The organism is Psychrobacter arcticus 273-4 (genome assembly GCF_000012305.1).
GTDB lineage: Bacteria > Pseudomonadota > Gammaproteobacteria > Pseudomonadales > Moraxellaceae > Psychrobacter > Psychrobacter arcticus.
Genome location: NC_007204.1, coordinates 461,374 through 519,044, shown reverse-complemented (window position 1 = coordinate 519,044; position 57,671 = coordinate 461,374). Strand labels below are relative to the sequence as shown.

The following is a 57,671-nucleotide window of genomic DNA, read 5'->3' as shown; positions in this document are numbered from 1 at the left end:
AACTCTCAGCAAAACGGCGAATCAGCTCTTCAAACACAAAACCCATTTCATGATTGGAGATAGCTTCAGGACTTAGGTCAGTATTGGCAAACTTCTGCACCACTTTATACAGTAAGTTGGCATCGGCTAGCTGACCGACGAACTCTTCAAATTTAAAATGCTCGAATATCTCACGCGCGTCTTTAGAGAAGGATTGAATACCCCACTCTCAACTTGAAATAAGCAATTCAAACTGAAGTGGCGGGTTACCAAGTTTTTTGTTGAGTACAAAGCATAGATTATGTGACAGAATTTTACGAATCAATCGATGAGACAAATGCCATAAATCTCTTGCTCGTACCCTTTGTATATTAAATCGTTCTGATAGCTGACCAATGACTGTTTCAACGATACGGCGGGCTTTCATTAGCCGTTTTACCACAGGTTTGGGTCTATCCTCTTTCATGTTAGCTCTGAGTGGCGTTTGTAAATCCACTCCTTGAGCGTCGTAGTACTGAGTGAGACTAGGGCTGATATACCCTTTATCAGCGCCGAGCAAACCATAGATATTGTCAGTAATATCAGGCGCAACCGCTCTTTCATCAACATTGGCAGGAGCAAAGGTAAAGCCTTTAATCATGCCCGATAAGTTAACAAGCAAATGTCCTTCAAAGCCATAGTACCTCTCTTGCTTAGCCGCACAGTAGCTAAAAGCCGCTAAGTCTTGATAGTTTTTATGCCGATAAGCGCGTCCATAATGACAGACGGGTATCGGAAAACCATCCATAAAATGGATGTTGTCACGGCCCTCAAGTTGACTGACGTTATCTTGTATCCGCTGTTTGACTTGCCACAGATTCGCGCAATGCTTTGCGAAGTTAGGATATGAGCCTATGGCTGGAAACCAGGCTTGCCAGTGCTGGGTAAAATATTGCCAAATCTGTTTGTCTTGATCAAGGTTTAAAAATTCACCGACCAGTTCCATGCAAATGATCTCAGGATCACTCAGCTTTGGCGCGTAACCTGCACCTCGCAAGGGTTCAGTAACGACTATTTTGTAATATTGCTCTACCATTAAATAGATATTGATGATAAATTCGTCTATGGGCATCTCATGACTCCGTTGTATTCTTGGTCGAAAACAATAGATTAGTGAGATGCTCTTCTTTTTTCAATCACTTTCGAAGTTGAGAGTGGGGTATTGAATATAAGTATTTAAGTTATCCTTGATATCACTTTGACCCATCTTGCTTAGATCCATGGGCGAGATATTGTAGAACGGTCGCTTGCTGGCACGTATCAAGAACTTCTCTTGCGCTTCCTCAGGCAAACCCATATCAGCGATACGCTGGTTCTCAGCAACCACAGCTGCTTTGGTCTCTTCTAGTACGCACTCTAGGCGGCGCAATAGTGTGAATGGTAGGATGATGCGACCATATTGAGATTGCTTAAAGTCACCACGTAATAGATCAGCAACTGACCAGATAAAAGCCGCTGTTTGAGAGAAGTTTTTGGTCATGGAATTATCTTATTGTTTGTTGAGCAAGGATAAATAAATATTTAGTAAAGCGCTCAAAATTATATCAGGTATATAGGTGAGTTACAGACATGGCAGGTAAGAAAGTCATAGCTCTGATGAGATTTACGTTAAAACTCATCGCTCGTACATAGCCCCTTTAAGCCTACTTAATAGAATCGAGCGTTCGGCACATACAGATATAAGAATTGTCACTGATGCAGGGGTTATCGAAGCCGACTTCAAAGAAAGTCGCGCATTTTTGGGACTGCTCAATTTTAATAAACAACTAGCAAAAACCACGCCTTAAATAGCAGTGACTCACAACAGCGATAGCGCTGTTATTGATGCATAACTCATGATTCTTTTGAGTACGTGCAACCTTCATTCTGCCTCTTGCAGGTTGGCATCCAATTGCGTGCGGCTAGGTACACGATGATAATTAAATACCGGTATATCCCCTAAGCGACGTTGACTGGCAGCAAGCTTGGGGTCAATCGTAATCATGGCAATTTTTGTATTTTGTCGATTGATGAGCAAATGACTGCCCTTTCGCGTAACGCCATAATCAGGAAAGTACTGCTTAATCATCTTTGCTGTCTTTTGTAACGCGTCATTGATCGGTTTCTTCTTATCTTTTGACTTTATGTCATGTAAATTATTTGGCGAACGTGATTTTGCAAACAACCACAATCCAATGACAACTGCTATCAATATGACCAGCCACCAAATTCCGTCTATCATAAAAAGGGATATCCATTATTAGCAAGGGTTAGCTCATGTTAGCAGAATTACCATCAGCGGTAATAGCAGAAATAGAGCCTGCCGCCGAACTATTGGTAAAACATGACGGCGCCAAACTTATCGAGATAGACTCTTATCCGACACCAAATACGCTAGTCGATTCCAAATAAAGTAGATACATCATGGTTTATTTTAGAAAAACCACGGTATCAGACAGCTCATTACCTGATGGATTGTGCTCCAGATGATAATATTGGCGCAGCACTTGACCGACCTCATCTAGTAAGTCAGTTAAGCTTTCTTCTGTCTTCTGATTGGCAATACCGACTACCGCTTTGTCACACATCGCTCGCCAAACGGTTGGGCTGACATGAGCACTGATACCGCGATCAGCGACGATCTCAAGCTTATGTTCGCAAACATTGACGTATATCAGTACACCGGTATTTTCTTCAGTGTCCCACACTCGATACTCACTGAATAAGTCGATCGCACGGTCACGGCAATCGCTATGATAGGCCTCTTGAATAGGCAAGTGATTTTCTACGATTAAAAACACCTCGCCGCGATGACCTTGCTCAGCAAGGGTCACTTGCTCAGTCAGCCGAGCTTTTGCCGCGGGCGTTAACCACTTACTATGCAAGACTGGTACAAATAAGACTTGGCGCCACCAGCGGGCAAAGCTGGATTTTGAAGCGTTATTTTCTGCCATGATACTATTTCCTCAAGTACGTCATTACTAATGGTTATTTAGTATTTTTTTCATTAGGCAGCTATTAAGCGGCTAACAAACAACTGGCAAGTCCTTACCAAGAACCGCCAGCGCCGCCGCCACCAAAACCACCACCACCGCCGCCGAAGCCGCCGCTACCAAAACCACCGCCGCCAGACCCACCGCCCATACCCGGTAGGAATATCATGCCGCCTCTACCACCTCTACCGCCGCCAGACCCGCCTTTGCCACTACCGCCGCCACGTGCAATTAAGAACAGCCACAAAAATATCGCCATAATGATGGTCATAAATAGACCACCGCCTAATGCCAGTGAGCCTGCAACAAAACCACCAGCCGTCAGCACAGAACCAAATACCCGACCAACAATACTAGTAATAAAACCACCAAATATCATCGCCATAATAAACAGAAAAATAGGAGATGGTAGCTCATCTGAGCCTTGTTGAGCAGTACGTTCAGCCGCTTGCGCATCGGCACGAGCCAATACTTCAGGATCAGCAGATAAACGGCTTTGTAAGGCCGTTACGCCTGCCAATATCCCAGCGCCATAATCATTTTGCTTAAATAACGGGGTGATATCTTCTCGAATGATACGATTGACTGCCGCATCGGGTAGTACACCTTCGAGTCCATAACCCGTTAATATATACATATCACGGTCATTGACCGCAACCACCAAGAGCAAGCCATCATCGATGTCTTTATCACCCAGCTGCCACTTTTCAGCAACCTGTAAGGCATAATCAAAGATAGGCATACCATTGGTAGTTGGGACAATCACCACTGCTGCTTGCGCCAACCCTTGCTGATAAATCGTACGTAGCTGTGCTTCTAAGCGCTGTTTCTCTTGTGGGTTTAAGATATTGGCTTGGTCGATGACAGGATTGTTTAAAATCAGTTTGTCCGCATCGACACTGTTAGCGGTTGATTTAACAGGTGGACGTTTGGTTGCATTTGCCTCTGCCACGCCCTCGTTATTGGATGCATTAGGATTAATGGCGTCATTACCGAGTATGGTTTCGTTAATCGCCTCATTGCCTAAGACAGCATCATTAATGGCTTCATTAGATTCAGCGGCTTTTGCAATAGCCACTAAGTCTTCCACACTGCGATTTTGCGTGGTGCTATCTGCAGCGAGCGTACTGTCATTGGGCGCCGCATACAACGTAGACGCGCTACCAATAGTAAGGGCGAATAACAACGCTGCTAGGGGTGTTTTTAAATGAGTCATTAAATGTATACCACCTCAAGTCAGATCTGTACTAAATTAATAAGTAGAGCGGCACCCAATAAGTATTTAATCAATCGGTACTTAGTGCTTGCTGCTCTACCTGTTTTTAATGGCTTAACGATATAAATAGGCTTTAAGAGGTATTCATTCTTAATATTAGAAGCAATCTATTCATACCAGTAAGAAACGCTAGGACGGCTACACAATTCGTTCAATAGATGAAACGTTTTATCATTAAATAAACGAAGGAGTCATCATTATCGATTTGCTGCTATTGAGCCGCCTTTGACCCGCCATTATCAAAATCCACGCTTGGTGCAGTAGAAATCTCTTTTTCATTAGCAACGCTAAAGTTTGGCTTAGCACTCATCCCAAATACCTTAGCAGTGATATTGGTTGGGAATTGACGTACGGTCGTATTGTAGCCCTGTACTTCTTGGATATAGCGATTACGAGCCACTGCGATACGGTTTTCAGTACCTTCTAATTGCGCTTGCAAGTCTTGGAATAGCGCATCCGATTTTAATTCAGGATAACGCTCAGACACTGCCATCAAACGTGATAGTGCGCCAGTCATCTGTTCTTGCGCGGCAGCATAACGCTCCATCGCTTTAGGGTCGTTTAACACTTCTGGCGTTACGGTGATACCGCCAGCGCGTGAACGAGCTTCAGCCACTTGCGTAAAGACTTCTTGCTCTTGCTTGGCATACTGCTGTACTACTTTTACCAAGTTTGGTACCAAATCCGAGCGACGTTGGTATTGGTTGACCACTTCTGACCATGAAGCCGTCACTTGCTCATCTTGAGCCTGAAGATTATTATAACCACAACCTGTCAAGCCAACAGTAGACGTGGCTAATACAGCTGATAGCAAGATGGGTTTTACAATGGATTTACGCGTCATTGTGGATTCTCCTAATAATGATAAATATCAAACAACTGATAACAAGTTTTTAAAGTGATTTTTAACTGCTTTTTTTGATACTGCTTTCAATACTATGACTATATATAAGCTTCTATTTTATAACCTACAATATGTTGTGCTAATAATGGCGCTATAACGCTTTTTTTACAATTCATCGTTACCAAAACACAACCGCAAGCAACGACTTGTAGCACAAGCTCTCGCTCTGTTTTGACTGTGTATCTATATAACGTCACTTATTATTAAAAAATCATCCAGTCTAAGATAAATCGACCTTATGCCATACTCTACGGTACTTCATGCCATAATAAAGCCTGCTATAACATATATATAGATGCCGCTAAGAAGAAATTTCTAGTAATTGAGTAAAAAATATGGCAAATTGCAGTTACGTAGCTGTACGGTTTGCATACATTTGGTAGTGGACTTGTTTTCTTTATAGTACTAGCGATTCGTTTATTTATCCTTTAAAAGGATTCATAGATAGATAAATCATCGCTTTATGATGCTATTACGCAATTGTACTCAGCCGATACCGCTCATAGTAAGTCGAATACCGTCGTAATGATGGGTATTTAAAATGATAACCGGCTGTTTTATCCACTGGTCTACTTATAACAGCGTTTATGTTTACGGCAGGATGACAGATTACCAAAGTAAAGAGACAGTAAAAGAATGGCAGCCATCGCCAATCGATTGATATTTACCTATTTACTAAATAAGCGGTATCAAGAGACGAGCAGATACCGCCAAACTTTGATAATAAACCAAGCGGATAAACACAGACAACTACAGTCCATTCTTGATGACTATGTACATATGAAGCTTAAGCAATCGTTTTAAGTATATGCAGATAATTTGAGTGGTTGACTTTAATAAAGGTATTAAAGTCAACCACTCTATGCACCATCATATATAGTCATTTTGAGACAGTTGAAGGAATAGGTATATGGAAGGTTTAGTCAATTTAGTAAACGGAATTATTTGGAGCCCCGCATTAATCTACTTATGCTTGGGCGCAGGTCTATTTTATTCCATCATGACGCGCTTTGTACAAGTACGTTTATTCGGTGAAATGATCAAATTACTATTTACTACCCCACTCTCAACTTGAAATAAGCAATTCAAACTGAAGTGGCGGGTTACCAAGTTTTTTGTTGAGTACAAAGCATAGATTATGTGACAGAATTTTACGAATCAATCGATGAGACAAATGCCATAAATCTCTTGCTCGTACCCTTTGTATATTAAATCGTTCTGATAGCTGACCAATGACTGTTTCAACGATACGGCGGGCTTTCATTAGCCGTTTTACCACAGGTTTGGGTCTATCCTCTTTCATGTTAGCTCTGAGTGGCGTTTGTAAATCCACTCCTTGAGCGTCGTAGTACTGAGTGAGACTAGGGCTGATATACCCTTTATCAGCGCCGAGCAAACCATAGATATTGTCAGTAATATCAGGCGCAACCGCTCTTTCATCAACATTGGCAGGAGCAAAGGTAAAGCCTTTAATCATGCCCGATAAGTTAACAAGCAAATGTCCTTCAAAGCCATAGTACCTCTCTTGCTTAGCCGCACAGTAGCTAAAAGCCGCTAAGTCTTGATAGTTTTTATGCCGATAAGCGCGTCCATAATGACAGACGGGTATCGGAAAACCATCCATAAAATGGATGTTGTCACGGCCCTCAAGTTGACTGACGTTATCTTGTATCCGCTGTTTGACTTGCCACAGATTCGCGCAATGCTTTGCGAAGTTAGGATATGAGCCTATGGCTGGAAACCAGGCTTGCCAGTGCTGGGTAAAATATTGCCAAATCTGTTTGTCTTGATCAAGGTTTAAAAATTCACCGACCAGTTCCATGCAAATGATCTCAGGATCACTCAGCTTTGGCGCGTAACCTGCACCTCGCAAGGGTTCAGTAACGACTATTTTGTAATATTGCTCTACCATTAAATAGATATTGATGATAAATTCGTCTATGGGCATCTCATGACTCCGTTGTATTCTTGGTCGAAAACAATAGATTAGTGAGATGCTCTTCTTTTTTCAATCACTTTCGAAGTTGAGAGTGGGGTATTTACTGGTAAATCCAGTGACCAAGGTATTTCATCGTTTCAGGCACTTGCCGTCTCGCTTGCTGGTCGTGTGGGTATGGGTAACATCGCTGGGGTAGCAGCCGCTATCGGCTTCGGTGGTCCTGGTGCCGTATTTTGGATGTGGGTTGTTGCTTTCCTAGGCGCATCTACTGCTTATGTTGAGTCTACACTGGCTCAGATTTATAAAGAAAAAGATGTAATTACTGGCGAATATCGCGGTGGCCCCGCTTACTATTTTGAGCGCGCACTTGGCCAAAAATGGTACGGCATCCTCTTTGCAATCTCATCTATCCTCGCTTGTGGTATGTTCTTACCAGGCGTACAGGCAAACGGCGTTATCAATGCTTTCGCGCAGGTAATGGGCGAAGGCTCTGTTATGAGTATTGGTGCCTTAGAAGTCGGCTCTATGCGTTTATTAGCATTAGCTATTATTCTTGTGGTATTAGGTATCATCATCTTCGGTGGTATCAAGCGTATCGCAACGTTTACCGAGTTTGCGGTTCCTTTCATGGCAATCGGTTATATTGCCTTAGCTTTAATTATCATGTTCAGCAACTTCAGTTTAATCCCAGATGTATTTGGTTTGATCATTAGTGATGCCTTTACGGCGCAAGCCGGTTTTGGCGCGGCAATTGGTTGGGGTGTAAAACGCGGTATTTACTCTAACGAAGCTGGTCAAGGTACAGGTCCTCACGCTGCTGCAGCTGCTGAAGTTGAGCATCCATCACAGCAAGGTTTGGTACAAGCGTTCTCAGTTTACGTTGATACATTACTAGTTTGTTCTGCTACTGCGTTTATGATTTTATCTACTGGTATGTACAATATTCAGGGTACTTTGCCAGACGGTCAGTTCATTCTTCAAAATGTAGCCGCTACTACTGAAATCAATTCGCCTGCCTTCACCCAAATGGCAATGGAATCAGTATACGGTACTACTGGTAATGTCTTTATTGCAGTCGCTGTATTTTTCTTTGCCTTTACCACTATCTTGGCTTACTACTATATCGCTGAAGTGAACGTTGCTTACTTGACGCGCTTTATCGGTCGCGGTGCCAACAAAACTGGTCTATTCTTAGTTAAAATCCTAATCATGGTGATGGTTGCTTATGGTGGTCTTAACTCAGCCGGTTATATCTGGGCAATTGGTGATATTGGTGTTGGTCTTATGGCTTGGCTCAATATCGTTGGTATTCTTGTTATCTTCTTTGTGGCACGTCCAACGCTTACCATGCTTAAAGATTACGAAGCACAGCGTAAAGCTGGCGTAACGCGCTATACATTTGATCCTGCAAAATTCGGTATCAAAAACGCACCTTATTGGGAAGAGCGTCATCTAAAAGAGCAACAAAGAATAGCGGCACAAGATCCTTTAAATAAAGAGCATCGTTAATCCTCTTTAAAGTATTTGCCTACTAGCCAGTTATTAAAAAAAGCCCGAGACCGTCGTCTCGGGCTTTTTCGTTTGCTTGCCCTTGCCTCTTTTCTACTAAATAAGCGAGACTTACTATAGTTGAAATAGTTTAAAGTCGCTACAGTATTGCTGGTGTAAATTTTTTGCAGCCTCTGTCTGCGTAGGCACAGCAAGCAAGAAAAATTTGCACCAGTAGTACGTGTTGTATCGATATTACTTTTCACCGACTATAGATTCTTTGCAAAGTGCATCGACTACAATGTCTAAGTATTAATTATCAAGCAGCAAAAAGCCTAGCTCGATGGCTAGGCTTTAGGTGTTTTTATATCATCTACTGTCTACAATAGAGACTGAACTGCATCAGTCACCAGAACTTATTTAGGCAGTAAAACAGTATCAATGACATGTACCACACCATTAGTTGCCATCATATCAGTGCCAACGATATTGGCGGTATTACCATTTGAATCCGTAATAACATTGGCATCACTAATCGTGATGGTTTGACCATTGGCAGTTTCAATCGCAGTACCGTAAGGAATATCCGCGGCTTTTACGACCATAGGTACGACATGGTATGGAAGCACACTTTTTAGCGTCGCTTGATCAGCGAGTAGCTCTTCTTTGGTAATATTCAGCTTGGTCAATAAGCCAGCAAAGGCATCATCAGTAGGTGCAAATACCGTGTATTTGTCTTCAGCCATCAGCATTGAGTCAAGTCCAGCTGCCTGTAATGCAGCAGTCAAGATGGTTAAGTCTTCATTGCCAGCTGCCATTTCACCAATAGTCTGCGTAGCTGCTGCTTCAGGGGCAACATCCGCTTCAACCATTGGTTCAGCAGCGACTTCTGGCTGAACGACCACATCAGTGGTTGCTTCTGGCTCAACTGGCTCGGTAACCACTTCTTTATCGTTACAAGCTGCTAATGACATTGCTGCCGCCACAACGGCGATAGATAGTAAATTCTTTTTTAACATAAGACATTCCTTTGATATGAATAACAATTTAATAAGTAATAATTTATGGATAAACCGTTTTTTTTAAAATACACAATACTGTTTTAGAATATGATACTTTTTAAAGGGACGTTATCTGAAATCATCTACCATATTAACTGATTGATTTTTAATTGATATATTCTTAGGTAGTAGCACTGTATCGATCACGTATATAACACAGGCGTTTCGTTATCTGAATCTATAACGAATCTAAGAGCTGCTTAGGACAGCTCTTAAACAATTGACTTCATACTGATATAATTGCAAGTTTATAGAGCCTTACCATAAAACTATCTAGGCATAAGAACCCTATCAATCACATGTATCACGCCATTACTGGCAGTAATGTCGGTTTTTAAGAGATTTGCCGTACGTCCACTTTCATCCATCAATTTGCCTTGGGCAGTCACCATAAGCGTGTCTGTGCTTAGCATGGTTACATTGCCTGGTCTGACATCCTTGGCATAAATAGGTGCTGCGGCATTGATCACGTGATAGCTTAAGATTTTGGTCAATAGTGGTTTATTGGCAAAAAGCTGTGCTTTACTCATACCCGTTTCTTGTAGCGCTTGCATAAATGCGGCATTGGTTGGCGCAAGAATCGTATAGTTAGCATTAGGATTAGAGAGCACACCCGCTAAATCAGCGGCGACGACGGCTTCTACGAGTACAGAGAAATCAGGATTGCTTTGAGCGATTTGTACTACATTCATTTTTGCCATTGATTGGCTATGCATCGATGGACTATGCATCGATTGGCTATGCATTGGCGCTTTCATAGAAGCGCTTTTGGCTGGCATCATATTATTACAAGCACTTAGACCTGCAAGTGAAACAGCTAAAGTACCGATAGCAGCGATTTTGATTATTTTCATAACATTATCCTTAATGAGTGACTATCTATAATCTATTGGTTTTTTAATACGCTCTGACAGATGAGATTGGCTTTCCTTAGCAGCAACGCTTAACGATCTAATCGCTGATTTAATAGTGCCTATTTACCTATGAAAAATAACTTGTAGGCAAACCTGCAAATAAAATCACCAACCCTTACTAATAAGTACTGCTTATAAAACATCAATCCTTCTGAAATTAAATTAACATATAGTTAAGCGGTGTAAACTGCTATTTGCGCTACTTTTTGTAGTACGCATGTAACCTTTATCTACGTTATAAAGGGGCGATTTTGCATTTATAATCATAAGTAAAGCTTTATGTAATCATCAAGCTAAATGATATTCATTTGTGCTCGCAAGCTTTATGCAATAGACTTTGATAAGGTGATGATAATGATAAAATCTTCGTCATAGATTTCCCATATTTGCGATGGAATCTGCATCCCAAGAATGGCAAAATTGATATCATCCGCGCAGTATTTGTTGAATGACATTAATCATATACGTATAGATTGATTTCAGCGTTACAGCTGCTCAAGTAGAATAAGGACAATCTCTCAAAATTGAAGCTTTTCATGCTAAAATCAGCTTGATTTGTCTGTTACTTTTGAACATGGGTTTAATGGCATTTATTGTTTTTAAATCCTTACCTATTAAGAATTATAACTATTTACTCTCTTTTCCTTTTATAACATTGACTCTATAAGCAGCGCTCCTATGACTCCAACAGCCCGTTCTCAAACTGATATTTCTCCAACCAAAATAATAGATGATAGCAATCCAAATGCCAATCCGAATGATTTTATATTGACGCCGCCCACTGTCTTTCCTTATAAAGATCAGCAGCTAACTGCGCGCACACGCATCACAGAACAAATGGCAGCACGGATTTTGATGCTAGATGGTGCAATGGGCACGCATATTCAGAATTATAAGTTAGAAGAAGCGGACTATCGCGGCGAGCGCTTTGCTAATATCAGTCAAGATGTGCGCGGCAATAACGATTTATTGGTGCTGACGCAGCCACATATGATTAAAGAGATTCATCTAGCACATTTGGAATCTGGCGCTGATATTATCGAGACCAATAGTTTTAACGGTACGCGGCTATCGATGGCAGACTATGATATGCAGTACCTCGTGCCCGAGCTGAATAAAACGGCTGCCAAGATTGCCCGCGAAGCCGCTGACGAATACACTGCGAAGAATCCAGATAAGCCGCGTTTCGTCGCTGGTGTGATTGGACCCACATCACGTACTTGTTCGCTATCGCCTGACGTTAATGATCCGGCATTTCGTAACATTACCTTTGATGAATTGGTGCTGAACTATCGCGAAGCAACCTTGGCACTAATGGAAGGCGGCGTTGATATCATCCTGATCGAGACTATTTTTGATACGCTCAATGCCAAAGCGGCGATTTTTGCCGTAACAGGCGTCTTTGATGATATTGGCTTTGAACTGCCAATTATGATTTCAGGGACGATTACCGATGCGTCAGGTCGGACATTATCAGGGCAAACGGCTGAAGCCTTTTATAACTCGATTCGTCATGCCAAACCGCTATCGGTGGGCTTTAACTGTGCGCTGGGTGCGGATGCGCTACGTCCACATATCCAAACGCTATCAAATATTGCCAATACTTATGTCTCTGCGCATCCAAATGCCGGTCTGCCCAATGAGTTTGGTGAATATGATGAAACTGCTGATGAAACTGCAGCGCTGTTAGAAGGCTTTGCCAAAGCAGGTATCTTAAATATCGTCGGTGGCTGTTGTGGTACGACGCCTGAGCATATTCGCCAAATCGCTAATATGGTGGCAAAGTACCCACCGCGTGTTATCCCTGAGATTGCACCTGCCTGCCGCCTGTCAGGTCTTGAGCCTTTTACTATCAATTCTGATAGTTTGTTCGTCAACGTTGGTGAGCGTACCAACGTCACCGGTTCAAAAAAATTCTTGCGCTTAATCAAAACCGAGGCCTATACCGAAGCGCTCGACGTTGCCCGTGACCAAGTCGAAGGCGGTGCGCAAATCGTCGATATTAATATGGATGAGGGCATGCTTGACTCCAAGCAGGCGATGATTCACTTCGTCAACTTGGTCTCCGGTGAGCCGGACATCAGCCGTGTGCCGTTGATGCTGGATTCATCAAAATGGGACATTATCGAAGAAGGTCTTAAGCGTACTCAAGGTAAATGTATCGTCAACTCTATCTCGTTAAAAGAAGGTCACGCTGAGTTCGTCGAGCGCGCCAAGCTCTGTATGCGCTATGGTGCAGCCATTATCGTCATGGCATTTGATGAAGATGGTCAGGCGGATACCTTTGAGCGCAAAACTCAAATTTGTAAACGCAGCTACGATGTATTGGTCGATGAAGTGGGCTTCCCCTCTGAAGATATTATCTTTGACCCCAATATTTTTGCGGTCGCAACCGGTATTACCGAGCACAACAATTACGGCGCAGACTTTATCAACGCCACCAAATGGATTACGGATAACCTACCTAATGCGATGGTATCGGGCGGCGTATCTAACGTATCGTTTAGTTTCCGTGGTAACCCAATTCGTGAAGCCATCAACTCTGTATTCCTTTACCATGCGATTCAAAATGGCTTAACGATGGGTATCGTTAACCCTGCCATGCTTGAGTTATATGACGATATTCCTAAAGAAGCTCGTGATGCCATTGAAGATGTAATGCTCAACCGCAACCAAGGCGAGACGGGACAAGATGCCACCGAACGGCTAATGACCATCGCTGAAAATTATCAGGATGGCGGTAAGAAAAAAGAAAGCACCGTCGATATGACATGGCGTGAAGGCACGGTCGAAGAACGGATTGCTCATGCGTTGGTAAAAGGTATCACCACCTTTATCGAAGCGGATACCAAAGAAGCGTGGGAGAAATATCCCCGTCCGCTTGAGGTCATCGAAGGTCCGCTCATGGACGGTATGAATATCGTTGGCGATTTATTTGGTGCCGGTAAGATGTTCTTACCGCAGGTAGTAAAATCTGCTCGCGTCATGAAGCAGTCGGTCGCTTGGCTAAATCCGTATATCGAAGCTGAAAAAGTTGAGGGTGAAAAGAAAGGTAAAATCCTCATGGCAACGGTCAAAGGTGACGTCCATGATATCGGTAAAAATATCGTCGGCGTGGTACTCGGCTGTAATGGCTATGATATTGTGGATTTAGGCGTCATGGTACCGTGTGAAAAAATCCTCGATACCGCCATTGCTGAAGAAGTCGATATCATCGGACTCTCAGGTCTTATTACGCCAAGCCTTGATGAGATGGTCTATGTCGCCAAACAAATGCAAGAGCGCGGCATGACCTTACCCTTGATGATTGGCGGGGCAACGACCTCTAAGGCGCATACGGCGGTCAAAATCGAACCACAGTATCAAAACGATGCCGTCATTTATGTATCAGATGCTTCGCGCTCAGTCGGCGTAGTCACTAAGCTACTATCAAAAGAGCACCGTCAAGGCTTAATCGATGAAACCCGCGAAGAATATATCAAGGTGCGCGAGCGCCTTGCTAAGCGTCAACCAAAAGCGGCTAAAATATCTTATGCTGAATCCATCGAGATTGGCTTTCAGTATGATTGGGACAACTATGTGCCACCGACGCCCAATAAATTAGGGCAAGTGATATTTGACGACTATCCCATCACTAACTTACTGCCTTATATCGATTGGACGCCCTTCTTTATTTCATGGGGTCTAGCGGGTAAATATCCGAAAATCTTGCAAGATGATGTGGTTGGTGAGGCAGCACGTGATTTGTTTGGCAATGCAGAAGACATGCTGCAAAAGATGATTGATGAGAAATTAATCGTCGCTAAAGGCGTATTTAAACTCATGCCAGCCTGTCGTACGGGCGCGGATACCGTCACCGTCTATGACAAAGCACCGACTGAGGGCGGCACAGCAGAATATCAATTTGAGCATCTGCGCCAACAAAGCGACAAAGCCAGCGGTAAGCCAAACTTTAGCTTGGCAGATTTTATCTCACCATCGGACATGCATACTGATTATCTGGGTGGCTTTACCGTTTCGATAGTCGGTACAGAGGCGCTGGCTGAGAAGTATAAAGCGGCTGGTGACGACTATAATGCCATTATGGTACAAGCATTATCTGACCGCTTAGCCGAAGCCTTTGCCGAGCATCTGCATGAGCTGATTCGTAAAGAATATTGGGGTTATCAGCCGACTGAGTCGCTCACCAATGAGGATATGATTAAAGAAAAATACGTCGGTATCCGCCCTGCTCCCGGTTATCCGGCCTGCCCTGAGCATACCGAAAAAGGTAAATTGTTCGAATGGCTTGGTACGGGCGATGCGATTGGTACGATATTAACCGAAAGCTATGCGATGTGGCCTGCGTCATCAGTCAGCGGATTTTATTACTCGCATCCTGACAGTGTCTACTTTAATGTCGGTAAAATCAGCACCGATCAGTTAGAGAGCTATGCTGAGCGTAAAGGTTGGGATATGAAGACTGCTGAGAAGTGGTTGAATCCGAATTTGTAGGTTAATTTTGACTAAGACTTTCTAGAAATTACTTGAGGCGGGATTGGTTATATAACTGATCCCGCTTTTGCTTCTATCTGCTAGTCTAGGCGAGCGGCAGCATCGCGTTCTTGCAATTATATATCGTAGTGAACTTACTCAATCTTTAACTAGAGAGTAAAATACAGGCTCTGGAAAAAGCATTTCTAGGTCTTGAGGTTTAATTTTGAAAAATGGACCCTTCTCACTCGTACGACCTGTTTCGTTCTTTCTTTTAATTAAATGATCCAAAGTTATTACCCCTTGTTTTATTAGAGGTAACAACTGATGTTCCATAGGATTTTTGGTGTGAGTAAAACCATTTAAAGAATAAAACTCTAATCCATTGATAATATTAACGTTTGCACTAATCCAAAATGTCTCATGATGTTTTTCTAGTAATCGCTCTCTTAGCTTTTGACCTTCCCATACAACAATTAATCCATCAATTTCGTGTTCTTCGTACACTTTATCGTTCTCTAAGTCTACTACAAGGCGTAATCCTTGGTTATTGAAATTCGAAACATTGACTGTACAATATAGTCTTTGGTCGCCATTGTCTTTGTCTGGATAACCATATGAATCTACAATCTCCCTTGAGCTTTTAAGAACGCTTTTATCCCATGCGGGAACTTGTGCAAATAGGTTACTACGAGTTTTAGATTTAGTGATTCTTCCTGACTTCAACTCTATACCTTTGTAATCAGGTTTTTTTGAAGAATTTGCAGTCAGTCCAAGTGCATGCTCGATAGTCATGCCTATTGCTGTATCTCCCTTCATAATAGATTTTAAAGGTTGTTTAGCAATCTCAATTAATTTATCTCGAAGCTCTATAGCTGTTTCATCTAATGATTGTTTCAGCTCAAAAAGCAGGTCTTTGTAATCTGATATATCTACTGAATTAAGATTTAGCACATAAAGTAAATCGTCTACGATAAAAAATGTTAACTCATCATCAGCTCGGACATGAGAGCTTAGACCATACACCCAAATACGAGGGTCACCTTTTTTAGTAACTGGTCTATACAAGCTAACTTTTTTATTAAGTATCTTCTCGGACGTAATTAACTGACAAGGCTTAAGAACTTTATAGCTTTCACCTTGTTTTTGATCCTCATAGTTATGGAAACCCTCTTCAACCAAGAAGTGTCTTAGACTACCTACAGCATCCATAATTGATTTTTTGATGCCGGTAGCAGTTATTATTAGTACTGAAAAATCAATACCATACTCTGCTAATAACTCTTTATTTTGCTGATTTAAAGTTTTTTCTTGAGCCTCTGAAGTAGTTATGGTTACTTTACCGTCTGTAGCATTTTTAGTTAAACTCTGCCAACTCTCATACCCATATTTTTCGGCTACTAAATTAAGTGCCTGATTTAGCGCTACGTTTTTTTCTTTTTTTAAATCACTAGCATCTTGCTTTAAACGTTTAATTGTACGGGTCGTCGTCATAGGCTGCTCCATTGAAAATAATAAGCACAGCTCACTATAAAAGTGACAGCTAGTACTTGGGTTCAATGAGACAACCTGAAGGGGTTTTTACTATTAGTCAGCTTATGGACTGCCTAAAGATAGCGCTCTCTAACGCTCATTTTTTCTTAATTTATTGATATTTAGCTGATTAGTCAAATCAAACCATAGTTAATCTAGCTCCTGGACTTTAAAGTATTTTTCATATACTATACTCACTTAGAGTTAGTATTAATTAACTGATTGGTATCTTGATGAAATATATAGAATTATTCGCTGGCTGTGGCGGTCTATCTTTAGGCTTACAAGCAGTCGGCTTTGAAAATATTATGGTAAATGAGCTATCGCCTATGGCTGGAGAGACTTATGCCTACAACTTTTACAACGAAGACTTATCTCAACCTGATTTTCTAGAGAAAAAAGACCCTCATACTGTTTGGCTTTCTAGTAAATACTCCTTAGATAATATGTCATTAAGATTACGTGAAGATCCTAGAGAGTATCCAGATCTTAAAAGCACATACTCTTTTTCAGATGTGAATAACTTAGATTCGATTCGCCATAAATTGATAATTGGTAGCATAAAAGAGCTAAACCAAGTACTTAAATCAAGTCCATCAATGCTAAAAAGCATTAATGATGCCGATGTTGTCTCAGGAGGTCCGCCATGCCAAAGTTTTAGCATGGCAGGGCTACGCGAGTTAAGTAATGATAGAAATACATTACCGTGGGAGTTTATGCAATTTGTCAAACTTACTCACCCCAAAATTGCAGTACTTGAAAATGTTTCAGGTATTTTGAGAGCCTTTAGAAGCGAAGGAAAGCCTTACTATGCTTGGTTTGAGATAGCAAAAGGCTTTGCTGCTCTAGGCTATGTTCCTATATGTCTACATGTAAATGCAAGGTTTGCAGGTATTGCTCAAAACCGTAACCGTTTTATCTTGATAGCTATAAGATTTGATACTCTCAGTCAACAACTGCATTCGTTCAATGACATAGAGTTATCTCTAATCAAACCTTATTTTAGCTTCTATCAGAATATTGAAAGCTCTAAGACTGTTAAATTTGATGATATTAAAGTCATAGATTTAACTAAAGGCACTGATACTAATTTAGTAAATACGTTTCTAGCACCCTTTTTCGAATATAAAGAAAATAATTTTACTGTTAAGGATGTGATTGATGATCTAAAAGCTTTAGACAACCTGTATGGTAAGAAAAGTAAATATTTAGAATTTATCGAATCGTCTTTAAAAACATTGCCAATAATTAGTAAAGATTATCTGCAAAACCATGACCTTAGAGCAAATAGCCTACCCGTAAAAAGGAGGTTTAGAATTTACCAAGTTTTAAATAAGCTAGAGTCTTCTGAGAGGAAAGAAGTATTTGATTTTTTGAAAGGTAGAAGTGAAATACTATCTGAAAAAGCAGTAAATAAGCTATTAGAGTTCGATTTTCTTTTATTAGATGGTTCATTTGGAAAGCTGTCTAATGAGAAAGAAATAACAATGTTCTTTAGACAACATTTGACTAAAAAACATTCTCAAAAAGCGCTTATACCAGAGATGCCAGCGCCCTCAGCCTTATCAATACCTGATGACGTATGCCACTATGATGAAAGCGAGCTACGAACCTTAACTGTTAGGGAGATGGCTAGAATACAGTCCTTCCCTGATAGCTTTGTTTTTAAGTCTAAAGTTACTACTGGTGGGAAAATGCGTAAATTTGAAGTTCCTCAATATACCCAAGTTGGAAATGCTGTACCGCCAATCTTAGGTGTGGCAATAGGTAAAGTAATTAAGAATATTTTAAACTAATATTGCTATTGCCACCTCTATCTTCCTCCTCTGGTAACATTGGGTTAGAAAACGTGGCGGTTTTCTATTTTCTTAATTATCACCTTTGCCCTTCCCTCGCCGACACTTCTCCGAACAATAAATCACCTGCTCCCAATCCTTTTCCCACTTCTTACGCCAACTAAACGGACGCTGACAGACGGGGCATATTTTTTGCGGTAGATTTACCTTTTTATGTGCCATCGTCTGCTCCCTTGCTTCCATATATCTATAATTAATTATTACTGCCTATTTATCTTCTTTTTGATGATCCAACCCTTCATACTTCTTCACGCGGCGGCATTGGTCGGAGCAATAGACCATGCTGTCCCAGTTTTTATCCAGCTTTTTAGTCCAGCTAAACTCTCGAAAGCAGACCGGACATTCTTTTTTGCGGACATTTTTCTTTTTATGCGCCATGATATTTACCTTTAAATTAAAAAAATCGCTTAACGACCCCAAATTGGTGAGCGTACTACCCCGCCCGTTTTACTACTAATGGCATAACTGGTATTCCCTGCTAAAGAATGGATAACCAAGCTGCCGCCATTTTGACTGCTTTGACCGCTTACTGGCCCACCCAAATTTGACTGACGCGTCGGATAAATGGCGTATTGTCCAGAAGGTGATAGACGCGCTGGCTCATCAAGCCCCGTTTCTGCCAGATTAATGACGTGTCCTGTGCTAAGCGTCATTACTGCTGCCTTGCGACCATTGAGATATGCCAAACGCTGACCATCTAAGCTAAGCTGAGGACTGGCGGCATAACCTGCAGTCGATATAAGCGCGGCGTTAGCAGTAGCGAAGTTATAACGATAAATGCTTGGGCGCCCAGCGCGGACTTTATCACCGGTATAGACAAAGCTCTGCCCATCGCTGGCGTAGCTTGGCTGCACTTCAGTGCTAGGCAAAGTGGTGAGCTGTTTGGTATCGCCATCGCTTAAACGCATCTCATAGATATCAGCATTGCCGCCAACGGTTGAGCTATAAAGCAGCTTTTTGCCATCGGGTGAAAATGACGGCGATAAATTGCTACCTTCAGCGTTGACGACCAAATTATGGCTGTTACGTTTACGATCGTAAATATAAATCTTTGGATGCTGGCGCGCGGCTTGTTTACTATACATCCGCTGACCACGCCGGCGCATAAATATAGCCGTTCAGCTGATCGATCAGTTGACGCTCGCTACCATCGGGGCGGATGCGATATAGCGTCGAGACCTTGGCTGTGCCCACTCCTTGCTCCTCTACATAAGCAATATAGCCTTGTCGATCTATTGCTAGCATGCCAATAGTGAGCGGATTATTCATAGTCATTACACTAGGTACTTTGGACAAGGTATTTGGCATTGTCTGGCAGCCTGTTAACACCGCAAGCATTGAAAGCGTTAAAAGCAGGATAATAGGAACAGCACTGTTTAGCCTACGAATATCAACAGTCGGTTTTAACACAGCCGTTTTTAACATAAGATAAAGTCCTATAGAGCCATTCGATATAAGCCATTTAAAACGTGCAATTTAATATGAGCAATGGCTAGTAGAAGAGTGCTAAATAAAATATAAATAATCAGGAACCGTGATGTCGCTAGTGTAACGTACATTGCCCTCTTATTTTAGACAAAAAAACACCCCACTTGAGCAGAGGTAGTTTGCATAGCCATCAAAAGCACACCGGTAGCAATGGCTACCTAATGACGGTACTTATATATTCTGTAACATTCAACTTTTTTGACATTAGCACTCCTATCCTAGTGACTATATAGTCATATTAGCGTATATAAAGTCATTTAATATCAATATGATTGAAATATTCAATAACTTGCATTCAAGCAGCAACTTGTGCGTTTATGCTATAATTGACCACCTAAATTCTATAACTATAAGTACGACCATGATGACTAAAAAATCCCTTATCCAATCTCCTGAAGCCATAGAAAAAATGCGCGTGGCTGGTAAACTTGCCAGCGATGTCCTTGTGATGCTTGATGAGCACGTCAGAGTGGGTATCAGCACTGAAGCACTGAACCAAATCGCCCATGACTATATCGTTAATGTACAACAAGCCATCCCTGCGCCGCTCAACTACAACGGCTTTCCAAAATCTATCTGTACCTCGATTAACCATGTGGTCTGTCACGGTATCCCAACCGAAAACAAACTGCTGAAAGATGGCGACATCATCAATATTGATGTGACCGTGATTAAAGATGGCTATTATGGTGACACCTCAAAAATGTGGATCGTTGGCAATGGCTCCATCATGGCGCAGCGTATCTGTAAAGTGGCACAAGACGCGCTATATGCTGGCATGAGCGTGGTCAAGAATGGCGCGCGTTTGGGCGACGTCGGTGCCGCTATTCAAGCAGTGGTTGAGCCCGAACGTTTTAGTATCGTCCGTGAATTCTGTGGTCACGGTATCAGTAATGAGTTCCATCATGAGCCGCAAGTCATGCACTATGGCAAAAAAGGTACAGGCTTTGAGCTAAAAACTGGCATGACCTTTACCATCGAGCCGATGATTAACGAAGGCAAATGGCAGACTAAGATTTTACCGGATGAATGGACTGCCATTACCAAAGACCGCAAGCTGTCTGCCCAGTGGGAACATACGATGGTCGTGACGGATAATGGCTGTGAAGTATTTACCACGCGCCCCGAAGAAGATTTGAGTTTTTTGACTCAATAACATCATCATTCAAGATCGCTTAGGCGGTCTTTTTTTCGTCTATTATTAATGGTTTTCCCCCACTATTCTTGATGGTTTTTTATCTTTATACTTTCTCTATATTATCGATCGCTTTTTATTTTTAACGATCCTTATTTATTGAACCGGATTTCAAACTTTTAACTGGATAAATCTCATGTTTAATTGTGCTGTCACCGCTATTGATTTGACACCGATGCCTTTGTTGTCAACAGACAATATGACAACCGCGCCTCTATCTCTGTCAACAGATACGAGCTTGATAGAAAAATCGCTATTTGGTATTCCTGAATGGTTGCTTCAAATCAATGACGATATCAGCCGTGCACTCGAACGTGGTGTCAATATTCGGCAATTGGTTAGCGCTCGTGCTTGCGTGATTGATGATTTATTGATTGGTTTGTTTAAATGGTTTGAGCTTGATAAGACGGATTTGGCACTGTTTGCAACCGGTGGCTATGGTCGCGGTGAGTTGTCGCTGCATTCAGATATCGATATTTTGCTGCTGATGCCACATGAGATTGACGCTGATACCAGTAGCAAGATTGATAACTTAGTGGCACTCTTATGGGACATTGGACTTGAGCCAGCGTTATCAGTACGCAGCGTCAGTGAATGCTTGGAGGCGGCGCTTGATCATACCATTGCCAGTGCGTTATTAGAGGCTCGCCTATTAATAGGCAACGAGACCTTGCAAGATGTTCCGCACCAAATAGTGAACAATCAATGGTCCCCGCGCGCGTTTTATGACGTAAAAATCGATGAGGCAAAAGCACGTTATTTACAGCACAATGCCACGGAATATAATCTTGAGCCTAATATAAAAACTGCTCCCGGTGGTCTGCGTGACATTCATATCGTCGGCTGGGTGACCAAACGCTATTTTCGGGTTAGTAAGCTCTATGATCTGGTGCAACAGAACTTTTTGACTGAAAAAGAATTCGATGAGTTAAGTTTTTCAGAAGGCTATCTATGGCAAATACGGCACTATCTGCACGAGTTGACAGGACGTAATGAAAACAAGCTGTTATTCGATTATCAGCGCGAGATTGCCCAGCTAATGGGCTATGATACCCAGCCAGATGATCAACCAAATGCTGCGGTAGAGCGCTTTATGCGCGATTATTATCGCTGTGCCATGCAAATATCGACATTGTCTGAAATGCTGACCAATCACTATTATGAAACCATCATAGAGCCGCAACTGCCTGACGAGGAACGCCCAAAAAAGCAGCCCATTAACGCCCGCTTCAATCAAGTCGGCGAGCAAATTGCAATGGCGCATCACAGAGTATTTGCTCAGCACCCTGAATCGATTTTAGAGATGTTTTTACTCATGGGTCAGTACGGCATTAAAAACGTTCGTACTCATACCTTACGCGCCCTAAAGATTGCAGCACGCGGTATTGATCAGGCTTATCGAGATAACCCCACGCATCAAACATTATTTTTAGCCAATTTAAAAGAGCAAAATTATCTCTTTCATCGCCTGCGTACCATGAATCGCTACGGGGTTCTGGGCAACTATATCCCCGCCTTTGCTCAAGTAACAGGTCTGATGCAGTATGACTTGTTCCATCGTTATACTGTCGATGCCCATACCTTATTTTTGATTCGTATTTTGCACCGTTTTATTGATCCGCATTTTTATGAAGATTTTCCGCTGGTCAGCTCTATCTTTCAGCGCATTGAGCGCAAAGAGATTTTGGTCTTGGCGGCGATGTTTCATGACATTGCCAAAGGTCGTGGCGGCAACCATAGTCAACTTGGCGAAATCGAGTCGATTGAGTTTTGTCTGGCTCATGGTATGAGTAATGCAGACGCCAATCTGGTTGGCTGGTTGACTCGTTATCATCTACTGATGTCAATGACGGCGCAGAAAAAGGACATCTCGGACCCAGAGGTTGTGACGCTATTTGCAGATTTAGTGGGTAACGTCACTCATCTAAATCATCTGTATGTGTTAACCGTCGCTGATATGAACGCCACTAATCCACAGCTTTGGAACAGCTGGCGTGCGACCCTTATGAAGCAGCTATACTCGCAAACACGCCGTATTTTGCGGGCGGATATTGATGCCCCAACCAATCGTCAAGATATGATCAGTGCCACGCGCAAACAGGCACTGATGATGCTAGATAACGTCGACAATCAGCATATGAATCGCGATGAGGTACTGAGCTTGTGGGATGACTTGGGCGATGAGTATTTTTTGCGTGAAATTGCAGAAGATATCTTATGGCATACCGAGGCGATTTTGAATCATCCACCCATAGGTCGAGCATCAAATGCCGACAGTCCGCCATTAGTTGTCTTACGTGAGCATCGAGAGCTGGCACTGGATGCGGTGCAGGTTTTTGTTTATACCCAAGATCAAGTCAATTTGTTTGCCGTTACTATGGCAGTATTTGATCAGATGAATCTCGATGTATTAGATGCCCGTATTATCACAGCGACCCGTGATTTTGCACTGGATTCTTACGTACTATTGGACCGTAGTGGCACCTTACTGGTCGATAGTGATAGCCAACAAGAGCTTAAGCAGCGACTGATTGATGCCTTTAAAAACCCTACCGCGCCCAAACTGACGCACAAACGGATTCCACGCCAGCTCAAACATTTTGATGTGGAAACGACGATCAATTTTGAGTTTAATGATGCCTCAAGTCAGCATATTATGAGCTTAGAGACCCTTGATCAGCCAGGTTTGCTTGCGCGTGTTGGACAAGTATTTTTGCAACAGCAGATTGAAGTACACGCCGCGCGTATTACGACACTTGGCGAGCGTGCAGAAGATATGTTTTATATCAGCGACCAAAACGATCAGGCATTGAGCGCTAATAAACTTAAGACGTTAAAAACAGCATTAATAGAAAGTCTGAGTGTCCATAACGACTCTATTTAACGCGCTTTTTTTATATCAAGCTTTTGTATATGATGCCACGAGCATATTCTTTCAGGGCATCATCAGCAAGCTCTAGAGGCAGTAGAGCTGCTTCTATCTTTTGATCGCCATACATCAAGCGCCCCGCATCGACTTCCTTTTGTAGGAGGCGCTGCAAGCTTACCAAACGAAATTCTGCATTATAATATCGATAGATCTGCTTCAAGGTAATAGGCGCTTTGGCATGAACGTCGCGATACAAGCTATCGGAAGCCAAAATCGTCATCTCATTGAGCATCTCTTCACGCGACAAATCGGCTTGGTTAATCTTATATTCCAACTGCCTAGCAAATCTATCTTTAAAACCCAGCATCACAACAAAAATCAAGGTTTGTACGACAAATAAAGCGATGTATTGCCACAGAGGGAACGATATGTCTAGTAGCTTGCTGAGCAGCATCAGCACCATGGCAACGACTATATAGCTGACCAATTGCCACAGCAGCCACATCATAAAACTGTTATCACCAAACCAAAACATTTGACGTTCTCGTAACAGTGTCAACTGCTGGTGTGATTTCCACCAAGCCTGTTCACGCTGCTTTAATTGTTTATAAACGTCAAGTTCTTTATGATCATCAAAGTATTTTTCATTGATATCCTTAGCATCGAGACCGTTAGTTTTTAACATACTAGACATATCAAATTTTTCCTAAAATACGCTTTTATAAAAACCAGCATTTATCTTTACTTAGTGATACATACACCATATTATTATTTATAATAAAGCGTCACGATACAGCCACATGACTACCTATTTACACAGTTATCTATAGTTATATAGTTATATAGTTAAAATAGCGGTGGGTCAATACGCTCTAGTCAAGTCATTATAAAGCGCTTTGGGGAAATATAAGAAGAAAAAGACAACAAATAAGAGAAGTGCTACACTGCTTGAATGTAATTTTTCTTTATAACTTTATTATTAACTGTCTATTATAGTTAGCCTACCTATGAATCACAACTTGACGACCCTACACCCTTATCCATTCGCTAAGATGGCCACTTTGCTTGCTGATAGTACCCCAGCCCATAGCTATGATGAAATTAAACTGGGTATTGGTGAGCCAAAACATGCGCCGCCAGCATTTGTTCTGGACGTACTACGCGAAAACTTGGACAAAATAAGTCATTATCCCACTACAAATGGGCTATTTGAGCTGCGTCAAACCATTGCCCATTGGCTTGAGAAGCGTTTTTTCCTAAATCACGTCAATCCTAATACGCAAGTATTGCCAGTAATGGGCACGCGTGAGGCGATATTTAGTATCGTACAGGCAGTGATTAATCATCAGACAGAGACTATTAGTCAGACGGCAACGCTCAACCAATCGCCCGTTGTTGTCATGCCCAATCCGTTTTATCAGATATATGAAGGGGCAGCGATATTAGCACAAGCAACGCCTTATTTTATCCCTTGCACTGCAGACAACGGCTTTAAAGGAGATTTTCGCAGCGTTCCAAAAGACGTATGGATGCGTACACAGCTATTATTTGTCTGTAGCCCAAATAATCCAACAGGCTCGGTGATGACGATGGATGACTGGGAGCAACTCTTGCGCCTGTCAGACCAATACGGCTTTATCATCGCCAGCGACGAGTGTTATAGCGAGCTGTACTTTGATAAAGCGCCAATAGGACTATTACAAGCCTGCGCTGCCCTTGGTCGCCATGATTTCAAAAACTGTCTGGTGTTCCATTCTTTATCGAAACGCTCAAACCTGCCCGGTTTGCGTTCAGGCTTTGTGGCAGGTGACGCCACTATTTTGGACTCTTATCTGCAGTACCGCACCTATCAAGGCTGCGCGATGCCAATACCTCATCAGCTGGCGTCTATCGCCGCTTGGGAAGATGAAAAACATGTGGCGCACAATCGAGCGCTGTATCAAGAAAAATTCGCTTTATGGATGTCGGAGCTTGGTGCGTTATTAGATTTACGTATGCCTGAAGCAGGGTTTTACTTCTGGATAAAAGCGCCTGAGCAGTTCGATGGTGATGATGAGCTTTTCGTCAAAGCGCTCTATGAGCACGCCAATATCCATGCACTAGCAGGGCGTTACTTGTCACGCGAGGTCAATGGCAAAAATCCGGGGCAAGGCTATGTACGTATTGCTTTGGTGGCAAGCGTCGAGGAAAGTCGTGAGGCAATCAGGCGCATTCGTCAATTACTCGGTGCTTAAAATCGTTATTTAAAAACTCGTTAAGCTTAAGAAATTACCAATAACCACAATAAAATTATGGTTATTGGTGGCTTTCTGTTAGATGATGCTATAGTAAGTCTTATAGTTGAAATACTTTAAAGTCGCTACAGTACTACTGGTGTAAATTTTTTGCAGCCTCTGTCTGCGTAGGCACAGCAAGCAAGAAAAATTTGCACCAGTAGTACGTGTTGTATCGATATTACTTTTCACCGACTATATATCCGAATAATACAGCACTGCTATTTGATGATATATTTATAATACTCACACCCCTTTTATCGCTTGTGCCATCAAGGATGATGCCATGCCCCATCTTGATTTTACCCAGCCACCATTTGACGTTTTAAGCGCCGCTGAACGCCAAAGTATCAAAAAAAACACCCAAGTTCGTTATCTTGCCAAAGATGAGACATTATCGACGGATGATTTGCAGTACTTTTATGTGGTACTTAAAGGTCATGTCGAGCAGCTGCTTGACGGTACCTTTGTCACCTCCTATTTAGGTAGCAACCATACCGATCATCTCAATAATAACGATTGGTTTGATAGCCGCCGTCTGCCAAAACCCATGATAGAAGATGGGTTGCAAGAAAGCGATCTTCAAAAAGATACAGATATAAACGAATTAATAATGCCTTATCAATTTCGTGCGGTCGAAGATACTTTGCTGCTGCAAGTAAATGGGACAGCCATTGATAAAATCAGTGCGCAAAACTATTTAGTTCGTCAATTAGTATCAGAAAACCTGCCCGAACGTTTAAAAGCTTTACAGCTACGGCGTAGTGGACAGCATTTAGATGCTGCCAGTTATGACGACCAACAAGAAGTGCAGCAGATTATGCTACAGCCAGTAATTGATATCACTTTATTGCCCGTACATATCGTTGGCGCAGATGACAACTTATATCAAGCAGCTCGCACCATGACTGAGGCTGGGCTTAAACATGTTTTGGTACGTCCAACAGGGTATTTACAAGATAAAGATAGCTTTGATCGTACTTTAGGCATTCTCACTGATAACGATATCTGCCGTGCTGTGAGCGATCAAAAAAATCCTGCTACGACCCCTTGTCAAGGCTATGCAAGTTTTCATCTGCGAACCATCGATGCTGATGATGATATTGGCGATGCGCTATTGACGATGACGCGCTACCGTATCCATAGGCTGCCAGTGATAGATGCTAATGGTAAGGTCATAGGCGTACTTGGGCAAAGCGATATGCTCGCTCATATTGGTCATCACTCTCAGCTGATTAGTATTCAAATCGAACAAGCGACAGATTTGCCAAGCTTGGCGACCGCAGTTGAGCTCATTGGACGCTATATACGCGCTCAATATCAAAATGGTATCAAAATGGGCAACGTCAGCCGCATGGTACAGACCCTTAACGCGCAAGTATTTACCAAGCTTTGGCAACTTATCGTCCCTGATGAAGTAATGGAAAATACCTGTGTCATCGTTATGGGTTCAGAGGGTCGCGGCGAGCAAATCATGCGTACTGACCAAGACAATGCGCTTATCATCCGTGATGGTTTTACCCACCCTGAGCTTGCCCGATTTGCCGAAACCTTTAACCAGCACTTAGCAAATCTTGGCTATCCGCTGTGTGAAGGTAATATCATGATGACCAATCCCATGTGGCGGCAACCCTTAAAGCCGTTTAAAGCACAGATTAGTGCATGGTATAAAAATACCGACCCGATACACAGTATTTATTTATCCGCCATATTTGATGGGGAGTACGTCTGCGGTGATGAATCGCTACTGATTCAGATTCGTGAACATCTAAAAACTGCCCATCGGCAGTCAGACTTGATGTTCGTGCGCCAATTTGCACGAGCAGCGCTACAGTTTGGCGATATCAATCAATGGTGGCAAAAGCTAGTACCGTTATTGGGTGGCAAACCTATCTCTTATACTATTGACCTAAAAAAAGCGGGTATCTTTCCATTGGTACATGGCATCCGTACCTTGGCGTTAGAAAACGATATCTTTACCGACCCTAGCAGCAAAGGTCGCCTCAAAGCTTTGGTTCAAGCTCGGGCGTTAACCCAAGAGCGTGCCGACACTTTACTTGAGGCGTTAGAGTTTTTTATGGCACAGCGCTTATCAGTCGCGCTATCGACAGACAACAAGCATGCGCAAGAAGTGGATCCACGGACGTTGTCGGCACTAGAGCGTGATTTATTAAAAGAGTGCCTAGCCGTAGTAAAAAGCTTCAAGGGACAATTAAGTCGACAGTATCAGCTTGAGATTGGTTAGCATCATTATCTGACTATTTCATTGTTAGCGTGTTAGATAGGAAAGCTATGGAGATAAATGCGTATGAACTGGCTAAAAAAGCTGTCTGTTGCTTGGCAAAAGAACCAATTACAGCGCCCTGAGCTAGCATCAATGTTTGCTATGCCCGCCCCTGAACAATGGGTCGCGATTGATTGTGAGATGACCGGACTCAATCCAAAAAAACATCACCTGCTGTCAGTAGCTGCCATTCATATCAATGGCGACAAGATTGATACGGGAAATGGGCTACATTTGCTTTGCCGACCGCCTGTTATGCCTAAGAGCGATACCATTGTCATTCATGGACTGCGCACCGCCGATGTTGAGCATGCGATGAGTTATGATGAGATGTTGTCATTACTACTACCCTTTATTGGCAATCGACCGCTGGTCGGGTTTTTCCCGCAGATAGATGTTGGGTTTTTAAACCCTTTGGTTAAACGTTATATGGGTACTCATTTGCCCAATGAAGTGATTGATATACGCTCCCTTTATAGTCGGCGTATGATGGGTCGCAGCCAAGGGCTTCCCAGCCAAGCACAGCATTTAAACAGTATTTTAAAGCATTATAATATTCCAGAACTTGGCACCCATGATGCTTATAATGATGCCATCATGACGGCGATGGCATTTTTGCATGTGCGCTAAGCGTGATGGCTGAAATAAATTATTTAGATAAGGCTTTAAGATAAAAGCATTAAAATAAAGCATTAAGACATAAGATAAAAGCCTGCATACAGCTACATTCGGCGTTTACGTGAAAGCAGCAACTCATGTTACCATAGCCTGTTTTTGCCACTTGATGATAGACGGCTCTTATTTAGCGTTGCACTTGGTGTGTTAATCTAAGTCATATTTACTTAATCACTTATCAAAATGGCCGTTATTATGAAAGTAAGAATATTGACCGTCGGTAATAAAATGCCCAAATGGGTTCAAACCGGTTTTGATGAATACCATAAGCGTATTCAGCCCATGCTAAATACTGAAATCGTTGAAATTGCGGCGGCGAAACGTGCTAAGAATCCATCAGATGCCAATTTAGCTCAATACCGTGAGCAAGAAGGTCAAGCGATATTAGCCGCTCATGCAGCAGCAGGTCGTGAGCAATTATGGGTATTGGATGTTAAAGGTAAGATGCTATCGACCGAAAATTTGGCAGATAAATTGGCTGATGGTATGCAGCAAGGCGATGATATTGCTTTGGTAATCGGCGGTGCTGATGGGGTGTCACCTGAAGTATTGGCAAAAGCAGATGTAAAATGGTCGTTATCGGCGCTGACTCTACCACATCCCTTGGTACGCGTTGTACTCATGGAGCAGCTATATCGCGCGATGAGTATCAATCATAATCATCCTTATCACCGTGGTAATTAAAGTATAGTCGGTGAAAAGTAATATCGATACAACACGTACAGCTGGTGCAAATTTTTCTTGCTTGCTGTGCCTACGCAGACAGAGGCTGCAAAAAATTTACACCAGCAATACGGTAGCGACTTTAAAGTATTTCAACTATATAGAGCTAGAAAACCTGTCTCATAAAAAAACCATTACCGATCACAGTAACAAAACAGATTGAAAAATGGACGTGCGCCCTAATTAATGCCATTAAAGCCCTCTAATGAATGAAAGCCCTTGATATTTTGCAATAAAAAACAAGTCTCTCTCGTCACTCGTTTTTTATTATTCATCTATTTTTCAATTAGACTTAAGCGTTACATCAGCAGCTCACGTTTGCCACTCTTACCCATTGAGCTGACCAATCCAGCCTCTTCCATCGAGTCAACAATTCGTGCGGCGCGGTTATAGCCAATGCTAAATTTACGTTGAATACTAGAAGCAGAAACTTTACGGGTCTCCATAATAAAACCAACGGCCTCGTTATAAAGATCATCGTCTTCACCAGAAGCATTAGCCGCACTAGAGCCGCCACTAGGACTAGATAATTCAAAATTGCCCGCCATATTGTCGATATAGTCAGGCGCACCGCGCTCACGCCATGCATCACAAACGCTATTGACCTCTTCATCGCTGACATAAGCACCATGGACACGATCCGGCTCAATCTGCCCAGGTCCTAAGAACAACATATCACCGTTACCAAGCATATCTTCTGCACCGCCACTATCCAAGATAGTGCGTGAATCCACTTTTGAGTTGACTCGTAGCGCCGCTCGTACGGGAATATTGGCTTTAATTAAACCAGTAATGACATCAACTGAGGGACGCTGAGTCGCAAGAATTAAGTGAATCCCTGCGGCGCGCGACTTCTGTGCCAAGCGTGTGATTAGCTCTTCCGCCTGCTTACCAACCTGCATAATCATATCGGCAAACTCATCGGCAACGATGATAATCATCGGTAAGGTTTTAAGCTTTGGCGCTTGGCTGATACTCACACTATCATTCGGTCGCCATAATGGATCAAGCATTGGATTACCCGCTTTTTCAGCAGCGATCACTTTTTTGTTAAACTCATTCAGCTTACGGACTTTTAATAAGCTCATCAGCTGATAACGGCGCTCCATCTCTGCGACGCACCATGACAAGGCACTTGCAGCCTCAGTCATATCGGTAACGACTGGCGTCAGCAAATGCGGAATGTCGTTGTAGTTGGCAAGCTCAAGCTGCTTAGGATCGATAAGAATCATCCGTAGCTCGTTCGGCGTATATTTAAGCAGCATCGATAGCAACATCGCGTTAACCAATACCGATTTACCAGAACCCGTTGTACCCGCAACTAACATATGGGGCGCTCGTGCAAGATCAGTAATAATCGGTTTACCGCCAATATCTTTACCCATCGCCATGCTGATTTGCGCTTTAGGGTCTTTAAATTTTTCGGTATCCAATAGCTCAATCAATCGCACCATTTCACGCTGTTTGTTGGGCACTTCGATGCCAATATAGGGCTTTCCAGGAATGACTTCGACCACACGTAAAGACGCCATTGATAATGAGCGTGCCAAATCGCGTGAAATCCCCGTAACTTTACTGGCTTTTATCCCAGGCGCTAGGTCTACCTCAAAGCGGGTCACCACAGGTCCTGGAATCGCATTGACGACGTTTGCTTTGACATTGAACTCTTGTAATTTTATTTCCAATAGCTCTGATAACTGTTCAAGCTCAGCAAGCGTATAGCTTGGCTGACGATTGGGATCTGGCTTATCTAAGATAGACAGCTCTGGAATCGGTGACAGACTGCTACGATAAGCCGCCGTTTGCATCGAGCGTGATTTTTGACTGAATGCAATATCGTCACTAATATGAGGCATAACAAGTGCATCAATATCGTCAGCGCTATCGTAAACATTGTCATCTTCCGGCATCATATCCGTAATATGATTACTGCTATCGCCTTCTGGCACCGCAAAACTCATGGTTGGTTTGGTTACTGTGGCTGATTCAATACTCGATATGGTAGCCGTACTTTCTGCCATTGGTGACGCTTTTGGATTCGCAGGCGGCGTATTGGTCGGTGTCATATCTGTTATTCCTAATGCATTCGTTACATCAGCATTACAAGAAGATTCCAAATTTTCTGGCAGTTCAGCTGAACTATTATTAGATAATTCGTCAGCGGCGTCGTTTAGTGAAATGGCATTTTGCTGCTTAGTAGGTGCCGCTGCAGTTTCTACTAATGTCTCTACGACGGATAATTCTTGTTCATGATTGAAATCAGTCGTTTCCGGCACTGCAGCATGTTCTACCAACCATGCATCGACTAAGCTATCAACGCTAGGCGCTGATTCGGAAATATCTGTCTGATCTGTCTGATCTATCGAAAGGGTCGCCGCAAAATCATCTAACGAATGCATTGCTTGTTGCTGAGTTGGTTGTTGAGTATCCTCTTGAGTGATATCAAAAACAGGGCTAGCAGAAGAAGTCTCAATATTTGAGCTGTCAAAAGACTCAGAAGCGGATACATCTAAATATGGAACATCTACAGCATCATAAGGTATCGTATCCTGCTCATTCGCTATCTGATTTGCCAGTAAATCGTCGACCGTATTCGCGTCGTTCCATGCAAAACTTGGCTCAACCTTTCTGATAGGTGTTGGCATAGCATTTGTAACAGGCGCTGATTTTTTATTTAGGTTAGAAGCGCTATTGCCAGTCGTTGTAGCAGCAGTTTGCAGCTGCTCTTCTCGTCTGCTCATTTCACTAGCTATTTGCACCGTTGCTGCCATAGAGGCTTTTACACTAGCACTCAATCCTGAAGACGATAAAAAGTCTGTCAATGCGGTGTTGAAACGACCACTTTTACCATCTTTCTCTTTAGTATTAGCGTGTCCAGCCGCTTGCAACTCAAGTGGCAGTTGTTCATATTCTGGCGCAGCATTCTCATTTATCGTCGTATCATCAGCAGAGTGTTTTGCTACATTACTAATGTTTGCTATTTGATTGGCATCAAGCGTACGATCAAGATTTTTGACACCTGAGCCGAACCAAGACAAAGTTTTTATCTTTTCATAAATACTCAGCCAATGAATATTAAAGGCAAATGTGGCAGTGATAATGACAAATACTGCCAAAAACGTCACACTCCCCCACTGCGATAACAGCTGTGCCAGCCGTGCTTGTAGCTCAAGACCAATAATACCACCAGCAACGCCTTTGAGTCCTGAAGATATCGGATCTGCTACCTGCTGCGCCAACGCTATCAGCTGGGCAAATAAGGCACTGCTACTCAATATTAGAAACACATAAGCAACCAAGCGTAACAGCCAAAACGTCGGTTTATTATCCCACCAAATCAGCACCGACTCATAAACCAAAAATGCCAGCAACCACCACGCACCAAAACCAAAGAAGCTATACAGCAAGTCTGATAGCCATGCACCCATCTCGCCGCCCATATTATTAATGGCAGTCATGTCACTACTGATGTGCGACCAGCTAGGATCATTACCGGTATAAGTCATCAAAATGACGAACAAATAAACCGCGAGGAGTAATCCCAGCAGGGTAAATATGCCCTTTTTTAAATAATCAATAATTGGTGCTGATATCACGTAAGGTCTGCCTTGTTGTTAATACTAGTCATGAATACTAAATGGTCGCCAATGCATGATTAAGCCTAATCATACTGACATAAATTTCTGATACGGACTTTTGCAATAAGTTGCGGATAGGGCTTGCTGCTGTACATTGCTTATCTAAAATACGATTTTAAAGAACTAAAATGGACACCGTATTTATTTTGCACCAAACATACAACTTCTTATAATAACAAATACATAGCAGCCATGGCGACCGTGTTATCAATAAAGCGCATAAGAAAATCAATCCAGTAGTGATTTAGTAAAAAATTTGACTGTTAAAAGAGAGCGTATGTATTTTTTCAGCAAAATATATTCAAAACACCTTAGAAACAACTTAGAAACAACTTAGAAACACCACGATACTGCTGGTATAAATTTTTTGCAGCCTCTGTCTACGTAGGCACAGTAAACAAGAAAGAGTGATACTAGCGGTACGTGATGTATCGATATTACTTTTCACTGACTATATTTGAATACCCTCTCGCTTTTATCATTAAAATTTCAAGAGCGAGATGTTTTAGTTCTCATGATACCCATATTCGTTTTAGCAAACTTGCACTTTTTGCACTCAGCCCTTATGTTATTATCACATAGCAACGATAAAAACCATATGCGTCGTCATTTTTACGCTTATCTTTTATAATATAGTTGAAATACTTTAAAGTCGCTACAGTATTACTGGTGTAAATTTTTTGCAGCCTCTGTCTGCGTAGGCACAGCAAGCAAGAAAAATTTGCACCAGCAGTAGGTGTTGTATCGATATTACTTGTCACCGACTATACTTATAATACTTATTATTTTAACGTTGAACCTTTTCACTTTTATTGCTCTAGCAAGGAAATCTTATGGCAACTGATAATACCGCTCCACGCCACGAAAAACTCATTATTTTAGGTTCAGGTCCTGCCGGATATTCAGCGGCGGTCTATGCGGCGCGTGCTAACCTCAAGCCTGTTATGGTAACCGGTATGGAAGTCGGCGGACAGCTAACGACGACGACCGAAGTCGATAACTGGCCGGGTGATGCGCATGATTTGACGGGTCCTGCGCTGATGGAGCGTATGAAAGCTCATGCCGAACGCTTCGGTACAGAATTGGTTTATGATCATATCAATGCTGTGAATTTAAATGTACGCCCTTTTGAGCTGACCGGTAATAACGGTAGCTACACTTGTGATGCATTAATTATCTCAACTGGTGCATCAGCACAATATTTAGGATTAGAGTCAGAAACCAAATTCCGCGGTCTTGGTGTTTCTGCTTGTGCGACTTGTGATGGCTTCTTTTATAAAGACAAAAAAGTTGCGGTCATTGGTGGTGGTAACACGGCTGTTGAAGAAGCGCTTTATTTATCAAATATCGCTTCAGAAGTCACGTTGGTGCATCGCCGTGATAGCTTACGCTCTGAGAAAATTCTACAAGATAAGCTGTTTGAAAAAGCCAAAAATGGTAATGTCAAAATCGAATGGAATCACAGCGTAAAAGAAGTGGTTGGCGATGATATGGGCGTTAACGGCGTTGTTATTGAATCTATGCTCGATGGTAGCACTAAGCAGTTGGATGTGTTCGGTATGTTTGTTGCGATCGGTCATAAGCCGAATACTGACTTATTTAAAGGTCAGCTAGAGATGAAAGACGGCTATCTGATCGTCAACAGCGGTTTGAATGGTAACGCCACACAAACCAGTATTGAAGGTGTCTTTGCTGCAGGCGATGTAGCAGATCATGTGTATCGTCAAGCGATTACCTCTGCGGGTACAGGCTGTATGGCAGCGCTTGATGCCGAAAAATACTTGGATGCTATTGGTGAAGCTGTTGCTAAAGACCATACTTATGCCTCGACGTTGACTGCAGATAAAGAAGCGTAAATGAGCGTAAATAAGCGACTTTGCTAACGAAGGTCGCACTGATATCAATAACTTTAATGATCTGAATCACATGAACAACATCAACGATAGCAGTGCCATTCATATAACGCCTGAGACCTTTGTTAAGCAAATCAGAAGTCTTGGGCGCTATAACTTTCCAGAACCTGCTCTGGTGGATCCTGACGGCATAGGTATTGTAGGTATTGGGGGAAATTTAGCCCCTGAGACGCTGATTTCTGCTTACGCACAGGGTCTATTTCCCTGGTTTAATGACGATGAGCCGATTGCATGGTGGTGTCCTGAGCCCAGATGTGTGATGCAACCGACCGACTATCAGCCGAGTAAATCGCTACGTAAGCAAGCAAACAATGCACGTTGGCAGTTAACGCTGAATCAGGCTTTTAATGAGGTCATACACGCTTGTAGTTTGCCCCGTAGTAATGGGCTGCCTGAGGGAGAGCATACTTGGATTCATGACGATATGATTGAGGCTTATAACGAGCTGCATGCTCAAGGTTTTGCACATAGCGTTGAAGTTTGGGATGATCAAGGGCAGCTCGTTGGCGGTCTATACGGCTTGAAAATAGGCAGTATTTATTTCGGTGAGTCGATGTTTCATATTGCTTCTAATGCGTCAAAACTGGCATTTTGGGGCTTGATGCGTTTATGCACTCAAAGCAATGTGACGCTTGTCGACTGTCAATTACCTAATGAGCATCTCATGAGTTTAGGTGCTATCACTTTGTCACGTACTGAGTTTTTGACCCAACTAGATACCTTAATATCTAATGGTTCAGACGCATGGCACAAGAATTCGCATAGGCCTCTAGCGGTATCGCTGCTAGGGAATTTGCAACCTTGGCAATTAAATCCCTAAATTATTACTCTATAGTCGGTGAAAAGTAATATCGATACAACAGGTACTACTGGTGCAAATTTTTCTTGCTTGCTGTGCCTACGCAGACAGAGGCTGCAAAAAATTTACACCAGCAATACGGTAGCGACTTTAAAGTATTTCAACTATATTCTAAAATCTAAAATCTAAAATCTAAAATCTAAAATTGATATAGCTAATGGATAGCTAAGATAGCGCGACTCGATTGAGTACGTACGATTATTACTGTTACGTTTAATCTGCAATTTCTGTTATAAACCAGTAACTTACATATCACGATCATGAGTAGATTATGGCATCTGACACCTCTTTTTTATTAATAGGTAAGCTTGCAACCAAAGCCAACACCACCAAAGATACGATTCGTCATTATGACCAATTGGGTCTATTAAAATCTCGTAAGCGTCAGGCAGGTTCGCGACTATATACTGAGTTTCATTCAGAATGTGTTGAACGCATCGAATTAATCAAAAGCGCGCAAGCGATTGGCTTTACCCTGACTGAAATCAAAGACAGCCTCAATGATTATTACGATGGGCAGCTCGATATTGACTTACAGCTGAACCTTACCCAGCAAAAATTGACTCAAATCAGAAAACAACAAGCGACCATCAGTTTGATGATAGAGATGTTGACCGAACGCATTGATATTCTTGAGCATATGAAGGCTGATAGTGACTATGAACTTGATATTAATATGTGTAAAAAAATACTACCTTCATCTTGATAAAAAACCTTCAATATCACATTTTATATTTGTTATTTTTCTGAATCGCAGACGATAAAAGCTGCTAATATTTTTTAGCATTAATTATAAACACGCTGCATAATCAGTGCATCCACAGCAGGCTGGCCTAGTAAGTGATAATAACCTTTACGCTTATGGATCACGGCAAACGCTTGCTGCTCATATAAGGCGATTGCCGGAACGTTATCTGCACGTACTTCGAGCAAAAGACTCTCTACTTGTTTAGCCTGTAATTCTGCCTCCAATCTGGCAAAAATTCGTGAAGCAACGCCCTGACGTTGATAATCAGGATGGGTGCCAATACGCAAAATCTCTGCTTGCTCAAAAACCACTTGGTATAAGCAGTATCCTACGACTTTTTTACTTTGATAAACTGCTAATAAATCAATAATATCCTGTGCCAGCAACTCTACTATTGTCTGATAACCCCAAGCATCTTGTGGTTGGATAACAGTTTCTATATTAGCTACGGCTTGGATAATAGGATGGTTTTCTACACTAGCAGTTGATAGTACTTTTATAGCTAACATGTTTCTTCATTATTAGTCGCGTATGGTGGGTCAGTTTATTCAAGCTTTCGTAGAGAGTAAAGAAAAAACATAACCCGCCACCTGATTTGGAATCAAAGATTTGGTGGATTATTTTTAAGATAGCCCACCGTACGCCAGCTAAAAACAAAATAAGAATATACAAAAGTGGCAGTATTGAGAGTAGATAACGTAAAATATGTTATTTGACTTGGAATTATATTAATGGCCACCACTACTATTTATGAAGATCTTTCAGCAGCCTACGATTTAGAAAATATGCAAGCGTTGATGGCTACGAAAGATTTATTAGGAGCAATGTTAAGAATACATTTCATTCTTGAAGCATTCTTAGATATATGGTGCAATAAGATTACGAACTGCGAAGATTTTTTTGATTTGAAGAGATTTACATCGTTTGATACTAAGCTTGAAATCTCAAAAAAACTGGGACTACCATCTGAATTAGCGGTAGTTTTTAAGCTATTTAATAAAATAAGGAATAAATTCGCCCATAGACCAAATTATGTTATTTGCAGTAATGATTTAGATAATATTCATCAAGCTATAAATCAAATAAATACTCATGATAATCATTCAAAGTTTACAATGATAGTTTTTAACGAGCGCGAAATTCGTTGGGACACGCCTGATATCCCAATCATTGATAGCTTACTATTAAATTACTTTACACTTAGTCAGAAGGTTAATGATGTATTTGCTAATGAGTTTTCAAAAAGAAATATTTCATTTACTATTCAAGGTCAGCAAGCGTAGACTAAGTATTTTACATAGCTTTTTTTGCGGCTAAAATATAATAGTTTTTAGATTAGATGAAACGTACAGTACTCGACAAACATTAATCACCATCCACAAAAAAGCCGCCCTCAGTTAAGAGAGCGGCTTTTGACTAACCGTTTATCTTAATATTACAGATTGCTCTGTAAGCTAAGACTTAAACGTGAACGTTAGCAACAACACCAGCGCCTACAGTACGGCCGCCTTCACGAATTGCAAAGCGAAGACCTTTGTCCATAGCGATTGGGTGGATAAGCTCTACGCCCATCTCAACGTTATCACCAGGCATCACCATTTCAGTACCGTCTTGTAATTGGATTGCGCCAGTTACGTCAGTAGTACGGAAGTAGAACTGTGGACGATAGCCGTTTAGGAATGGTGTGTGACGACCACCCTCTTCTTTTGACAATACATATACTTCAGCGTCAAACTTGGTATGAGGAGTGATAGAACCTGGCTTAGCAAGTACTTGGCCACGTTGTACGTCTTCACGCTTAGTACCACGTAGTAGTACGCCACAGTTTTCGCCTGCACGACCTTCGTCAAGCAGTTTACGGAACATCTCTACACCAGTACAGGTGGTTTTTTGAGTGTCACGGATACCGACGATTTCGATTTCTTCGCCAACGCGTACGATACCTGATTCAACACGGCCAGTTACGACAGTACCACGACCTGAGATTGAGAATACGTCTTCGATTGGCATTAGGAATGCTTTGTCGATGTCACGCTCTGGCTCTGGGATGTAGGTGTCAAGAACGTTTAATAGTTCTACAACAGCTGGTTGGCCATATTTTTCTTGTGAGCCTTTTAGGGCTTCAGTCGCTGAACCATGGATGATTGGAGTGTCATCACCTGGGAAGTCATAGTCGCTCAATAATTCACGAACTTCCATTTCTACTAGCTCTAACAATTCTTCGTCATCAACAACATCACATTTGTTCATGAATACAACGATGTACGGTACGCCAACCTGACGTGAAAGCAGGATGTGCTCACGAGTTTGTGGCATAGGGCCGTCAGTTGCAGATACGACTAGGATTGCGCCGTCCATCTGTGCCGCACCGGTAATCATGTTTTTAACATAATCGGCGTGACCTGGGCAGTCAACGTGAGCATAGTGACGTGATGGTGTGTCATATTCTACGTGTGAGGTGTTGATGGTGATGCCACGTGCTTTTTCTTCTGGTGCTGAGTCAATAGACGCGTAGTCTTTGGCTTCGCCACCAGAGGTGATAGCAGCTACCGTTGCGATAGCAGCGGTAAGGGTTGTTTTACCGTGGTCAACGTGTCCGATGGTACCGACGTTAACATGTGGTTTTAGACGTTCAAACTTGGCCTTTGCCATGGGTATTTCCTCTTTTTTTGGTGAATATTTATCAATCAAAGATCGGTAAATAACTGTTTGACGGCTTATGATGTATGACCATCAAACCGTTGACACTGTGCTTTTTCTATTAAAATAATATCTATTAGAACAATAATTGTAGCGCTATACTATCTTTCTTTGCGTTCGATATTTTAACTGTTAAGCGTATAAATAGGGGCATTATACGTGCTTTTCAATCTATTGAACATGACAAGTTAATATACAGCACCGCTGTTACACTACTTTATCTAACTACTACTCATTTAATCCTTCATACAGCTAATTTAGTAGGCAAATGCAGCACTCGCTAATAAACTGACAGCACAAAAAGGCAACACCTCAGTGTCACCTTTGAATTATTCTCTGCCACACTGTATGTATAATTTTCGATAATTTATAATTTCGATACCAATGCCAAGCTGTATACGAAAGTAGCAAAGCAAATATAAAGGATTGAACAATAAATGGAGCTCATATTGAGAATTGAACTCAAGACCTCTCCCTTACCAAGGGAGTGCTCTACCGCTGAGCTATATGAGCGTATTCTAGCCAACCACTAAGTTGCACTAAAAAAAATATCACGATACAGCAATAATAACTGACTGTCGTGATGAATATTGATGGTTTGTGCGATGGTACATATATGGAGCGGGTGGCGGGAATCGAACCCGCGTCATTAGCTTGGAAGGCTAAGGTGTTACCATTATACCACACCCGCATCTACTCTAACCTGTATTGACTCTAATAAAGAATCATTAATTGATATAGAGTATGCTTGGCGCTAAGACAAACTTAGAAAAAATATGGTGGTGGGAGAAGGATTCGAACCTTCGAAGCTTTCGCGACAGATTTACAGTCTGTTGGGTTTGACCGCTCCCCAATCCCACCTAGATTGCTTGGTACAAAAATACTTTAATTTAAAGCAAATTCATAAAAAGCGGCTTTGAGAGAGATGGTGCCGACTGCCGGGATCGAACTGGCGACCTACTGATTACAAGTCAGTTGCTCTACCAACTGAGCTAAGTCGGCTTGTTCTCTCAAAGTGGAGGCTATTCTATCAAATATTTTGACAGACGCAAGCCCTTTTTTAGTATTTTTGACTTTATTTTAAAAATAAATCTCAAGCAACTGATTATAAAAGGATTTTTATTTCGTAGAAACAGCTACTTTTACCACTCTTATTCCAATGGTCTATCTTTTAGCCAAAACATCTAGTCACTTAACTCTCTTGGATTGATTATTGATTGCTAAAAACACTCAATAATTATGTAAACCTGCCAAGCGCTAATACTTATCAGCGGCATAAGGCTAATGTCTTAAAGCAAAAATATCTCAAAGTGAATCAACGACAACTTTTATAAGCTAGCAGCTTTATTATTCAAATAAACAAAGAAAGATAGCCCTGTCATTAAAGATTGGCTATACCATGCCTGTATTAAACAACCATAGTGCTAAGCCAATAATGATAATCGCGACAAATACCCATATAAACCAACCGCCGCTCGGTTTCTTTTCAACCGCTCCTTCATTAGCAGGATTATCAAGCGCTTGATCCATCGCATTATTACCTGTGGTACCCAAATCACGAGATTGACCTAGATTGGCAGTGCCTGAAAACTGTGACGTAGCAGCCTGTTTCGCTCGTAAAACATCCGGATCTGCTTCTTCTTGCAAGGCGGTTTTGGTTGTTTTGTCATGCTCTAGCTCAACGGCTGCCTCAATGACTGGTGCCTCGCTTGCATAAGACGTTTCTGAAAAAGTTTCAGATACAGTGGCTTTGTTTATTACAGGCTCATCAGCTAAGACGGGCTGCTCTACTAGTGATTCTTGATGAGCAGAAGGGATTGGCATGGTTTCAGTAGGACTATATTCTACTTCGCTCAATACTGGTTCGGCACTGTCAGCGGCTAATAAGATTTCTGAGATTCCTGTTTCTTTAACGACTGGCTCTGCTTCAACAATAAGCGCTATTTCAGTATCAGGACTCAACATCAAAGTTGGTTTATCGGCAACTGCTTGCTCAGGAATCGCAGTAGCAGCCACTGGCGCACTTACTTGAAAGCTCAAGCTTGCAAACCCAAGCGTATCATTTGCTTCTAAGTACTTCGATTCATTGGCTGCGATACGCTCATCATTAATAAAAGTGCCGTTTGACGACTCCAAATCTTTCACGTATAGCTGACCGTTTAAGACACTCAGTTGTGCATGATTGCGTGAAATTTGCTTGCTACCTAGCACTAGATCATTATCACTACCGCGACCTATAGAGAGGCTGTCAGTGACCGTCAATGTTAGATCGCCAAGTGCCTCTGTCAAGGCATTTAGCTGCCATGTATTGGTTGCTGCGGCATTCATATTCTCTATATCGTTTGTCATGCGATGACTCCTTAGTTATTAAATGTCTCATGATGGTCATTAACAGATCCATCCCGTTCTATCTTGCGTTTATAGCCTTATTATTTAGGGATAAAGCGCGGTTGTATGATACCGACAAGCTTATCATAAGGAATGCTAAGCACTGGCATACCATAAACATAGGGAGCGATAGCATAATGCTGATAACGAATATCAATCCCTTTATCCGTCAATGTCACGTTATCACTGAGAGTAAACGGCCAATTTTTTTCGTAGTTTTTAACATCTTTATCGACCGTTTTCACCCAGTCTTTATAAGCATTATAGATAAGCGCTTTAACTTGTGGTTTTTTACCGCTTTGCAGCATATCCGCCAGTTTAATTTGCTTTTTTGACTTTTGGTCAAATACTATAGTCGGTGAAAAGTAATATCGATACAACAGGTACTACTGGTGCAAATTTTTCTTGCTTGCTGTGCCTACGCAGACAGAGGCTGCAAAAAATTTACACCAGCAATACGGTAGCGACTTTAAAGTATTTCAACTATAGATATTTGCTATATAGCATTCCATGTGCGCCGCCAGTAAAGACCTACGAGCTTATCTCGAATACCTCAAAATCATTGATATGACCCACATATTCAGGTGTCACCGTTAGGCTGTAGGCAAATGCACTGCCTCTCGGTAGCTCATTAAATTGCGACGCGACAAAACCATCAAGAGCGCTTTTGATAGCAGCTGGATTGGTTTTGGTAGTGATCGATGCAGATTCAGACGGTTTACTATTAACAACCAGAGTGTTAATGCGCTGATTGGTAATATCATTTATCCATTTATGATTGGTATTAAGATACTTGATCTCAATTTCCAGGCAATTTTCATATAGCCTCTTTAATATATTAGCCTCTTTAATATATCTATAAGATTTACTGATATTCTACCGTAACCTTTGTCCTATATTGTAGGAACACTGTTGGTGTTTTTGAATGCTCACTGTTGATAAAAAACCAGTGTGGTACGCTTTAGATAGCTCATAAAAAAGACACGATAGCGTGCCTTTTAAAATTAAGCAAAATGGAGCAACTTACTCTAGTGTTCGCGAGTATTACTAAACGTCACTTCTGGATAGCGATCTTGCATCAGCTGTAAATTCACCCGTGATGGCGCAAGATAAGTCAGATGACCACCGCCATCTAGTGATAGTTGGTCATGGGCTTTACGCTTAAATTTCGCAAGCGCTACTTCATCATCGCAATGAATCCAGCGTACCGTCGCAATAGATACCGGCTCAAAGATACACTGCACTTTGTATTCTTCTTTGAGACGATGGGCGACCACTTCAAACTGTAGCACACCGACCGCGCCCAAGATTAAATCATTATTAATTTGCGGCATAAAGACCTGCGTTGCGCCCTCCTCACTCAATTGCTGCAGACCTTTTTGCAGCGCTTTCGATTTGAGTGGGTCTTTTAGAATAACACGGCGGAACAGCTCAGGGGCGAAATGTGGAATACCAGTAAAATTCAGCTCTTCGCCTTCCGTAAAGCTATCGCCGATAGAAATGGTGCCATGGTTGTGCAGACCAATAATATCACCCGGATATGCTTCTTCTAACGCTGCACGATCGCCCGCCAAAAAGGTCAAAGCATCAGCAATACGTACGTCCTTACCCAGACGCACATGCTTTAATTTCATGCCTTTTTCGTACTTGCCTGAGCAAACTCGTAAAAATGCAATACGGTCACGATGACGCGGATCCATGTTGGCCTGAATTTTAAAAACGAAACCACTAAACGTTGTCTCAGTCGCTGCCACTTCGCGCTCATTGGTTGGATGCGCTTTTGGTGGTGGTGAGTATTTTATTAAGGTATCAAGTACCATATTGACACCAAAGTTACCCAGTGCGGTACCGAACAATACAGGTGTCATCTCACCGGCTAAAAACTCATCCACATCAAAGTCTTCAAGCGCCATTTGTACCAATTCGAGTGACTCTTCAAACGAGGCAAACATCAGCGCACCCAAACGCTCACGAATATCAGGATAATCGTAGCCTTCACGAGTTTCAGAAACCGTCATCTCGCCGCCACGACCTTTTTCATAAAAATAAGTCTTATTTTCAGTCAGATGATACACACCGACGAAATCTTGACCCATACCAATAGGCCAAGTAATCGGGATACATTTAATCTTTAATACTGCTTCAATCTCACTCAGCAGCTCAAGCGGCTCACGAATTTGCCGATCGAGTTTATTGACAAAAGAGATGATGGGCGTATCACGCATCCGGCACACTTCCATAAGCTTGATCGTACGTTCTTCAACGCCTTTTGCGCCATCAACCATCATCAGCGCACTGTCGACCGCGGTCAAAGTACGATAGGTATCTTCACTAAAATCGGCGTGACCTGGAGTATCAAGCAGATTGACCACGTGCTCTTGATAAGGAAACTGCATCACTGAAGTCGTAATAGATATACCACGCTCTTGCTCCATACTCATCCAATCTGATGTCGCATGGCGATCCGTTTTACGACCTTTGACCTCGCCAACCACCTGAATAGCTTGACCCCATAGCAGCAATTTTTCGGTCATCGTGGTCTTACCAGCATCAGGATGCGAGATGATGGCAAAGGTGCGGCGTTTGGCCACTTCTTTATTTAATTTCTTCGGATCTACGCTCATAATTTTTGGCTTCAACGTTGTGTCATTTAGAAATCAATCTAAATAAATAGAGTAAACAATGGGCGTATTGTAGCGGATTTAGCATCAAGGTGCAGAATTAGCGCACAAAAAAACACTCTCTATTAAGTAAATAGAGAGTGCTCATGGCTTTTTTAAGCTTAATAATATTTTGTGATTTGCGTTGCTAAAAAATCAGCGGCAACTTTATTAACTATAGTTAAAATACTTTAAAGTCGCTACCGTATTGCTGGTGTAAATTTTTTGCAGCCTCTGTCTGCGTAGGCACAGCAAGCAAGAAAAATTTGCACCAGCAATACGTGTTGTATCGATATTACTTTTCACCGACTATATCGTGTAATCAACGACGCCGCGTATGCTATCTTCATTTGGAATAGGTGCAGCACGGTTAATAAAATCCACTTCATAGATGCTGCTGTCATAATCCACACCGCTATATATACTCTGGGTCATTATTAACGGCAAAGCATTTAACCTGTGCTGCCTTTTGGCTATTGTTGAAACCAATATTAACTCTGGTCATACTAGATTGACGCTTATCATTAAAGCGTTTTTCAGCATCAAGAACTCAGTTGATCTGGGTTCTAAGTCCTGTTTTATCCTTAGCATCAAAGACGAAGAAGGAGCACTCACTAGTGACCGCGGGGATATAACATACTGAACCTTATTCATCGTCCAGCGTCCTTTTTAAAATGCTGGCATCAGTAGTTATAGATATATTGTATCTACTTTATGTCACTAGTTTCCCCTACTGCAACGATGAGTTATAGCAAACTTAGTTTTTGTCTCATAAACTTAAAAGGTAAACTTACAAATTCATATCATACTTTTACTGCCACTATATAAAGCTTGCCTTATCGTCTGTTATGCTAGATGGGCTATTTTAAAATTAGCTATAACAAGATTTAAAAACACTATAACATGATGGACAACAAGCTAATTATATAAAAGGATAAATTATGGAACCCTTATATTCGACTAAAGCATCTGTAACTGGCGGCCGTGCAGGTAGCGCTAGTCTTCAAGACAGCGATTTGACGATTAATATGGTTGCACCTGGTTCTGGTAAAGACGGTAATAACCCAGAGCAATTATTCGCTATGGGTATAGCTGCTTGCTTTGATGGTGCACTTGGTGCAGTCAAAGGGGCAGAAAAAGCAAAGTTTGACTCTACTACCGAAGTATCGGTAGATCTACTTAAAGGTGAAGATCTAGACTTTAAATTAGCCATTAAAATTCATGTTATCGGTAAAAACACAGAGCTATCAGCGGATGAATTCCAGCAATTGGTTGAGAAGGCTAATAAAGTCTGCCCATATTCTAAAGCTATCCATGGTAATGTCGATAGCGAAGTAACCTCAGAAGTAAAATAAGCCTCTAATAACAACGATATTTGCAATAATAAAAAGAACTCAGTTGATCTGGGTTCTTTTTTTATGGGCTATCATTTGGGTTCGTACGCATCCTAACTCTTTATTCTTTTTATTCGTTCATCATCCATTCGGCACGCATCACTTTTATCGTTATAATGAGGGTCTATTTTTACCCAATACTTGCTGCCTAATATAGTTGAAATACTTTAAAGTCGCTACCGTACTACTGGTGTAAATTTTTTGCAGCCTCTGTCTGCGTAGGCACAGCAAGCAAGAAAAATTTGCACCAGTAGTACCTGTTGTATCGATATTACTTTTCACCGACTATACTTGCTGCCCAATATTTGATAAGTGAATCTCTATGACCGACAACGATCACAACTCGCACTCACCCATCAATCCCAATACGCTACCAAACTTTGCAACGATGCCAAATGTAGCGACGATGACGACCACACATGTGGACAAAAACCAGCCACCTTTTATATTGGTCGATGGCTCTTATTATCTGTTTCGCACCTATCATGCGCTGCCAAAAACCATGCAAAATTCGCAAGGGCTAGTCACCAATGCGATACGTGGCACACTCAATGCGCTGTTAAAGCTGATGCGCCGCTATCACCCAACGCATATGGCGGTTTGTTTTGATACCAAATCACCGACCTTTCGCCATGCCATGTCAGAAGAGTACAAAGCCAATCGTCCAAAAATGGATATAGAGCTGGCTGAGCAGATTCCTTATATTCATCGTTTGGTCACCGCACTTGGGATTCCACTGTTACGTATCGAAGGCGCAGAAGCGGACGATATCATCGGTACGCTCGCCTATCGTGCGGTCGCCGAAGGGCATCACGTGGTTATCTCAACCGGTGATAAAGACATGATGCAGCTGATTAATGACTGCGTGATATTAGAAGACAGCTTTACAGGTAAGATAACTGACAGCACTGGCGTGGTCGAAAAATTCGGTATTAATCCTGACCAGATGATTGATTTTTTAACTTTAATGGGTGATTCCTCTGACGGTATCAAAGGCGTACCCGGCATCGGTAAAAAGACTGCCAAAGACTTGTTAAATGAATATGGCAATATCGATAATATGCTAAAAAACGTTGCCAATATAAAAGGACGTGCGGGTAAAAACTTGCTTGAATATGCTGATGATATTCCGATGAATGCGCAGCTGGCAACCATCGTCACTGATTTAGAAGTTGGGCAAGATTGGCAAGATTTAAAAATAAACACTGATCCTTGCGCCCATATCGATGAGCTACGCGCTCTATACAGTGAGCTTGAATTTAGAAACGAGCTGGCGTCACTTGATCACCCTAATCATCCAGCCAATGGTGCTCAAAGTGTCGCTCATAGCCAAGCTGATACTGAGTCACAGGCGCAAATCGCCAAATCTTTACAATCAAGCGCCATTGGTGATGTCACCGATAGCAAAAGTCACGACAGAGCGTGGCATACTATTTTAGACGAGCCCGCCTTTGATAACCTAGTTCAACTATTAGCCTCTGCCCCGCATTTCGTCATTGATACCGAGACCACAAGCGTCTATTGGCGTCAGGCTGAATTGGTCGGCTTGTCTTTTGCCGTGCAAGCACACGAAGCTTATTATATACCGCTAACTCATTCGCTAGAAGGCGACGAATTAACCGAAAAGCAGCTCGATCGCGATACGGTACTTGTCCGCTTAAAATCTATTTTAGAAAACTCAAGCATTGGTAAAATCGGTCAGCACCTAAAATATGATGCGCATATCCTCAGCCTTTACGATATCAATCTCTTAGGCAATATTCATGACAAGCCCAACAACTGGGCGATGGATACCATGCTTGCCAGCTATGTGATTAATGCCGCTGTTACCCGTCACGGTATGGATGATCTGGCACGGCATTATCTGCAAACGCAAACCATTAGCTTTGAAGATGTCGCTGGTAAAGGTGCTAAGCAAGTGAGTTTTGATCAAGTGGCGATTGATATTGCCAGCGACTATGCTTGTGAAGATGCTGATATCACTTATCAATTATTCGAGCTGTTTAGTCAAAAGCTTGCTGATGACACCAATAACGCCAAGCTGCTACATGCACTGGAGATTCCTACAGCAGAGATACTCTGCCAGATGGAAGCTCATGGTATTTTAATTAAGCGTCCATTTTTAAATGAGTTATCAAAACGCTTCGATGAAGAAATTATTGCCCTTGAAAAACGTGCTTACGAAGTGGCGGGAGAAGAGTTTAATCTCGGCTCTCCTAAGCAGCTTGGGGAGATGCTATTTGATAAGCTTGGCGTTGCTGGCGGTAAAAAAACCAAGACTGGTCAATACTCTACGGGTGAAGCCGTATTGTCAAAAATTGATCATCCTTTGGTCGATATTACCTTAGAGTATCGCGGACTCTCTAAACTCAAAAGCACCTATACTGATGCGCTTGATAATGTGGCAGATAGCGAGACTGACCGTGTACATACTAGCTATCATCAAGCTTTAACTAGCACAGGACGCTTATCTTCAACAGATCCTAATTTACAAAATATTCCTATTCGCACTGCGACCGGTCGCTTGATTCGTCAAGCCTTTATTGCGCCAGAAGGTCGGGTGATATTAGCGGCGGATTATTCGCAAATCGAGTTGCGTTTAATGGCGCATTTCTCAGGTGATAAAAACCTGACTCATGCCTTTAATGAAGGGCTTGATATTCACGCTGCCACCGCTGCTGAAGTACTTGGCAAAGAAGTGGCGGATGTTACCGCAACCGAGCGTCGTAATGCCAAAGCTATTAACTTTGGTCTGCTCTATGGCATGAGTGCCTTTGGACTTGCCAAACAACTACAGATGAGCCGTAGTGAGGCGCAAGACTATATTGATATGTACTTTGAGCGCTATCCTGGCGTCAAAGACTATATGATCAATACTCGTGCCAGCGCCTATGAGCATGGCTATGTCGAGACGATATTGGGTCGTAAGCTTTATACCCCTGATATTAATCATAGCAATCGTATGGTTAAACAAGGCGCTGAACGAGCGGCAATTAACGCACCATTACAAGGCTCAGCGGCCGATTTGATTAAACTTGCGATGATTGCCGTCGATAAAGTACTACCAAAACATCAGGCAAAAATGCTACTGCAAGTCCATGACGAATTGGTGTTTGAAGTTGATGCCAACAAAGTCGATGAAATAAGCCAATTGATTACTGACGCTATGCAAAATGTTTTGACAGCGACGGCGGTTGAAAAAGGCTGGAACGTCAACTTTGCGGTACCGCTATTGGTTGAGACGGACAGTGGTCAAAATTGGGATGAGGCGCATTAATCCTTAAGGGGTTTTTAAGTAGGTGTAATGCTGTTTAAGGTATTTGATGCTTGCAGCGTAAACTTAAACAAACAGTCGCGTATTATAATTGTCGGTATAATAAACTTATCTTATTTCTTCACAGATTATCTTTTAGTTTAACAGGCGTTTACGCGATTGCTTTAACCTATCTATGGCGTTTTAAACTGCTTATATTTGAAAAATACTTGCTACTAGAGGCAATGAATATAAGCGGACAAAATAGCCATACGACCATCGTTTAAACGCTACTATGGTTATTAATTATAAAAACTAAGGAAGACAGCATGGATCACTCAAAAACCCCACTACCAAAAGAGATGAATCATATCGAAGGCGATGACAGCTTGGATGATCATACCGATGACAACGTTGATGAGGGTCAAGGTCAAGATAACGAAGGTAGCCAAGAGGTCGATTTAGACAACCCCATGCTGCATGTTATAGACAATAATGACTTTGACGATGATGCAGGATTTAATAATTCGCAAGTCGGTAGCGATGCTACCCAAGGTCTCACACCCGTACATCATCAAAATATTGATGAATCGCGCATTGATGAGCTGCTGGTCGAAGAGAATTTAGATGACAGCCACTACCCAAATATTGTCGACATCGCCGACAGAGATGCCGCAAAATTAAGCAATGACAATGATTTTTAAAGTATTGCCTTTATAAAATTATCCATAAAAAATACCGGACATCATGTTCGGTATTTTTTTGCTGCTCTATTTAATATCCGCATGCTGCTTTAGCTTTTATGCCCAACCATCTAGCGTCCCCGCCCAACCTTTTACTAATGGCGCACTCATTGCTTCTAACAAATCTATATGTGCTTCGTCAGCGTTGAGCGCCGGAATATAATGATACTCTTCCCCGCCAGCCTTAAGGAAGGTTTCGCGGTTTTCGATGGCCAATTCTTCTAGGGTTTCTAAGCAATCTGCCGAAAACGCAGGGCTAAGAATTTGTACTGAGCGTATGCCCGACTTGCCCCAGTCTTCGAGTACCACATCGGTATAGGGCTTAATCCATTCTTGCTTACCAAAGCGCGACTGGAAGCTAATGATCCATTCATCTGGCTTTAGACCAAGCTCATGAGCGACTTGCGCCGCCGTACATTTACAACGCTTCGGGTACGGATCGCCTTTATCGGCATAAGGCTGTGGAATACCGTGAAAGCTAAACATGAGCTTTTCAGGCTTGCCATGTATCGCTTGAAAGCGGCGGATACTATCTGCCAAGGCTTTAATATATAAAGGATGGGCAAAGTAATCTTTGACTATGGTCATATTAGGCAAATTACGCTGCTTCAGTGACCATTTGGTCATCGCATCATAAACCGCTCCCGTTGAAGTCGCCGAATACTGCGGAAACACGGGTAACATGACAAAATGGTCAACCCCTTCGCTACGCAATTTATCCATAACATCTGGCAAACCAGGATTACCATAGCTCATCGCGGCATGAACAGACACGCGAAATGGCGCAGCACGTTCAGCTAAACGCTTATCTAACATCTCAACTTGCGTGTTAAGAATGTTGCGCATCGGCGAATCACCATCCCAAATGCTGGCATAGGCTTCTGCGACCCGCTTTGGACGACTTGGCAACACAAACAGATTGAGGATAATTGCCCATAAGAACTTCGGGATTTCAATCACGCGCGGATCTGACAAAAACTGCTTGAGATAACGACGGACCGCTGGCGCGGTCGGCTCATCTGGCGTACCAAGGTTGACAAGTAAAACGGCAATACGGGGAGGCAGGTCAGGTTTCATAGCAGCACTGTTTTATGATTAAGTTAATGAGAAAATCTCGATAAAAGATTGTTAAGACAGTATTCAATGAGCACGCCGTTAGTGTAGCATTTTAACCCTTCATAACGCATTGCAAAAGTGTCCTTGTACAATTTGACACGCAGTTGTTGCGACTTGCCTTTGTCAATAGCGCCTAAAACTTGTAGCAATGGTATGATATTTTTTTCGATTGGTTCAATGATATCAAAACTAAGCATGAAAGACTGCGCTTGAAGGTTGTACTCATATGCGCATCACCATACAATAGGCAAGCACATGGTCAAATTTAGCTAAACCATTTAAAAAATATCGGCAAAACGAGTTGTCGATAGAGTGCCCTTCTTATTTTATTGATGATTGTTGTCTTGTGAGGTAGATTTGAACGCACGCCCTGATAATACCAGTGACCAGTCCGCCACAGATAAAGCCAATGCCGATAATTCAGCTAACGCTGATGAATTATTGAACTCAGTAGGAGTCGTCAAGCCCCAGACTCTTCATTTTGCTGAGCCATTAACCTTGGAGTGTAATCGCACTTTGCCGTCGTTTGAGCTGATAATTGAGACGTACGGTACGCTTAATAGCGACAAGTCAAACGCCGTTCTGATTTGCCATGCGCTATCAGGCAGTCATCACGCGGCAGGCTTTCATAGCGATAATGACAAAAAAGCCGGCTGGTGGGATAATATGATTGGACCTAACAAGTCCATCGATACCAATCGTTTTTTTGTCGTCTGTGTTAACAATATTGGTAGCTGCTTTGGCTCTACCGGTCCAACGTCGATAAATCCAGAGAGCAGTAAAGCACAAGTATATGGACCTGACTTTCCACTGGTCACTATCAAAGATTGGGTCAAGACCCAAGCCATGCTTTCAGATCGCTTAGAGATTGACGTCTGGCATGCCGTCGTCGGTGGTTCAATGGGTGGTATGCAAGCCCTGCAATGGGCAGCTGACTATCCAAGCAGACTAAAACGCTGTGTGGTCATTGCCAGTACACCTAAGCTGTCTGCACAAAATATCGCCTTTAACGAAGTGGCACGCCAGTCTATTTTATCAGACCCAGATTTTAAAAACGGACGCTATCTGCAAGCAGGGACTTATCCTCGTCGCGGACTTATCCTTGCGCGAATGGTAGGACATATTACTTATCTGACCGATGATGCGATGAAAGCCAAGTTTGGGCGTGATTTAAAGTCGGGCAAGTTTATGTATGGTTATGATGTCGAATTCCAAGTCGAAAGCTATCTGCGCTATCAAGGCGAGCGCTTTAGTGAAAACTTCGATGCCAATACCTATTTGCTGATGACCAAAGCCTTGGATTACTTTGACCCAACGCGTGACTATCCATTAACGCAGTCAGCACAGCCTATAGATTCTTTAGTGCCAGAAGAGCTTTTAGCTTCATCCCTTGTGGAGTCCGTAAAAGCGGATAGTAGCGAAGATGAATTGGCAAAAACTTTAGCGGACAGTGCGGATATCGACAATATAAGCGCAAGCAATCACCAAGAGCTGACAGCTCTGAAAGCCGCGTTTGCTCATACTGAGTGCCAATATTTGATTGTATCGTTTACCACTGATTGGCGTTTTGCACCCGAGCGCTCACAAGAGATTGTTGATGCACTGATGGCGACCGGCAAACCTGTCAGCTATATCAATGTTGATGCGCCGCACGGTCATGACTCTTTCTTATTTGATATCCCGCGTTATATGGGTGCCGTCAAAGGTTTCCTAAATGCGCCATTTATGACTGACAACCAAAGCAAAAATAGCCAGCAAAAATTAGGAGCACGCTCATGAGGATGGATCATCAATTGGCTGAGCGTTGGATTGCTCCGTACTCACATGTGCTCGACTTAGGCTGTGGTAATGGCGAGCTGCTTGCGCATTTGCAGCAAAATCGCGGCGTGACCGGCTATGGGCTTGAGATTGACGAGGACAAAATCAATGAAGCCATCGCCAATGGTTTATCCATTGTCGAGCAAGACTTGAATGATGGCTTGGCGCGTTTCGCGGACAATAGTTTTGATACCGTGGTCATGGCACGTGCGCTACAAGCAGTCAAGTCGCCCGATGTGCTGTTGCTTGATATGCTGCGCGTCGCTCGTGAAGCGGTCATTACCTTCCCTAACTTTGCCCATTGGCAGAACCGGATACATTTGGGTTTAAAAGGTATTATGCCGGTCTCAGAAGCGCTGCCGTATGAGTGGTATAACACCCCAAATATCCATCTCTGTACTTTTAAAGATTTTGAGAAGCTGTGCGCGCAGCATGATATTCATATCATTAATCGTTTTGCCGTCAGTGATTCTGAAAAAGGTCATTCATCACTAATGACAGCATTGATAAGACGAGCGCCAAACCTACTGGCAGATGTGGCTATTTACCGCGTCAGCAAACAAAAACCTGAGTGATACTCGCTACTGCTACCTCTTATTAAAAGTCATATTGATAGTTATAAGCATAATTTTTTACCTTAATAGAGTCTTAATCTATTCTTACGCCCAAGTAACTGTATGATTTTATTGAGGACAATGAGATATAGATAGGCATTAAATCGTGTAATTAGTATTTGAGTTTCGTAAGCTTGGGTGTTAAGCTAGCAAAATAGTGTCAATGGCACCCCGATTAATACCGTTTATCGGTTTCATTGGCGTCCATTGTTACATGATAACGATTACTTATATTGCTAATAATTAGGTAAGTTGGTCTTGCAAGATGTCTCCTAATTGTTATCGCCATCTAAACGTCTTTAGCGAGACAATATTTAGCGGGACAATTTTTGTGTTTATTAACTGCCTAATTTTGGAGCTGCTATGAAGTTATTAAAAGCTGCGTTGTTTACTGCCCTTTTTTCTTGTGCAGGTTTTGCCAACGCTGAGTTAATATCAAACGTGCCACTTGACACCTCACGTTTTGAGCTAATGCCTGTCAGCGAGTTATCCAATCGCGCGGCTCAAGGTAATGATCACGCTCAATTTTATCTGGCCAAGCGTTTGCAAAAAGGCGAAGGCATTGCCAAAAACACTCAACAAGCAGTCCAATGGTATACCAAGGCAGCTCAGCAAGGCGTTGCCCCTGCTCAGTTAAACCTTGCCATCATGTACTTGCGCGGTGAAGGGGTACAACCAAATCTACAACAAGCCCGTGGTTGGTTAGAAAAAGCCGCCATGCGTGGTGATAACCGTGCTAGCTATACGCTTGCCTTGTTAGATGAGAAGCAAAAAAATCTTGTTGATGCTTATAAATGGTACGACTTGGCTGCCCGTGATGGCATGCTTGATGAAAAAGTCCGTAACAAAGCCCGCGGCAAAATTGGTCAATTGGCATTGAACTTATCAAGTGCTGATATCGCCAGTGCCCGCAATAAAGCAGATACTTGGTTCCAGAGTAAGTAAGTTGTAAACAGTGCCTTTTTATAGACCGCTTCATAAAAAAATCCCAGTTAAATACTGGGATTTTTTTGTCTATAGAGAACAGCTATTGCTTTGGTAAAAGATAATTTAGCGTACTAAAATTTGCTATTATCAGAACAATGACTTTCAAACTATAATAATTATAAGGGCAGCATTATGAGCGGAACGGCTAAGATACTTATTTTAGGCAATGGCTTTGACTTAGCCCATTTCTTACCTACCAAGTATGACCACTTTATGCATGCCATGCGTAATGTGGAAAATCATAATAAAGACGAGCCAATGATCTTTGAGGCTTTATATACGGATTTGATAAATAGTGAAGGTTATTTTTTTAAGAATACTATTAAACTCTATAAAACTGAGAATGTTGAACTACCACTAATAGAAGTTAAATAGCTTAAAGAAAAACTAAGAAACAACGGTTGGTTTCAATATTTTAAAAGCTATATTGATAGTGGTATTGATACATGGATAGACTTTGAAAATGAAATGAAAGTGGTGCTGAACGCAGTCTGTTATATAATATCGGAGATAGAAAAAAATGTAGAATACCTTCACTGTTTTTCAACTGATATTTTATTTTTAAGTAATAAAATATTCAATAAGAATATTAAGAGAAAGTATCCATTCATCAATAATTTGCTCGAAAATTTTTCTATAACTGATAAATATAGTATACATGCAGACACTAAAATGGTACTTGATAAAGCTTTTGTCAAATACTATTCAGGACAACCTGTAGATATATGTCCTTCTAGCTTGTTAAAGTACTTAGAAAAAGACTTAATTGGTTTTATCGAGATATTTTCTGAATACATTGCCTTTATTGATAAACTAGAAGTAAGAAATGCTCTAAAAAAGCCAAAAGTTGGTGAAAAAGATTTAGATGCTATTTATAGCTTCAATTACTCATCTACTATTGAGCGTTTGTATAGTCATTCCAATATCAACTTTATACATGGTAAAGCTGGTAAAAATAGTAATAAAAAAATTGTTCTAGGTATTTCAGAGCTTCAAAATCAAATATTAATAGACAATAAAGCCTACGGGTTCGTTAAATACTATCAAAAACTTGTCAACAATACTGATTATCAATTTCTTAGACCAAAGTCTCCTATCGTAGCGATAGAGAATAAGATGAAAAGTCCAAGTCTCACGAAGTATCATCCTATTGAAGTTTATATTTGGGGACATTCTTTAGACTCTTCCGATAGCGATTACATTCATGAAATATTTTCATTTAATCAAGGTCATGAATCGTCACTAAGAGTCATCGTGTATTACTACTCACAGCCACACGCACAGCTGTCCAATCTAATAGCAATACTCGGTAAAGACACTGTTGAGAATTGGATGAAAAATGAATGGTTAGAATTTATTGAAACACCTGATATACAAAGGCTGAATTTTGATAGCAGCTATGTTGATGACAGCATCAGCGAATTTTCCAAAACCGTGCTCAAGCCACAGGAGACTCGTAATATAGCGTTTACTTAGGTATAGAGTGCTGACATTTTTGCGCTTTTAAGTTTCAAAACCCTCCCAAAATTTGCTAAACTATGCGCGCATCAGCTAAATCCACAATTGCGCTAGTGTTATAACACTATCAAAACCTTAAAACCCAATGCACTAGGTTTGCGACCTAGCCAGCAGGAGAAAAACATGAGTACTTCAGAGACCAATAACATCAAAGCACCCAACCATGTAACCGAATACGACAGCGTGACCAATAATATCGTCGTCGCTGCCCTTTATAAGTTCACGCGCTTTGCTGACTTTGAAGAGTACCGCGAGCCCATTTTAAATATCATGCTCGATAATGAGGTTAAAGGCACTTTGTTAATTGCCAGCGAAGGCATTAACGGTACGATTTCTGGTACACGTCAGGGCATCGATAACGTCCTCGAGTACCTGCGTAGTATCGACGCCATCGGCAGTTTTACCTTTAAAGAATCCTACACTGATGCCCAGCCTTTTTATCGTACCAAAGTGAAGCTTAAAAAAGAAATCGTCACTATGGGTGTAGAGAATATCGATCCACTACAATCAGTCGGTCGCTATGTGAAGCCAAGCGACTGGAATGCGCTTATCTCAGATCCTGATGTGATTCTTATTGATACGCGTAATGATTATGAAGTAAAAATCGGTACGTTCCAAAATGCCGTCAATCCAAATACCGAAACGTTTCGTGAGTTCCCAGAATACGTGGCAAAAGAGCTAGACCCCGCTAAGCATAAAAAAGTCGCTATGTTCTGTACGGGTGGTATCCGCTGCGAAAAATCTACGGCATTTATGCGCGAGCAAGGCTTTGAAGAGGTTTATCATTTAGAGGGTGGCATCTTAAAATATTTGGAAGAAGTACCTGCCAGCGACTCTATGTGGGAAGGCGACTGCTTTGTCTTTGACAACCGTGTCTCAGTCAATCACAACTTAGAAAAAGGCAGCTATGAGCAGTGCTTTGCCTGCCGTATGCCCATTACGCAAGCTGAGATGCAAAGCCCTGCCTATATCAAAGGCGAGTCATGCCCGCACTGTATCGATAAAGCGACCGACGAGCAAAAAGCACGCTTTCGTGAGCGTGAGCATCAAATGCAATTGGCACAAAAACGTGGTGAAGCCCATATTGGCAGTGATGTCATTGATGTCATTGAGAAACGTAAAGCAGCTAAGATTGAAGCTCGCCGTCAAGCGGATGAAGCCAATAAAGCCAAAGCTGACTAAAATTAGCGAGTATTAGAAAAGAGAAGCTAAAAAAATAGCAGACAATTTATTAAATTGCCTGCTATTAATATAACAATGATAAGTGCTAATTAGCTATAACTTATAATTAGATACAGATGTACTTAGAATAAAATACGTACACGAATCGTTTCTTGAACATCTTTTAGCTGATCTAAAGCCGCGGTTGAGTCGTTATAAT

General features: G+C 42.0%; 44 protein-coding genes, 4 tRNA genes and 4 pseudogenes (2 of these 52 only partly in view). 22 read left to right on the top strand and 30 right to left on the bottom strand.

Annotation, left to right across the window (positions count from 1 at the left end):
• From PSYC_RS02145 to PSYC_RS02130, 4 genes and pseudogenes are all read right to left on the bottom strand, one after another.
• Window positions 1–199: pseudogene (locus PSYC_RS02145) on the bottom strand (class I SAM-dependent DNA methyltransferase); its annotated part reaches 1,913 nt to the left of the window's first position; the annotation flags it as partial.
• Between the two features lie 9 nt (window positions 200–208).
• Complete coding sequence (locus PSYC_RS02140; RefSeq protein WP_011279666.1) at window positions 209–1,090, bottom strand: IS982 family transposase; 882 nt, start codon at window positions 1,088–1,090, stop codon at window positions 209–211.
• A gap of 90 nt (window positions 1,091–1,180) precedes the next feature.
• Window positions 1,181–1,498 (bottom strand): annotated as a pseudogene (locus PSYC_RS02135) (type I restriction-modification system subunit M N-terminal domain-containing protein); the annotation flags it as partial.
• A 381-nt stretch (window positions 1,499–1,879) separates the two neighbouring features.
• A complete protein-coding gene (locus PSYC_RS02130) occupies window positions 1,880–2,239 on the bottom strand; it encodes a hypothetical protein (RefSeq protein ID WP_011279714.1) in 360 nt (119 codons plus the stop codon).
• A 35-nt stretch (window positions 2,240–2,274) separates the two neighbouring features.
• Here PSYC_RS02130 and PSYC_RS11890 point away from each other — a divergent pair, with 35 nt between their 5' ends.
• On the top strand, window positions 2,275–2,409 hold the full coding sequence (locus tag PSYC_RS11890) for a hypothetical protein (RefSeq protein ID WP_264622161.1): 135 nt from the start codon (window positions 2,275–2,277) through the stop codon (window positions 2,407–2,409).
• A gap of 17 nt (window positions 2,410–2,426) precedes the next feature.
• Here the strand turns inward: PSYC_RS11890 and PSYC_RS02125 are convergent, their stop codons facing one another.
• The 4 genes from PSYC_RS02125 to PSYC_RS02110 form a co-directional block, all read right to left on the bottom strand.
• Complete coding sequence (locus tag PSYC_RS02125) at window positions 2,427–2,951, bottom strand: TPM domain-containing protein (protein WP_011279713.1); 525 nt, start codon at window positions 2,949–2,951, stop codon at window positions 2,427–2,429.
• A 94-nt stretch (window positions 2,952–3,045) separates the two neighbouring features.
• The gene (locus PSYC_RS02120) at window positions 3,046–4,206 is read right to left on the bottom strand and encodes a TPM domain-containing protein (protein WP_011279712.1); all 1,161 of its coding nucleotides are present in this window, start codon (window positions 4,204–4,206) and stop codon (window positions 3,046–3,048) included.
• 271 nt (window positions 4,207–4,477) lie between these two features.
• Window positions 4,478–5,110, bottom strand: coding sequence for a LemA family protein (locus PSYC_RS02115; protein ID WP_011279711.1), 633 nt, complete (start codon window positions 5,108–5,110; stop codon window positions 4,478–4,480).
• Window positions 5,111–6,236: 1,126 nt separating this feature from the next.
• Window positions 6,237–7,118: an IS982 family transposase gene (locus PSYC_RS02110; RefSeq protein ID WP_011279666.1), complete on the bottom strand. Its 882-nt coding sequence runs from the start codon at window positions 7,116–7,118 to the stop codon at window positions 6,237–6,239.
• An 87-nt stretch (window positions 7,119–7,205) separates the two neighbouring features.
• On the opposite strand from PSYC_RS02110, the pseudogene PSYC_RS02105 reads away from it, so the two are divergent.
• A pseudogene (locus PSYC_RS02105) lies at window positions 7,206–8,618 on the top strand (alanine/glycine:cation symporter family protein); the annotation flags it as partial.
• 395 nt (window positions 8,619–9,013) lie between these two features.
• On the opposite strand, the gene PSYC_RS02100 reads toward PSYC_RS02105, so the two are convergent.
• From PSYC_RS02100 to PSYC_RS11885, 3 genes are all read right to left on the bottom strand, one after another.
• Window positions 9,014–9,616: a fasciclin domain-containing protein gene (locus PSYC_RS02100; protein ID WP_011279710.1), complete on the bottom strand. Its 603-nt coding sequence runs from the start codon at window positions 9,614–9,616 to the stop codon at window positions 9,014–9,016.
• 311 nt (window positions 9,617–9,927) lie between these two features.
• Window positions 9,928–10,512 (bottom strand): fasciclin domain-containing protein, encoded by a 585-nt coding sequence (locus PSYC_RS02095; RefSeq protein WP_011279709.1) that lies wholly within the window; start codon window positions 10,510–10,512, stop codon window positions 9,928–9,930.
• Window positions 10,513–10,895: 383 nt separating this feature from the next.
• A complete protein-coding gene (locus PSYC_RS11885) occupies window positions 10,896–11,027 on the bottom strand; it encodes a hypothetical protein (protein ID WP_264622160.1) in 132 nt (43 codons plus the stop codon).
• A gap of 223 nt (window positions 11,028–11,250) precedes the next feature.
• On the opposite strand from PSYC_RS11885, the gene metH reads away from it, so the two are divergent.
• A complete protein-coding gene (metH, locus tag PSYC_RS02090) occupies window positions 11,251–15,066 on the top strand; it encodes a methionine synthase (RefSeq protein WP_011279708.1) in 3,816 nt (1,271 codons plus the stop codon).
• Between the two features lie 138 nt (window positions 15,067–15,204).
• On the opposite strand, the gene PSYC_RS02085 is transcribed toward metH, so the two are convergent.
• Window positions 15,205–16,539, bottom strand: a complete 1,335-nt coding sequence (locus tag PSYC_RS02085) for an MvaI/BcnI family restriction endonuclease (RefSeq protein WP_011279707.1) — start codon at window positions 16,537–16,539, stop codon at window positions 15,205–15,207.
• Between the two features lie 272 nt (window positions 16,540–16,811).
• Here PSYC_RS02085 and PSYC_RS02080 point away from each other — a divergent pair, with 272 nt between their 5' ends.
• Complete coding sequence (locus tag PSYC_RS02080) at window positions 16,812–18,374, top strand: DNA cytosine methyltransferase (RefSeq protein WP_011279706.1); 1,563 nt, start codon at window positions 16,812–16,814, stop codon at window positions 18,372–18,374.
• 72 nt (window positions 18,375–18,446) lie between these two features.
• On the opposite strand, the gene PSYC_RS11310 is transcribed toward PSYC_RS02080, so the two are convergent.
• From PSYC_RS11310 to PSYC_RS11760, 4 genes are read right to left on the bottom strand one after another with little or no spacing between them, the layout of a single operon-like run.
• Entirely contained in the window at window positions 18,447–18,596 is a 150-nt protein-coding gene (locus PSYC_RS11310; RefSeq protein WP_011279705.1) for a DUF2256 domain-containing protein, read from the bottom strand.
• A 45-nt stretch (window positions 18,597–18,641) separates the two neighbouring features.
• On the bottom strand, window positions 18,642–18,812 hold the full coding sequence (locus PSYC_RS11305) for a DUF2256 domain-containing protein (RefSeq protein WP_011279704.1): 171 nt from the start codon (window positions 18,810–18,812) through the stop codon (window positions 18,642–18,644).
• A gap of 29 nt (window positions 18,813–18,841) precedes the next feature.
• The gene (locus tag PSYC_RS02075; RefSeq protein WP_227500346.1) at window positions 18,842–19,540 is read right to left on the bottom strand and encodes a hypothetical protein; all 699 of its coding nucleotides are present in this window, start codon (window positions 19,538–19,540) and stop codon (window positions 18,842–18,844) included.
• A complete protein-coding gene (locus PSYC_RS11760; RefSeq protein ID WP_011279703.1) occupies window positions 19,512–19,859 on the bottom strand; it encodes a hypothetical protein in 348 nt (115 codons plus the stop codon). The genes PSYC_RS02075 and PSYC_RS11760 overlap by 29 nt, the downstream gene beginning before the upstream one ends.
• A gap of 427 nt (window positions 19,860–20,286) precedes the next feature.
• Between PSYC_RS11760 and map the strand changes: the two genes are divergently transcribed.
• On the top strand, window positions 20,287–21,078 hold the full coding sequence (gene map, locus PSYC_RS02070; RefSeq protein WP_406621534.1) for a type I methionyl aminopeptidase: 792 nt from the start codon (window positions 20,287–20,289) through the stop codon (window positions 21,076–21,078).
• 175 nt (window positions 21,079–21,253) lie between these two features.
• A complete protein-coding gene (glnD, locus tag PSYC_RS02065; RefSeq protein WP_011279701.1) occupies window positions 21,254–24,001 on the top strand; it encodes a [protein-PII] uridylyltransferase in 2,748 nt (915 codons plus the stop codon).
• Window positions 24,002–24,011: 10 nt separating this feature from the next.
• Here glnD and PSYC_RS02060 read toward each other — a convergent pair whose 3' ends face one another.
• Window positions 24,012–24,680, bottom strand: a complete 669-nt coding sequence (locus PSYC_RS02060) for a hypothetical protein (protein WP_011279700.1) — start codon at window positions 24,678–24,680, stop codon at window positions 24,012–24,014.
• A gap of 313 nt (window positions 24,681–24,993) precedes the next feature.
• Between PSYC_RS02060 and dapC the strand changes: the two genes are divergently transcribed.
• The 4 genes from dapC (at window position 24,994) to rlmH (ending at window position 29,902) form a co-directional block, all read left to right on the top strand.
• A complete protein-coding gene (dapC, locus tag PSYC_RS02055; RefSeq protein WP_011279699.1) occupies window positions 24,994–26,220 on the top strand; it encodes a succinyldiaminopimelate transaminase in 1,227 nt (408 codons plus the stop codon).
• Between the two features lie 325 nt (window positions 26,221–26,545).
• Complete coding sequence (locus PSYC_RS02050; RefSeq protein ID WP_011279698.1) at window positions 26,546–28,504, top strand: DUF294 nucleotidyltransferase-like domain-containing protein; 1,959 nt, start codon at window positions 26,546–26,548, stop codon at window positions 28,502–28,504.
• Between the two features lie 57 nt (window positions 28,505–28,561).
• Window positions 28,562–29,173 (top strand): 3'-5' exonuclease, encoded by a 612-nt coding sequence (locus PSYC_RS02045; RefSeq protein WP_011279697.1) that lies wholly within the window; start codon window positions 28,562–28,564, stop codon window positions 29,171–29,173.
• A 240-nt stretch (window positions 29,174–29,413) separates the two neighbouring features.
• Complete coding sequence (gene rlmH / locus PSYC_RS02040) at window positions 29,414–29,902, top strand: 23S rRNA (pseudouridine(1915)-N(3))-methyltransferase RlmH (RefSeq protein WP_011279696.1); 489 nt, start codon at window positions 29,414–29,416, stop codon at window positions 29,900–29,902.
• 338 nt (window positions 29,903–30,240) lie between these two features.
• Here the strand turns inward: rlmH and PSYC_RS11960 are convergent, their stop codons facing one another.
• Window positions 30,241–33,537 carry a DNA translocase FtsK gene (locus PSYC_RS11960; RefSeq protein ID WP_148201643.1) on the bottom strand — a complete coding sequence of 1,099 codons (3,297 nt, stop codon included), beginning with the start codon at window positions 33,535–33,537 and terminating at the stop codon, window positions 30,241–30,243.
• Window positions 33,538–34,412: 875 nt separating this feature from the next.
• On the opposite strand from PSYC_RS11960, the gene trxB reads away from it, so the two are divergent.
• The 3 genes from trxB to PSYC_RS02020 all read left to right on the top strand — a co-directional run bounded on the left by trxB (window position 34,413) and on the right by PSYC_RS02020 (window position 37,057).
• Entirely contained in the window at window positions 34,413–35,435 is a 1,023-nt protein-coding gene (gene trxB / locus PSYC_RS02030) for a thioredoxin-disulfide reductase (RefSeq protein ID WP_011279694.1), read from the top strand.
• 70 nt (window positions 35,436–35,505) lie between these two features.
• Window positions 35,506–36,312 carry a leucyl/phenylalanyl-tRNA--protein transferase gene (gene aat, locus PSYC_RS02025; RefSeq protein ID WP_011279693.1) on the top strand — a complete coding sequence of 269 codons (807 nt, stop codon included), beginning with the start codon at window positions 35,506–35,508 and terminating at the stop codon, window positions 36,310–36,312.
• A 310-nt stretch (window positions 36,313–36,622) separates the two neighbouring features.
• Window positions 36,623–37,057 (top strand): MerR family transcriptional regulator, encoded by a 435-nt coding sequence (locus PSYC_RS02020; RefSeq protein WP_011279692.1) that lies wholly within the window; start codon window positions 36,623–36,625, stop codon window positions 37,055–37,057.
• An 80-nt stretch (window positions 37,058–37,137) separates the two neighbouring features.
• Here PSYC_RS02020 and rimI read toward each other — a convergent pair whose 3' ends face one another.
• Window positions 37,138–37,608, bottom strand: a complete 471-nt coding sequence (gene rimI, locus PSYC_RS02015) for a ribosomal protein S18-alanine N-acetyltransferase (RefSeq protein ID WP_011279691.1) — start codon at window positions 37,606–37,608, stop codon at window positions 37,138–37,140.
• 222 nt (window positions 37,609–37,830) lie between these two features.
• Between rimI and PSYC_RS02010 the strand changes: the two genes are divergently transcribed.
• A complete protein-coding gene (locus tag PSYC_RS02010) occupies window positions 37,831–38,382 on the top strand; it encodes a hypothetical protein (RefSeq protein WP_011279690.1) in 552 nt (183 codons plus the stop codon).
• Between the two features lie 178 nt (window positions 38,383–38,560).
• On the opposite strand, the gene tuf is transcribed toward PSYC_RS02010, so the two are convergent.
• The 9 genes from tuf to PSYC_RS11870 form a co-directional block, all read right to left on the bottom strand.
• Window positions 38,561–39,751, bottom strand: coding sequence for an elongation factor Tu (tuf, locus tag PSYC_RS02005; protein ID WP_011279689.1), 1,191 nt, complete (start codon window positions 39,749–39,751; stop codon window positions 38,561–38,563).
• A gap of 486 nt (window positions 39,752–40,237) precedes the next feature.
• Window positions 40,238–40,312 (bottom strand) — tRNA-Thr (locus PSYC_RS02000).
• 104 nt (window positions 40,313–40,416) lie between these two features.
• Window positions 40,417–40,490 (bottom strand) — tRNA-Gly (locus PSYC_RS01995).
• A gap of 86 nt (window positions 40,491–40,576) precedes the next feature.
• Window positions 40,577–40,660, bottom strand: a tRNA-Tyr gene (locus PSYC_RS01990).
• 65 nt (window positions 40,661–40,725) lie between these two features.
• Window positions 40,726–40,801 (bottom strand) — tRNA-Thr (locus PSYC_RS01985).
• Window positions 40,802–41,191: 390 nt separating this feature from the next.
• Entirely contained in the window at window positions 41,192–42,148 is a 957-nt protein-coding gene (locus PSYC_RS01980) for an FHA domain-containing protein (RefSeq protein ID WP_011279688.1), read from the bottom strand.
• Between the two features lie 80 nt (window positions 42,149–42,228).
• Window positions 42,229–42,495, bottom strand: a complete 267-nt coding sequence (locus PSYC_RS01975) for an RsiV family protein (protein WP_227500344.1) — start codon at window positions 42,493–42,495, stop codon at window positions 42,229–42,231.
• A 720-nt stretch (window positions 42,496–43,215) separates the two neighbouring features.
• Window positions 43,216–44,811: a peptide chain release factor 3 gene (locus PSYC_RS01965; protein WP_011279687.1), complete on the bottom strand. Its 1,596-nt coding sequence runs from the start codon at window positions 44,809–44,811 to the stop codon at window positions 43,216–43,218.
• A gap of 345 nt (window positions 44,812–45,156) precedes the next feature.
• The gene (locus tag PSYC_RS11870; RefSeq protein WP_264622159.1) at window positions 45,157–45,282 is read right to left on the bottom strand and encodes a hypothetical protein; all 126 of its coding nucleotides are present in this window, start codon (window positions 45,280–45,282) and stop codon (window positions 45,157–45,159) included.
• A 506-nt stretch (window positions 45,283–45,788) separates the two neighbouring features.
• Here PSYC_RS11870 and PSYC_RS01960 point away from each other — a divergent pair.
• The 3 genes from PSYC_RS01960 (at window position 45,789) to PSYC_RS01950 (ending at window position 50,198) form a co-directional block, all read left to right on the top strand.
• Window positions 45,789–46,202, top strand: coding sequence for an Ohr family peroxiredoxin (locus PSYC_RS01960; RefSeq protein ID WP_011279686.1), 414 nt, complete (start codon window positions 45,789–45,791; stop codon window positions 46,200–46,202).
• Between the two features lie 361 nt (window positions 46,203–46,563).
• A complete protein-coding gene (gene polA, locus PSYC_RS01955; RefSeq protein ID WP_041757462.1) occupies window positions 46,564–49,518 on the top strand; it encodes a DNA polymerase I in 2,955 nt (984 codons plus the stop codon).
• Between the two features lie 305 nt (window positions 49,519–49,823).
• The gene (locus tag PSYC_RS01950; RefSeq protein ID WP_011279684.1) at window positions 49,824–50,198 is read left to right on the top strand and encodes a hypothetical protein; all 375 of its coding nucleotides are present in this window, start codon (window positions 49,824–49,826) and stop codon (window positions 50,196–50,198) included.
• A 96-nt stretch (window positions 50,199–50,294) separates the two neighbouring features.
• On the opposite strand, the gene hemH is transcribed toward PSYC_RS01950, so the two are convergent.
• The gene (hemH, locus tag PSYC_RS01945) at window positions 50,295–51,314 is read right to left on the bottom strand and encodes a ferrochelatase (protein WP_011279683.1); all 1,020 of its coding nucleotides are present in this window, start codon (window positions 51,312–51,314) and stop codon (window positions 50,295–50,297) included.
• 480 nt (window positions 51,315–51,794) lie between these two features.
• Here hemH and PSYC_RS01940 point away from each other — a divergent pair, with 480 nt between their 5' ends.
• The 5 genes and pseudogenes from PSYC_RS01940 to PSYC_RS01915 all read left to right on the top strand — a co-directional run bounded on the left by PSYC_RS01940 (window position 51,795) and on the right by PSYC_RS01915 (window position 57,472).
• Window positions 51,795–53,132 (top strand): homoserine O-acetyltransferase MetX, encoded by a 1,338-nt coding sequence (locus PSYC_RS01940; protein WP_011279682.1) that lies wholly within the window; start codon window positions 51,795–51,797, stop codon window positions 53,130–53,132.
• The gene (metW, locus tag PSYC_RS01935; RefSeq protein ID WP_011279681.1) at window positions 53,129–53,746 is read left to right on the top strand and encodes a methionine biosynthesis protein MetW; all 618 of its coding nucleotides are present in this window, start codon (window positions 53,129–53,131) and stop codon (window positions 53,744–53,746) included. The genes PSYC_RS01940 and metW overlap by 4 nt, the downstream gene beginning before the upstream one ends.
• A 402-nt stretch (window positions 53,747–54,148) precedes the next feature.
• Window positions 54,149–54,730, top strand: coding sequence for a tetratricopeptide repeat protein (locus tag PSYC_RS01930; RefSeq protein ID WP_011279680.1), 582 nt, complete (start codon window positions 54,149–54,151; stop codon window positions 54,728–54,730).
• Between the two features lie 174 nt (window positions 54,731–54,904).
• A pseudogene (locus PSYC_RS01920) lies at window positions 54,905–56,248 on the top strand (AbiH family protein).
• Window positions 56,249–56,413: 165 nt separating this feature from the next.
• Window positions 56,414–57,472: a rhodanese-related sulfurtransferase gene (locus PSYC_RS01915; protein WP_011279677.1), complete on the top strand. Its 1,059-nt coding sequence runs from the start codon at window positions 56,414–56,416 to the stop codon at window positions 57,470–57,472.
• A gap of 122 nt (window positions 57,473–57,594) precedes the next feature.
• Here the strand turns inward: PSYC_RS01915 and serA are convergent, their stop codons facing one another.
• Window positions 57,595–57,671, bottom strand: partial view of a phosphoglycerate dehydrogenase gene (serA, locus tag PSYC_RS01910; protein ID WP_011279676.1) — the end only. Its footprint extends 1,150 nt past the window's final position; 77 of the gene's 1,227 nt are visible here — the last part of the coding sequence; its start codon lies off the right edge, out of view; its stop codon occupies window positions 57,595–57,597.

Excerpts from the sequence above, each read along its gene's own strand:
- PSYC_RS02120 (WP_011279712.1), bottom strand. The coding sequence starts at position 4,206 with ATGACTCATTTAAAAACACCCCTAGCAGCGTTGTTATTCGCCCTTACT.
- PSYC_RS01965 (WP_011279687.1), bottom strand. The coding sequence starts at position 44,811 with ATGAGCGTAGATCCGAAGAAATTAAATAAAGAAGTGGCCAAACGCCGC.
- PSYC_RS02075 (WP_227500346.1), bottom strand. The coding sequence starts at position 19,540 with ATGCGCCGGCGTGGTCAGCGGATGTATAGTAAACAAGCCGCGCGCCAG.
- PSYC_RS11310 (WP_011279705.1), bottom strand. The coding sequence starts at position 18,596 with ATGGCACATAAAAAGGTAAATCTACCGCAAAAAATATGCCCCGTCTGT.
- PSYC_RS02010 (WP_011279690.1), top strand. The coding sequence starts at position 37,831 with ATGGCCACCACTACTATTTATGAAGATCTTTCAGCAGCCTACGATTTA.
- PSYC_RS01930 (WP_011279680.1), top strand. The coding sequence starts at position 54,149 with ATGAAGTTATTAAAAGCTGCGTTGTTTACTGCCCTTTTTTCTTGTGCA.
- PSYC_RS11870 (WP_264622159.1), bottom strand. The coding sequence starts at position 45,282 with ATGACCCAGAGTATATATAGCGGTGTGGATTATGACAGCAGCATCTAT.
- PSYC_RS01915 (WP_011279677.1), top strand. The coding sequence starts at position 56,414 with ATGAGTACTTCAGAGACCAATAACATCAAAGCACCCAACCATGTAACC.
- PSYC_RS02060 (WP_011279700.1), bottom strand. The coding sequence starts at position 24,680 with ATGTCTAGTATGTTAAAAACTAACGGTCTCGATGCTAAGGATATCAAT.
- PSYC_RS02050 (WP_011279698.1), top strand. The coding sequence starts at position 26,546 with ATGCCCCATCTTGATTTTACCCAGCCACCATTTGACGTTTTAAGCGCC.
- PSYC_RS02045 (WP_011279697.1), top strand. The coding sequence starts at position 28,562 with ATGCGTATGAACTGGCTAAAAAAGCTGTCTGTTGCTTGGCAAAAGAAC.
- PSYC_RS01950 (WP_011279684.1), top strand. The coding sequence starts at position 49,824 with ATGGATCACTCAAAAACCCCACTACCAAAAGAGATGAATCATATCGAA.
- rimI (WP_011279691.1), bottom strand. The coding sequence starts at position 37,608 with ATGTTAGCTATAAAAGTACTATCAACTGCTAGTGTAGAAAACCATCCT.
- PSYC_RS02100 (WP_011279710.1), bottom strand. The coding sequence starts at position 9,616 with ATGTTAAAAAAGAATTTACTATCTATCGCCGTTGTGGCGGCAGCAATG.
- metW (WP_011279681.1), top strand. The coding sequence starts at position 53,129 with ATGAGGATGGATCATCAATTGGCTGAGCGTTGGATTGCTCCGTACTCA.
- PSYC_RS02085 (WP_011279707.1), bottom strand. The coding sequence starts at position 16,539 with ATGACGACGACCCGTACAATTAAACGTTTAAAGCAAGATGCTAGTGAT.
- PSYC_RS11885 (WP_264622160.1), bottom strand. The coding sequence starts at position 11,027 with ATGTCATTCAACAAATACTGCGCGGATGATATCAATTTTGCCATTCTT.
- rlmH (WP_011279696.1), top strand. The coding sequence starts at position 29,414 with ATGAAAGTAAGAATATTGACCGTCGGTAATAAAATGCCCAAATGGGTT.
- glnD (WP_011279701.1), top strand. The coding sequence starts at position 21,254 with ATGTTTAATTGTGCTGTCACCGCTATTGATTTGACACCGATGCCTTTG.
- PSYC_RS02140 (WP_011279666.1), bottom strand. The coding sequence starts at position 1,090 with ATGCCCATAGACGAATTTATCATCAATATCTATTTAATGGTAGAGCAA.
- PSYC_RS02115 (WP_011279711.1), bottom strand. The coding sequence starts at position 5,110 with ATGACGCGTAAATCCATTGTAAAACCCATCTTGCTATCAGCTGTATTA.
- PSYC_RS01960 (WP_011279686.1), top strand. The coding sequence starts at position 45,789 with ATGGAACCCTTATATTCGACTAAAGCATCTGTAACTGGCGGCCGTGCA.
- tuf (WP_011279689.1), bottom strand. The coding sequence starts at position 39,751 with ATGGCAAAGGCCAAGTTTGAACGTCTAAAACCACATGTTAACGTCGGT.
- dapC (WP_011279699.1), top strand. The coding sequence starts at position 24,994 with ATGAATCACAACTTGACGACCCTACACCCTTATCCATTCGCTAAGATG.
- PSYC_RS02130 (WP_011279714.1), bottom strand. The coding sequence starts at position 2,239 with ATGATAGACGGAATTTGGTGGCTGGTCATATTGATAGCAGTTGTCATT.
- PSYC_RS11760 (WP_011279703.1), bottom strand. The coding sequence starts at position 19,859 with ATGTTAAAAACGGCTGTGTTAAAACCGACTGTTGATATTCGTAGGCTA.
- PSYC_RS02095 (WP_011279709.1), bottom strand. The coding sequence starts at position 10,512 with ATGAAAATAATCAAAATCGCTGCTATCGGTACTTTAGCTGTTTCACTT.
- PSYC_RS02110 (WP_011279666.1), bottom strand. The coding sequence starts at position 7,118 with ATGCCCATAGACGAATTTATCATCAATATCTATTTAATGGTAGAGCAA.
- PSYC_RS02080 (WP_011279706.1), top strand. The coding sequence starts at position 16,812 with ATGAAATATATAGAATTATTCGCTGGCTGTGGCGGTCTATCTTTAGGC.
- metH (WP_011279708.1), top strand. The coding sequence starts at position 11,251 with ATGACTCCAACAGCCCGTTCTCAAACTGATATTTCTCCAACCAAAATA.
- polA (WP_041757462.1), top strand. The coding sequence starts at position 46,564 with ATGACCGACAACGATCACAACTCGCACTCACCCATCAATCCCAATACG.
- trxB (WP_011279694.1), top strand. The coding sequence starts at position 34,413 with ATGGCAACTGATAATACCGCTCCACGCCACGAAAAACTCATTATTTTA.
- PSYC_RS11890 (WP_264622161.1), top strand. The coding sequence starts at position 2,275 with ATGTTAGCAGAATTACCATCAGCGGTAATAGCAGAAATAGAGCCTGCC.
- PSYC_RS02125 (WP_011279713.1), bottom strand. The coding sequence starts at position 2,951 with ATGGCAGAAAATAACGCTTCAAAATCCAGCTTTGCCCGCTGGTGGCGC.
- map (WP_406621534.1), top strand. The coding sequence starts at position 20,287 with ATGACTAAAAAATCCCTTATCCAATCTCCTGAAGCCATAGAAAAAATG.
- hemH (WP_011279683.1), bottom strand. The coding sequence starts at position 51,314 with ATGAAACCTGACCTGCCTCCCCGTATTGCCGTTTTACTTGTCAACCTT.
- PSYC_RS01975 (WP_227500344.1), bottom strand. The coding sequence starts at position 42,495 with ATGCTGCAAAGCGGTAAAAAACCACAAGTTAAAGCGCTTATCTATAAT.
- PSYC_RS02020 (WP_011279692.1), top strand. The coding sequence starts at position 36,623 with ATGGCATCTGACACCTCTTTTTTATTAATAGGTAAGCTTGCAACCAAA.
- PSYC_RS01980 (WP_011279688.1), bottom strand. The coding sequence starts at position 42,148 with ATGACAAACGATATAGAGAATATGAATGCCGCAGCAACCAATACATGG.
- aat (WP_011279693.1), top strand. The coding sequence starts at position 35,506 with ATGAACAACATCAACGATAGCAGTGCCATTCATATAACGCCTGAGACC.
- PSYC_RS11305 (WP_011279704.1), bottom strand. The coding sequence starts at position 18,812 with ATGGCGCATAAAAAGAAAAATGTCCGCAAAAAAGAATGTCCGGTCTGC.